Annotated in this window: 45 protein-coding genes, 3 tRNA genes and 1 riboswitch (2 of these 49 cut by a window edge); of the genes, 26 read left to right on the top strand and 22 right to left on the bottom strand. The window is 38.7% G+C overall.

Features of this window, described 5'->3' with window-relative positions; translation table 11 throughout:
• Nucleotides 1-401, top strand: the end of a protein-coding gene (locus QQS39_RS15375; protein ID WP_285804862.1) for a hypothetical protein. 733 nt of this gene lie to the left of the window's left edge; only the last 401 of its 1,134 coding nucleotides appear in the window; its start codon lies beyond the left edge, outside the window; the stop codon is at nucleotides 399-401.
• A gap of 44 nt (nucleotides 402-445) precedes the next feature.
• On the opposite strand, the gene QQS39_RS15370 is transcribed toward QQS39_RS15375, so the two are convergent.
• Nucleotides 446-1,060 carry a LysE family translocator gene (locus QQS39_RS15370; protein WP_285804861.1) on the bottom strand — a complete coding sequence of 205 codons (615 nt, stop codon included), beginning with the start codon at nucleotides 1,058-1,060 and terminating at the stop codon, nucleotides 446-448.
• A 175-nt stretch (nucleotides 1,061-1,235) separates the two neighbouring features.
• On the opposite strand from QQS39_RS15370, the gene folA reads away from it, so the two are divergent.
• A complete protein-coding gene (gene folA / locus QQS39_RS15365; protein ID WP_088494660.1) occupies nucleotides 1,236-1,721 on the top strand; it encodes a type 3 dihydrofolate reductase in 486 nt (161 codons plus the stop codon).
• Nucleotides 1,722-2,159: 438 nt separating this feature from the next.
• On the opposite strand, the gene apaH is transcribed toward folA, so the two are convergent.
• The 6 genes from apaH to lptD all read right to left on the bottom strand — a co-directional run bounded on the left by apaH (nucleotide 2,160) and on the right by lptD (nucleotide 8,946).
• A complete protein-coding gene (gene apaH, locus QQS39_RS15360; protein ID WP_285804860.1) occupies nucleotides 2,160-2,981 on the bottom strand; it encodes a bis(5'-nucleosyl)-tetraphosphatase (symmetrical) ApaH in 822 nt (273 codons plus the stop codon).
• Between the two features lie 2 nt (nucleotides 2,982-2,983).
• The gene (gene apaG, locus QQS39_RS15355; protein ID WP_006535978.1) at nucleotides 2,984-3,361 is read right to left on the bottom strand and encodes a Co2+/Mg2+ efflux protein ApaG; all 378 of its coding nucleotides are present in this window, start codon (nucleotides 3,359-3,361) and stop codon (nucleotides 2,984-2,986) included.
• A gap of 25 nt (nucleotides 3,362-3,386) precedes the next feature.
• Complete coding sequence (gene rsmA / locus QQS39_RS15350) at nucleotides 3,387-4,205, bottom strand: 16S rRNA (adenine(1518)-N(6)/adenine(1519)-N(6))-dimethyltransferase RsmA (protein ID WP_088494662.1); 819 nt, start codon at nucleotides 4,203-4,205, stop codon at nucleotides 3,387-3,389.
• On the bottom strand, nucleotides 4,198-5,196 hold the full coding sequence (gene pdxA, locus QQS39_RS15345; RefSeq protein ID WP_285804859.1) for a 4-hydroxythreonine-4-phosphate dehydrogenase PdxA: 999 nt from the start codon (nucleotides 5,194-5,196) through the stop codon (nucleotides 4,198-4,200). The genes rsmA and pdxA overlap by 8 nt, the downstream gene beginning before the upstream one ends.
• A complete protein-coding gene (surA, locus tag QQS39_RS15340) occupies nucleotides 5,186-6,496 on the bottom strand; it encodes a peptidylprolyl isomerase SurA (protein ID WP_265576091.1) in 1,311 nt (436 codons plus the stop codon). The genes pdxA and surA overlap by 11 nt, the downstream gene beginning before the upstream one ends.
• Nucleotides 6,497-6,573: 77 nt before the next feature.
• Nucleotides 6,574-8,946 carry an LPS assembly protein LptD gene (gene lptD / locus QQS39_RS15335; RefSeq protein WP_285804858.1) on the bottom strand — a complete coding sequence of 791 codons (2,373 nt, stop codon included), beginning with the start codon at nucleotides 8,944-8,946 and terminating at the stop codon, nucleotides 6,574-6,576.
• 430 nt (nucleotides 8,947-9,376) lie between these two features.
• On the opposite strand from lptD, the gene djlA reads away from it, so the two are divergent.
• Complete coding sequence (gene djlA, locus QQS39_RS15330; RefSeq protein WP_023582748.1) at nucleotides 9,377-10,177, top strand: co-chaperone DjlA; 801 nt, start codon at nucleotides 9,377-9,379, stop codon at nucleotides 10,175-10,177.
• Nucleotides 10,178-10,420: 243 nt separating this feature from the next.
• Here the strand turns inward: djlA and rluA are convergent, their stop codons facing one another.
• The 6 genes from rluA to thiB form a co-directional block, all read right to left on the bottom strand.
• Nucleotides 10,421-11,074 carry a bifunctional tRNA pseudouridine(32) synthase/23S rRNA pseudouridine(746) synthase RluA gene (rluA, locus tag QQS39_RS15325; protein WP_072064290.1) on the bottom strand — a complete coding sequence of 218 codons (654 nt, stop codon included), beginning with the start codon at nucleotides 11,072-11,074 and terminating at the stop codon, nucleotides 10,421-10,423.
• A gap of 55 nt (nucleotides 11,075-11,129) precedes the next feature.
• The gene (rapA, locus tag QQS39_RS15320; protein ID WP_285804857.1) at nucleotides 11,130-14,033 is read right to left on the bottom strand and encodes an RNA polymerase-associated protein RapA; all 2,904 of its coding nucleotides are present in this window, start codon (nucleotides 14,031-14,033) and stop codon (nucleotides 11,130-11,132) included.
• Nucleotides 14,034-14,218: 185 nt separating this feature from the next.
• Nucleotides 14,219-16,570 carry a DNA polymerase II gene (locus QQS39_RS15315; protein WP_432711544.1) on the bottom strand — a complete coding sequence of 784 codons (2,352 nt, stop codon included), beginning with the start codon at nucleotides 16,568-16,570 and terminating at the stop codon, nucleotides 14,219-14,221.
• Between the two features lie 91 nt (nucleotides 16,571-16,661).
• The gene (thiQ, locus tag QQS39_RS15310) at nucleotides 16,662-17,363 is read right to left on the bottom strand and encodes a thiamine ABC transporter ATP-binding protein ThiQ (RefSeq protein WP_151436003.1); all 702 of its coding nucleotides are present in this window, start codon (nucleotides 17,361-17,363) and stop codon (nucleotides 16,662-16,664) included.
• On the bottom strand, nucleotides 17,356-18,936 hold the full coding sequence (gene thiP, locus QQS39_RS15305) for a thiamine/thiamine pyrophosphate ABC transporter permease ThiP (RefSeq protein ID WP_285804856.1): 1,581 nt from the start codon (nucleotides 18,934-18,936) through the stop codon (nucleotides 17,356-17,358). Before thiP ends, thiQ begins: the two co-directional genes overlap by 8 nt.
• Nucleotides 18,936-19,898 carry a thiamine ABC transporter substrate binding subunit gene (gene thiB / locus QQS39_RS15300; RefSeq protein ID WP_285805903.1) on the bottom strand — a complete coding sequence of 321 codons (963 nt, stop codon included), beginning with the start codon at nucleotides 19,896-19,898 and terminating at the stop codon, nucleotides 18,936-18,938. Before thiB ends, thiP begins: the two co-directional genes overlap by 1 nt.
• Before the next feature lie 115 nt (nucleotides 19,899-20,013).
• Nucleotides 20,014-20,105: riboswitch (TPP riboswitch) on the bottom strand.
• 112 nt (nucleotides 20,106-20,217) lie between these two features.
• Here thiB and rppH point away from each other — a divergent pair.
• The 12 genes from rppH to recD all read left to right on the top strand — a co-directional run bounded on the left by rppH (nucleotide 20,218) and on the right by recD (nucleotide 38,812).
• The gene (gene rppH, locus QQS39_RS15295; protein WP_036934096.1) at nucleotides 20,218-20,748 is read left to right on the top strand and encodes an RNA pyrophosphohydrolase; all 531 of its coding nucleotides are present in this window, start codon (nucleotides 20,218-20,220) and stop codon (nucleotides 20,746-20,748) included.
• An 8-nt stretch (nucleotides 20,749-20,756) separates the two neighbouring features.
• Nucleotides 20,757-23,003: a phosphoenolpyruvate--protein phosphotransferase gene (gene ptsP / locus QQS39_RS15290; protein WP_285804855.1), complete on the top strand. Its 2,247-nt coding sequence runs from the start codon at nucleotides 20,757-20,759 to the stop codon at nucleotides 23,001-23,003.
• A gap of 79 nt (nucleotides 23,004-23,082) precedes the next feature.
• Complete coding sequence (lgt, locus tag QQS39_RS15285) at nucleotides 23,083-23,973, top strand: prolipoprotein diacylglyceryl transferase (protein WP_196570732.1); 891 nt, start codon at nucleotides 23,083-23,085, stop codon at nucleotides 23,971-23,973.
• A gap of 45 nt (nucleotides 23,974-24,018) precedes the next feature.
• On the top strand, nucleotides 24,019-24,870 hold the full coding sequence (locus QQS39_RS15280; protein WP_151435999.1) for a thymidylate synthase: 852 nt from the start codon (nucleotides 24,019-24,021) through the stop codon (nucleotides 24,868-24,870).
• A 183-nt stretch (nucleotides 24,871-25,053) separates the two neighbouring features.
• A complete protein-coding gene (locus QQS39_RS15275; protein ID WP_285804854.1) occupies nucleotides 25,054-25,563 on the top strand; it encodes a potassium:proton antiporter in 510 nt (169 codons plus the stop codon).
• Complete coding sequence (locus tag QQS39_RS15270) at nucleotides 25,557-26,201, top strand: prepilin peptidase-dependent protein (RefSeq protein WP_285804853.1); 645 nt, start codon at nucleotides 25,557-25,559, stop codon at nucleotides 26,199-26,201. The genes QQS39_RS15275 and QQS39_RS15270 overlap by 7 nt, the downstream gene beginning before the upstream one ends.
• A complete protein-coding gene (locus tag QQS39_RS15265; RefSeq protein ID WP_285804852.1) occupies nucleotides 26,198-26,659 on the top strand; it encodes a DUF2509 family protein in 462 nt (153 codons plus the stop codon). The genes QQS39_RS15270 and QQS39_RS15265 overlap by 4 nt, the downstream gene beginning before the upstream one ends.
• The gene (locus QQS39_RS15260) at nucleotides 26,647-26,988 is read left to right on the top strand and encodes a hypothetical protein (RefSeq protein ID WP_285804851.1); all 342 of its coding nucleotides are present in this window, start codon (nucleotides 26,647-26,649) and stop codon (nucleotides 26,986-26,988) included. Before QQS39_RS15265 ends, QQS39_RS15260 begins: the two co-directional genes overlap by 13 nt.
• A gap of 15 nt (nucleotides 26,989-27,003) precedes the next feature.
• The gene (gene recC, locus QQS39_RS15255) at nucleotides 27,004-30,387 is read left to right on the top strand and encodes an exodeoxyribonuclease V subunit gamma (protein WP_285804850.1); all 3,384 of its coding nucleotides are present in this window, start codon (nucleotides 27,004-27,006) and stop codon (nucleotides 30,385-30,387) included.
• Nucleotides 30,388-30,402: 15 nt separating this feature from the next.
• Nucleotides 30,403-33,291, top strand: a complete 2,889-nt coding sequence (ptrA, locus tag QQS39_RS15250) for a pitrilysin (protein WP_151435995.1) — start codon at nucleotides 30,403-30,405, stop codon at nucleotides 33,289-33,291.
• Nucleotides 33,288-36,899, top strand: coding sequence for an exodeoxyribonuclease V subunit beta (gene recB / locus QQS39_RS15245; protein WP_285804849.1), 3,612 nt, complete (start codon nucleotides 33,288-33,290; stop codon nucleotides 36,897-36,899). Before ptrA ends, recB begins: the two co-directional genes overlap by 4 nt.
• A 2-nt stretch (nucleotides 36,900-36,901) precedes the next feature.
• Entirely contained in the window at nucleotides 36,902-38,812 is a 1,911-nt protein-coding gene (recD, locus tag QQS39_RS15240) for an exodeoxyribonuclease V subunit alpha (RefSeq protein ID WP_196734715.1), read from the top strand.
• Nucleotides 38,813-38,885: 73 nt separating this feature from the next.
• Here recD and argA read toward each other — a convergent pair whose 3' ends face one another.
• On the bottom strand, nucleotides 38,886-40,220 hold the full coding sequence (gene argA, locus QQS39_RS15235; RefSeq protein WP_151435992.1) for an amino-acid N-acetyltransferase: 1,335 nt from the start codon (nucleotides 40,218-40,220) through the stop codon (nucleotides 38,886-38,888).
• A gap of 240 nt (nucleotides 40,221-40,460) precedes the next feature.
• On the opposite strand from argA, the gene amiC reads away from it, so the two are divergent.
• Nucleotides 40,461-41,723 carry an N-acetylmuramoyl-L-alanine amidase AmiC gene (gene amiC, locus QQS39_RS15230; RefSeq protein ID WP_151435991.1) on the top strand — a complete coding sequence of 421 codons (1,263 nt, stop codon included), beginning with the start codon at nucleotides 40,461-40,463 and terminating at the stop codon, nucleotides 41,721-41,723.
• A gap of 212 nt (nucleotides 41,724-41,935) precedes the next feature.
• On the opposite strand, the gene QQS39_RS15225 is transcribed toward amiC, so the two are convergent.
• The 3 genes from QQS39_RS15225 to QQS39_RS15215 all read right to left on the bottom strand — a co-directional run bounded on the left by QQS39_RS15225 (nucleotide 41,936) and on the right by QQS39_RS15215 (nucleotide 42,218).
• A tRNA-Met gene (locus tag QQS39_RS15225) sits at nucleotides 41,936-42,012 on the bottom strand.
• A gap of 22 nt (nucleotides 42,013-42,034) precedes the next feature.
• Nucleotides 42,035-42,111, bottom strand: a tRNA-Met gene (locus tag QQS39_RS15220).
• A 30-nt stretch (nucleotides 42,112-42,141) separates the two neighbouring features.
• A tRNA-Met gene (locus tag QQS39_RS15215) sits at nucleotides 42,142-42,218 on the bottom strand.
• Between the two features lie 283 nt (nucleotides 42,219-42,501).
• Here QQS39_RS15215 and mltA point away from each other — a divergent pair.
• On the top strand, nucleotides 42,502-43,596 hold the full coding sequence (mltA, locus tag QQS39_RS15210; RefSeq protein WP_285804848.1) for a murein transglycosylase A: 1,095 nt from the start codon (nucleotides 42,502-42,504) through the stop codon (nucleotides 43,594-43,596).
• Between the two features lie 109 nt (nucleotides 43,597-43,705).
• Nucleotides 43,706-44,518 carry a tRNA cyclic N6-threonylcarbamoyladenosine(37) synthase TcdA gene (gene tcdA / locus QQS39_RS15205; protein ID WP_151436772.1) on the top strand — a complete coding sequence of 271 codons (813 nt, stop codon included), beginning with the start codon at nucleotides 43,706-43,708 and terminating at the stop codon, nucleotides 44,516-44,518.
• A 91-nt stretch (nucleotides 44,519-44,609) separates the two neighbouring features.
• Here the strand turns inward: tcdA and csdE are convergent, their stop codons facing one another.
• On the bottom strand, nucleotides 44,610-45,050 hold the full coding sequence (gene csdE / locus QQS39_RS15200) for a cysteine desulfurase sulfur acceptor subunit CsdE (protein ID WP_151435989.1): 441 nt from the start codon (nucleotides 45,048-45,050) through the stop codon (nucleotides 44,610-44,612).
• A gap of 5 nt (nucleotides 45,051-45,055) precedes the next feature.
• Nucleotides 45,056-46,267 (bottom strand): cysteine desulfurase CsdA, encoded by a 1,212-nt coding sequence (csdA, locus tag QQS39_RS15195; protein WP_285804847.1) that lies wholly within the window; start codon nucleotides 46,265-46,267, stop codon nucleotides 45,056-45,058.
• Between the two features lie 663 nt (nucleotides 46,268-46,930).
• On the opposite strand from csdA, the gene QQS39_RS15190 reads away from it, so the two are divergent.
• Genes QQS39_RS15190 through rlmM form a run of 3 tightly spaced genes read left to right on the top strand, consistent with a single transcriptional unit; the run spans nucleotide 46,931 to nucleotide 49,380 of the window.
• Nucleotides 46,931-47,851 (top strand): transcriptional regulator GcvA, encoded by a 921-nt coding sequence (locus QQS39_RS15190; RefSeq protein ID WP_023582728.1) that lies wholly within the window; start codon nucleotides 46,931-46,933, stop codon nucleotides 47,849-47,851.
• Between the two features lie 43 nt (nucleotides 47,852-47,894).
• Nucleotides 47,895-48,290, top strand: a complete 396-nt coding sequence (locus QQS39_RS15185) for a DUF423 domain-containing protein (protein ID WP_036913817.1) — start codon at nucleotides 47,895-47,897, stop codon at nucleotides 48,288-48,290.
• Nucleotides 48,283-49,380 (top strand): 23S rRNA (cytidine(2498)-2'-O)-methyltransferase RlmM, encoded by a 1,098-nt coding sequence (gene rlmM, locus QQS39_RS15180; RefSeq protein WP_151435987.1) that lies wholly within the window; start codon nucleotides 48,283-48,285, stop codon nucleotides 49,378-49,380. The genes QQS39_RS15185 and rlmM overlap by 8 nt, the downstream gene beginning before the upstream one ends.
• Before the next feature lie 131 nt (nucleotides 49,381-49,511).
• Here rlmM and xni read toward each other — a convergent pair whose 3' ends face one another.
• From xni to queF, 3 genes are all read right to left on the bottom strand, one after another.
• Nucleotides 49,512-50,261, bottom strand: a complete 750-nt coding sequence (xni, locus tag QQS39_RS15175) for a flap endonuclease Xni (protein WP_285804846.1) — start codon at nucleotides 50,259-50,261, stop codon at nucleotides 49,512-49,514.
• Between the two features lie 6 nt (nucleotides 50,262-50,267).
• Nucleotides 50,268-51,635, bottom strand: coding sequence for a nucleotide 5'-monophosphate nucleosidase PpnN (ppnN, locus tag QQS39_RS15170; RefSeq protein WP_285804845.1), 1,368 nt, complete (start codon nucleotides 51,633-51,635; stop codon nucleotides 50,268-50,270).
• Nucleotides 51,636-51,725: 90 nt separating this feature from the next.
• Nucleotides 51,726-52,571, bottom strand: a complete 846-nt coding sequence (gene queF / locus QQS39_RS15165) for an NADPH-dependent 7-cyano-7-deazaguanine reductase QueF (protein ID WP_285804844.1) — start codon at nucleotides 52,569-52,571, stop codon at nucleotides 51,726-51,728.
• 156 nt (nucleotides 52,572-52,727) lie between these two features.
• On the opposite strand from queF, the gene syd reads away from it, so the two are divergent.
• The 5 genes from syd to QQS39_RS15140 form a co-directional block, all read left to right on the top strand.
• Entirely contained in the window at nucleotides 52,728-53,279 is a 552-nt protein-coding gene (syd, locus tag QQS39_RS15160) for a SecY-interacting protein (protein ID WP_285804843.1), read from the top strand.
• A 464-nt stretch (nucleotides 53,280-53,743) separates the two neighbouring features.
• The gene (locus QQS39_RS15155; RefSeq protein ID WP_151435982.1) at nucleotides 53,744-54,067 is read left to right on the top strand and encodes a YqcC family protein; all 324 of its coding nucleotides are present in this window, start codon (nucleotides 53,744-53,746) and stop codon (nucleotides 54,065-54,067) included.
• Between the two features lie 8 nt (nucleotides 54,068-54,075).
• Nucleotides 54,076-54,840: a tRNA pseudouridine(65) synthase TruC gene (gene truC, locus QQS39_RS15150; RefSeq protein ID WP_151435981.1), complete on the top strand. Its 765-nt coding sequence runs from the start codon at nucleotides 54,076-54,078 to the stop codon at nucleotides 54,838-54,840.
• A 302-nt stretch (nucleotides 54,841-55,142) separates the two neighbouring features.
• Nucleotides 55,143-56,588, top strand: a complete 1,446-nt coding sequence (gene ptsG / locus QQS39_RS15145) for a PTS glucose transporter subunit IIBC (RefSeq protein WP_285804842.1) — start codon at nucleotides 55,143-55,145, stop codon at nucleotides 56,586-56,588.
• A 155-nt stretch (nucleotides 56,589-56,743) separates the two neighbouring features.
• Nucleotides 56,744-57,671 carry the 5' portion of a hypothetical protein gene (locus QQS39_RS15140; RefSeq protein WP_285804841.1) on the top strand. Its footprint extends 554 nt past the window's final position, so only the first 928 of its 1,482 coding nucleotides appear in the window; it begins with the start codon at nucleotides 56,744-56,746; its stop codon lies off the right edge, out of view.

Raw genomic sequence — 57,671 nt, 5'->3', positions numbered from 1 at the left:
CGAAGTATAATGTTGAAAATTATAATAATGAAATTTTTATAAATTCGATAATAGAACTCTTAATAAATAAATTAAAAAATAATGAAGGTGTCAAGGAGTTTGTGGATAACATACTTGACTCAGAAGTATTAGAATATGAGGATATTATTAATGCAAAAGATAAAACTGCAAACGATAAAATTTTTATATTTGAATATAATCGAAAAATAAAAAAACATTTTAGTGAAAATATAAATAATGATGAAGTGAAAAATAATATAGCTAATGTTATTAGAGATAATTATGAGATTATTTTAAATAAAATGAAAAATAAGTCTAATTATCTTGAGAATGAAAGGGTTTTACTCGATGTTATTGATTATTTAAAGAGTGAGAATGATTGGAGTTTAAATTTATTATAAATGAGTTATACCTCTCTAATAAATCTTATTAAAGAGGTTTTTATTTAACTCAACGCCACTTTAATTCCCAAACCAATTAGTATTACACCTAGTACTTTATCAATACTTTTTTGGATTTTATTGAGCACTTTTCTTACTGGAGCACTTTGAATTAATAAAACAAGCAAAGGCCAATAAACGATAGCTAATCCCCAAATAATAAAGGCATACCACAATTTTTCACCGATGCTTGAATCGACACTTAATACTTGAGTGAAAACGGCAAGAAAGAACAATGTGGCTTTAGGATTGAGTAAATTACAGAGAAAACCTTGCATAAAGGCTTTCTTAAAACTGATTTGTGAATGTTGTGCTGCTTTTTCATCAATCGAATGATTAGATTTTGACAGTAAGCTTTGAAAACCAATCCATAGCAAATAAACAGCACCCGCATATTTCAAAATAGAAAAGAGCCAAGGTGTTGTTGTGATAAGAACGGCAATACCTGCAACACAATATGACATATGCACAAGTAATGCAGCCACAATTCCCATTGCAGTCATCATTGCCGCAGAACGTTGATAACGTGCAGCATTTTTTACAACGAGAAAAAAGTCAGGACCTGGTGAGATCATACCAAGTAAAGCAATTGTAAAAACAACTAAAGAAGTTTCAAGCATAATAGCGCCTTGTATATAACAATATTATAATGATTGAATCTTATATGATTAAGTTAACACTTCGAGTATAAAGCAATTATTTATTATCAAGGAAGCATAATTTGTATCGACTCAGGTTTTAGCTTTACGTATAGTGTGAACAGTTTTTTTCCCATCTTTACCCGTAGGTGTGTAAATGAATATTAGTTTAATCGCAGCATTAGCGATGGATCGCATTATTGGTATGGAAAAGGCAATGCCTTGGACATTACCCGGTGACCTCGCATGGTTTAAAAAGAATACGTTAAATAAACCCGTTATTATGGGCCGGGTGACTTATGAGTCTATTGGACGTCCTTTACCGAACCGTCTTAATATTGTTTTAAGTAGCCAGCCAGGAACAGATAGCGATGTTGTTTGGGTTAAATCTGTAGAAGAAGCTTTACAAGCTGCTGAAAATCATGAAGAAATTATGGTTATCGGTGGTGGTAAAGTGTATGAGCAATTTCTGCCTATGGCAAATACACTCTATCTAACTCATATTGATGCTGAAGTTATTGGTGATACAACATTCCCAGATTATGAGCCTGATGAGTGGGATTCTACCTTTATGGAATACCATGAAGCAGATGAAAATAACTCACATAACTACTGCTTCGAAATATTAAAAAGAAGAAAATAACAAGAATTAAATAAAAAGGGAGATTAAATATCTCCCTTTTTATTATTCCTATTTTATTTATATAAAAACAATAAGAAATAAGATTTATTATTCTATTTAAATATTCCCTTTTATAAAAAAAGTGGGATTTTAAAATAAACATTATTTATATTTTAATAAACTCATTTTATAAGAATAATATATGAGATATTAATCAATATAGAGATTTTTAATTCTCAATATTGTGTTTTTCTACACTTATTTTTCTATGAAAAAAAATAACATATTGATTATTAATGATTAAATTTAATGATATTTTAAAGTGTTCGTTTTTGTATATAAAACGTTCTCTTTAGAATAAAAAAGAGTAATTTAGGTAATATGTGATGATAAAGCCCACATAGCGCAAAAGGCAATGTAGCCATTTTTGCGCTTCAAGAAAGAAGGGATATAAGTGATTTATTTGGGAGCAGATAGGCTAGATTGAGTGAAATACTGTTTGTCTTCCCAACGTAAACAAGTGAGATTTCCACCCCAGCAACATCCCGTGTCTAACGCATAAACATTATCAGGAGTGCCTTTCCCTTCAAGAGAGGCCCAATGCCCAAATATAATGCTATAACCTTCAGGTAACTGGCTTGGCAAATCGAACCAAGGCTTTAATGGTGCAGGCGCGTCTTGTGGCTTATCTTTGCAAATCATATCAAGCTGACCATTAGGAAAGCAGTAGCGCATACGAGTGAATGCATTAGTGCTAAAGCGTAATCGTGCTAGACCCGAAAGTTCTGGTGACCAGTTGTTTGGTAAATCACCATACATTGAGTTAATAAATAAAGGGTAGCTATCACTACTTAAAATAGCTTCGACTTCACGAGCGCACATTTTGGCTATTTCTAAATCCCATTGTGGCGTGATCCCTGCGTGAGCCATGATGATTTTTTTGTCTTCATCAACTTGCAATACAGGTTGGCGTCTTAACCAATTAATTAATTCATCTGCATCTGGCGCATTAAGTAAATCATTCAGCTTATCTCTTGGTTTGTTGCGGCTAATTTTTGCAAATACACCTAAAAGATGAAGATCATGATTGCCCAAAACGAGTTTAAGTGAAGTGCCTAAGCTTTTTACAAAGCGGAGTACTTCAAGCGAGTCAGGGCCTCGTGCAACAAGATCACCCGTTAGCCACAATGTGTCTTGAGCAGGATCGAAACTGACTTTATCAAGAAGGTGGCGCAGTTCATGGTAACAGCCATGAACATCACCAATTAAATAAGTTGCCATAGTTAGTTTATCAATGTTGGAAGTGCAAGGCGGAAAACAGGGATCTCTATTTGAAATAATCGACCATCAGTGTCAATCATTTCATAATGACCTTCCATTGTTCCCATTGGTGTTTCAAGAACGGCACCACTGGTATAACGATATTGTGTGCCAGGCTCAATAAGCGGCTGTTCGCCAACAACACCTTCACCCCGAACTTCAGTGGTATTACCTTGTGCATTGGTGATTAACCAATAGCGGCGCAGGAGGCGAATTGCACATTTATTCAAATTATGAATTGATATGGTATAAGCAAAAACATATCGTTCATCTTCAGGGGAAGATTGGCTTTCAATGTAAACGCTTTGTACCTGTATCGCCACTTTTGATGAGGTGAACATAGTGCCTCCTGTCTCTGGCTTTATCTTATGCTTGTGAGTCTTGCTTTTGCGATAACCAGTTTGCCACTTTGCAGTATTGCTCAACAGAAATATTTTCTGCTCTTGCAGTTGGATCGATATCAAGTGCTATCATATCTTCTGCTGTGAGTAATCCACCTAAGCTATTACGTAGTGTTTTACGGCGTTGATTGAATGCTTGAGCGGTAATACGGCTAAGCATTGCAATATCCGTTACTGGATATGGCTTTTCTTTGTATGGGATCAAGCGAACAACTGCTGAATCAACTTTAGGTGCTGGTTTAAATGAAGTAGGTGGAACTTCAAGTACAGGGATGATTTGGCAATAATATTGCGCCATCACACTTAAGCGACCATAAGTTTTGCTGCCGTGACCAGCAACAAGGCGATTGACCACTTCTTTTTGCAACATAAATGTCATATCAGAAATTGCGTCAGCAAAACTGAATAAGTGGAACATAAGTGGTGTAGAAATGTTATAAGGCAAGTTACCAAAAACACGCAGGGGCTGCTGACGCTCTTTTGCTAATTGCGCAAAATCAATCGTCATAGCATCTTGCTGAATAATGGTCAGCTTGTCTTTTAATGTAGGATGAACTTCTAAACGAGCGGCTAAATCACGGTCGATTTCGACAACCGTCATTTTATCCATTCTTGCACCTACTGGCTCTGTAATTGCGCCTAAACCAGGGCCAATCTCAACAATGGCTTCACCAGGTTGAGGATAAATGGATTCAACAATACTTTCAATAATATAGCTGTCTGTTAAAAAGTTCTGCCCGAAGCGTTTGCGGGCAAAGTGCCCCTGATGGACTCTATTATTCATTACAATTTTGTATCATATTAATGGCTAAATTTAATGCGGTGCAAAAACTGCCAGCATCTGCGCTTTTCGTACCTGCAAGCTCAAGGGCGGTGCCATGATCAACAGAAGTACGGATAAAAGGAAGACCGAGAGTTATATTCACGGCGCGACCGAAACCCTCATATTTTAGCACAGGTAATCCTTGATCGTGATACATCGCAAGTACCGCATCAGCATGTGTTAAATATTTAGGTTGGAATAAGGTATCAGCAGGGTAAGGTCCATGAAGATGAATGCCTTGCTGACGTAATTGTGTTAATGCAGGCTCTATAATATCAATTTCTTCACGTCCCATATGACCACTTTCTCCTGCATGAGGATTAAGGCCACAAACGTAAATTTGAGGTTCTGCTATACCGAATTTGGTTTTTAAATCGTGGTTTAAAATGGTGATAATTTCATGCAGAAGCTCGCCTGTAATTGCATCGGCCACATCTCGTAAGGGTAAGTGTGTGGTTGCTAATGCGACTCTTAATGTATCTGTCGCCAGCATCATAACAACACGCTCACAGTGGCTACGATCAGCAAAAAATTCAGTGTGTCCTGTAAAATGCACACCGGCATCATTGATAATGCCTTTATGAACAGGTCCGGTCACGAGTGCTGAAAATTCACCATTTAGGCAGCCATCACAAGCACGAGCTAATGTTTCTACAACGTATAATCCGTTGCGCGCATCTAATGTACTTGGAATGACATTAGTGTGAAGTGCGATTGGGAGTACACAAATTTGGCTTGGTATGTGTGTTTTAGGTGGGGTAGCAGGATCGTATTCAACTAATGAAAGAGGCAGGTTTAACAATTCTGCCCTTGTTTTAAGTAATTGAGGATCAGCACAAACAACCCAAGGTAAATCCCAACTCATTTGTGCTAATGAGATAATAAGGTCAGGACCAACCCCGGCTGGTTCGCCGGGGGTGATAACAAGTGGTTTTATTTGCTTAGTTTGCATTATTCTCGTTCATTATTTTCACATAAGCCCCAACTCGTAGCTCTTGCATCCAGTTTTGTACTTCTTCATTAAATTTACGGTTGAAGAGTAAACGGTATGCTTGTTCTTTATTTGCGGCATCTGTTTTATCAACACTACGTGTGTCTTCTAATTCAATTAAATGCCAGCCAAAGTTTGAGCGAACAGGTTGGCTTAATTCGTTTTTATTTAAGCGCATTAACGCATCACGGAATGCCGGATCGTAAACATCAGGCATTGACCATCCTAACTCACCGCCGCGTAATGCTGAACCTGGATCTTCAGAATACTCTTTTGCTGCATCAGCAAAGGTCATTTTACCACTGCGAATATCGGCAGAGATCTGCTGTAACTTGGCATAAGCTTGCTCATCATTCATGATTGGCGAGCTTTTTAGCAGAATATGACGGCTTTTAACTTCCGTAACAGAAAGGGTATTTGAACCACCACGAATATCGTTTACTTTGATAATGTGTAAGCCAACACCAGAATGAAGAGGTCCTACGATTTGACCTTTTTGTGCATTTGCTAACTCTTTTGCAAATAGCGTTGGTAATTCATCAATAGATGCCCAACCCATATTACCGCCATTTAAAGCTTGTGGATCAGCAGAATAAGTTGCAGCTAATTTACCGAAATCTGCACCATTTTTAAGCTGATTCATAATGCGAGTAATAACTTGCTTTGCTTTTTCTATTTCTGCTGGCGCAGGATTTTCTGATAATGGAATTAAGATATGGCTTAGGTTTAGATCAACACTTTGGCTTGCTTGGCTTTCAATTTGCTTAGCAAGAGAATCAACTTCTTGAGGCAAAATAGTAATACGGCGGCGTACTTCGTTGTTACGAACTTCGGCTAACATCATCTCTTTACGGATATCTTGTCGATATTCGTTATAAGAAATACCATCGGCAGCAAGACGCTTTTTCAGTTGCTCAAGAGAGAGTTTATTTTCAGCAGCAATACCCTGAATGGTAGATTCTACTGCGGCATCAGGAATATCAATTTGCATTTGCTGTGCCATTTGCAAAATGATGTTATCCATCACCAAACGCTCTAGAATTTGTTGGCGAAGAACTTGCTCATCAGGCATTTCTTGACCTGCATTTTTGGCGTTCATTTTGACCGTTTGTAACATTCTATTGACGTCACTTTCTAGAACGACACCGTTATTGACGATAGCCGATACACGGTTTAATTCTTGAGCAGCAAATGTTGTTGAGCTGGTGGCTGCACCGACCGTGATCATTAAGCCGATAAACAGCGTTTTCCAATTTTTCATAAGTTTCCCATTATGTATTTTCCGCATCTTATTGCGGGGTGACATATTTATTCAGCCAATTCCGTAGTTCGATTAAATCAGAATGCTCTTTGATAAGGTAAGATACCGCGTTCAAGCATTTTCTGACTACCCAAACTATGATTGTTACTTAGGCCTCTGAGTTCCACATTGACAGACCATTTATTATCAATATCGCTGTGGTCAACTTTCCAGCCAACAATTTTCCGTTCATAACCCACATTCACAGCCCAGCAACAGGTGTTGTATTGCAGACCAACCATTTGGCTAACAGGCTCTGATTCTTTGGTATCAAAGTAATAAGCACCCACAAGTCCCCAACGTTCTGCTAATGGCCAACTTCCTACGACACCGACTTGTGAAATACCTTTTTGGTATTCAGGAAGTTTATTAATACCACCATCATAAGGGCGAACACGCGTTGCTTGGATATAGTCACGATCCACATAACGATAGCTCAACTGTAGAAGATGATCGCTATCTGCGCGATATTCCATAATCGCATCGCCCATTGAGACGCTACCTAAGCGACGGTCATATTGTAAACCACCACGCATACCTACGGTATCAGTGATCCGCCAGTAGGCATCACCTGCCCATACCATTGAGCCTGTTTCATCTTTGCTATTAATAATCTCATTACCAATAGAAGAAGGACCTGTTCTTGGACGCTCAAAGAAGTAGATTTGACCTACAGAAACGTTAAAACGTTCAACTAATTCGCTATCATAAAAACGCGAAGTTACACCGGTGGTTAATTGGTTTGCAGAAGCAATGCGGTCTAAACCACCATACATTCTATCGCGGAAAAGCCCGCTATAGTTTGATTGTAATAATGCGGAGTCAAAGTTATTGATATTAGACTGATTTTTATAAGGAACATAAAGATATTGCACGCGCGGCTCAAGGGTTTGTGTAATATCATTGATTTGGTATTGGCGCTCGAACACTACCTTCATATCAGATTTAAACTGCGGTAATACACGATTAACGCTGTCATCTAATTGGTTAGGATTTTTTTTCTTATAAGCCTCAGGAATGTCTTGATCGTAATGGGTTGCCATAACTTTCAATTCATTATTAAAGCTTGCCCAACCCGTTGATGCAGGGAGTGAAATCGTTGGCTCAATATGGAAACGATTTGCTTCAGGGGTGTTATCTCCCACACTAGTAAAGCGAACAAATTGCGCGTAAGTACGGAAATCAAACGGCCCGATATCATTCTTATAATAATTGAGATCAAGCTGTGGCTCTGCACGATAAGCTCTTGCATCTTTATTATCTGAGAAAATTTGGAACTGCTTGGTTGTTAATGTGGCATTCCAGTTCTGTTGCGCATAACCCGTACTGAATTTCTGAGTTGCATAACCATCGGTGGTATTACCATATTGAGAGGTGAAATCAGTAAAGTACTTGTTATCACTGACTTTTGTGTAATCGATATTGAATCGCCACACATTGTTCATGACACCGCTATGTCCCCAGTAGAATAACCAACGGGTTGCTGTATCACGAGGAAGGTAGCCCGCTTTATTTTCTGCTTTATCTTTATTGTATTGGCTATCGTGATTAATCCAATCAACGGCAATCGTGCCGCTACCTGGAGTGGTTAAATAACGGAATTCATTATCTAATTTTAAACCACGACGACTGATATAGTTGGTACTGATGGTTGCATCATAATTAGGCGCGATATTCCAGTAATAAGGCAGTAAGAAATCAAAACCTGAGCTACGGGAATAGCTTCCGTTAGGAATTAAGAAACCAGAACGGCGTTTATCACCAATGGGTAATTGAAGGTAAGGGCTGTAAAAGATAGGTACATTGGCGACACGAAAACGGGCGTTCCAGATTTCAGCGACTTGCTCTTCGCGGTCTAAAATAACCTCGGAGCCGACAACGCTCCAGCTATCATCTCCCGGTAAACAAGAGGTGAACATGCCTTTATCCATAATGGTATAACGGTTTTCGCCACGCATTTGCATTTTATTTGCGTAACCACGGCCTTGGCGGCCAACCATTTGGTAATCACCTTGCTCAATATCCGTATCTTTATTATTAAGATTAGACCAAGCACGAGGGCCTTTTAAGATGATTTGAGGATCATCATAAGACACATTTCCCGTTGCTGTGACCATTCTTAATGGTGTTTCTCCCTCAGTTTGTGTCAGTTCAACACTGTCGGCACTTAAGGTTTGGTTCCCCTGTTTAATATCAACATCACCTTTATATTTGACCATGCGAGGATATTCACCTTGCATATCATTTGCAGTGATGGTGACGGGCAAGCTGTTAGGATCGCCTTGTACTAATGGTTTGTTATAAACAGGAACTCCCAGTAAACATTGGGAGGCAAGATCAGCATAAGCAGGCTGACCGTATATTGTGGCCCAAACTAGGGTGGCCAGCAGTGTGGGATAACTTTTTTTCATAAGTATTTATGTGCTTCCGTCATCAGTGGCTTCGTGCTGATAAACAGCGAGAAACTAACGCAGGGAGTTATGCGGCACCAGCCCAACGTTCTGAACATTGTTCTAACGGTAACCGAAAAATAGGCGTATGCCTCATTTTTTCGATGTTTCTGTGTTGAAATAGAGTTATAGCCTTATTAGAAACAAAAAAACACCGCGCTGATGCGGTATTTCGTGCTGTATAACAAAGCTAAAGTTATTCGTTTGGTCACTCGTTTTACTTTAACACAATTTAAACGAAAACAGCATTACCTCTGTCCAAAGAGAAACAGTAAATCTCTTCATTTTAAGAAAAAGTCTATTTAGAGGTTGCTTGGTGTTAGGTGTGCAAGCAAATGAATAGTATGATAATGCAAAATTGCAGTCAGAGCATTGAAGATTTGAGGAGTCTATGCGCTATTGGGGAAAATTATTAGGTCTTACCATTGGTAGTTTTGCAGGAATAGGCTTTTGGGGCATTGTTATTGGTGTTTTTCTTGGGCACCTCTATGACATGCAACGAAGTAAATTAGGAAGTGGTGGGCGCTATACGCGTGATAGACAAGCTTTTTTCTTTGCTGCAACCTTTCAAGTTTTAGGCCACCTGACAAAATCAAAAGGGCGAGTGACTCAAACGGATATCTCTCTTGCCAGCGAATTAATGGATCGCATGAATCTGCATGGTGTTGGTCGCCAAGCCGCGCAACAAGCTTTTAGAGAAGGTAAATCACCTGATTTTCCATTAAGAGCCACATTGCAACGTGTTCGGCAAATTTGTGTTGGACGCCGTGACTTACTTCAGATGTTTCTGGAAATCCAATTACAAGCTGCTTTTGCGGATGGTCAACTGCATCCAAATGAAAGAAAAATGTTGTTTATCATTATCGATGAACTCGGTTTTTCTCGCGCGCATTTTGAACATATATTAGCAATGATGCAGGCTGGTCAGAATTTTCATTATCAAAATGGGCAGGGTTATCAGCCCCAACCTCAAGGTCCTACGCTCTCTGATGCGTGTAAGGTACTTGGTGTCGATGAAAATGATGATGTTAAAACCATAAAAAGAGCTTATAGAAAATTAATGGGAGAACATCATCCGGATAAACTTGTAGCAAAAGGTTTACCGCCAGAAATGATGGAAATTGCAAAACAAAAAGCACAGTCTATACAAGTTGCTTACGATTTGATTAAAAAAGAAAAAGGATTTCGTTAACATCTTGTAAAAGAAGATGAGAAAAGAGAGAATTATTCCGTGATAGAGATAACTTAGACTGAGTTGAGTTTATTATTTATCACGGTAAAATATAAGTGAAATTTAATTGTTTCATTCTCTCTTCTCTTAAAAAAGGAACTATATCCATGTCAAACGTCCGTGTTCTTGTTGGGGTTATGGGATTAGCGCTTTGCCTGCTCCTTGCTTCATTGAGTTCAGTGACTGTTTTAGTGTCATAAGACACTAAAAATCGGCAAGGCATTCAAAATGTATCGGGGATCGGAAAGCAGGATGCGTAATAAATAATTCCTGAGCATGTAACTGCAGGCGAGGTGCCATCGCTCTTGCCTGTGGATGTGCATAAAAGCGATCCCCTAAAATAGGATGCCCCAACGCTAACATATGTACCCGCAATTGATGTGAACGCCCAGTTATTGGTGAAAGCTTCACTCTTGTCGCATTCTCTTCATATTCCAACACTTCATAAAAAGTTTGTGCCGCTTTCCCTGTTTCATGACAGACTTTTTGTTTTGGTCGATTAGGCCAATCACAAATCAAAGGTAAATCAACCAATCCTTCTTCTTTTTCGATATGCCCCCAAACGCGTGCGATATAGGTTTTTTTAGGTTCACGCTCACGAAACTGGCGCTTTAATTCACGCTCTGCTTCTTTATTTAGTGCAACAACAATAACGCCACTGGTTGCCATATCAAGGCGATGCACACACTCAGCATTAGGAAATTCTGCTTTAATGCGCGACATAATACTGTCGTTGTGCTCTGGCGCTTTGCCCGGTACTGACAGTAATCCGCTGGGTTTATTGACGGCAATAATATGCTCATCTTGATATAAAACATGTAACCAAGGATCTGTCGGCGGGTTATACACTTCCATCATGGTGGATATCTCATCAAAACAACGGGGAGTAAAATACTCCCCGCTTTAACGGTGATTATTGGTGGGTAACAACAATAAGGCGAATTGAATCTAAACGCCACGTTGCTTCATCTAAATGGTTAAGAATATGAGCGCGTTCATTTTCAATTGATTCGACTTCATCATCACGAATATTTGGGTTTACCGCACGTAAAGCTTCTAAGCGTGACAATTCATGAGTCAGCACGCGATCGGCTTCTTCTTTCGCTTTTTGGATAAGCCCTTTCGCTTCAACTTCCATTAACGGTTCAGAGGCTTTAAGCACATGGTGGACTTCATTTTGTACCGCATTGACCAGTTTGCTTGATGTATGGCGATTAACAGCATTTAATTGGCGGTTAAAGCTTTCAAACTCAACTTGGGAAGCAAGATTATTACCTTTTAGATCAAGTAATAAGCGAACTGGTGTTGCAGGTAAGAAACGGCTTAAATGAAGATGTTTAGGCGCTTGTGCTTCTACCACGTAAATCAGTTCGACTAACAGTGTTCCCACTGGTAATGCTTTATTTTTTAATAAAGAAACGGCACAACTTCCTGTATCGCCCGATAAAATTAAATCTAAGCCATTACGGATAATTGGATGTTCCCAACTGATAAATTGAGTATCTTCACGAGATAGTGCTTGTTCTCTATCAAATGTGATAGTGCAACCATCTTGCGGTAATCCTGGGAAATCAGGCACTAACATATGATCGGATGGCGTTAAAATAATTAAGCTATCACTGCGATCTTCTTGATTAATACCAACGATATCAAACAAGTTCAGTGCAAAGTTCACTAACTCAGGATCGTTATCTTGCGCTGCAATCTCACCCGCTAATTCAACGCCCACTTCACCCCCGTTAGAATGCATTTCTAACAGGCGGTCGCGACCTTGCTCAAGTTTGAGCTTCATTTCATCATGCTGTTTACGACAAGCAGCAATAAACTCATCAAAGTCTGCTAATTCATTAGGCTGAGCAAGATAGTTAACAAGTGCATCATATTTGCTGTCATAAATAGTACGACCTGTTGGGCAGGTATGCTCAAAGGCATCTAAGCCTTCGTGATACCAGCGCAATAAGACGGATTGAGCCGTACCTTCAAGATAAGGAATACTAATATCAATGTCGCGATTTTGGCCAATTCGATCGAGACGACCAATACGTTGTTCTAGTAAATCAGGGTTAAATGGTAGATCAAACATAACCAGTTGATTCGCAAACTGGAAGTTACGTCCTTCAGAGCCGATTTCTGAACATAGCAGAACTTGTGCACCTTCTTCTTCAGAAGCGAAATAAGCCGCCGCACGATCACGTTCAAGTAATGACATTCCTTCGTGGAAGACTGCTGCACGGATACCTTCGCGCTCACGTAAAACTTGTTCTAATTGCAGTGCTGTTGCTGCTTGAGCACAAATTACTAGTACTTTTTCATTACGATTGGCAGTTAAGAAACCCAGTAGCCATTCAACACGAGGATCAAAGTTCCACCATGTTGCGTTTTCACCTTCGAATTCTTGGTAAATACGTTCAGGGTAGAGCATCTCTTTTGCACGAACTTCGAGGCTCTTTTTCGCTGCCATAATTTCAGCCACTTTAATTGCGGTTTGATATTGTGTTGGCAGTGGCATTTTTATCGCGTGAAGTAAGCGATTTGGGAAACCTTTAACACCAGAACGTGTGTTACGGAATAACAAACGGCCCGTTCCATGTCTGTCCATTAACATATGGATAAGTTCTTGGCGAGATTTAGTACGCTCTTCACCTTGGGTATTTGCCGCTTTCAGTAATGGTTCTACATCTTGCTCGCTGATCATTTCACTGATGATATTTTGTTGTTCGGTATTTAAATCATCTTCTGATAGCAAAATAGTGACAGCATCGGCAACAGGGCGATATTTTTGTTGCTCATTAATAAATTCGTTGTAGTCATGGAAACGGCTTGGATCAAGCAGACGTAAACGAGCAAAGTGACTTTCTTGGCCTAACTGCTCTGGGGTTGCAGTTAATAGCAATACAGAAGGAATAGATTCCGCTAACTCTTCAATCACTTGATATTCACGACTTGGCGCATCTTCACTCCAAACAAGGTGATGTGCTTCATCGACAACTAACATATCCCATGTTGCTTCAACCAAGTGTTCAAAACGTTGCTTGTTTTTACGCACAAAATCTAAAGAGCAGATGATCATCTGTTCTGTTTCAAATGGATTATCGCTATCTAATAAAGATTCGCTATAACGGCTATCATCAAACAGTGAAAAACGCAGATTGAAACGGCGTAACATTTCAACTAACCACTGATGTTGTAAGCTTTCAGGCACAATAATCAACACGCGCTCAGCACGACCATCCATTAATTGCTGGTGGATAATCATACCGGCTTCAATCGTTTTACCTAAACCAACTTCATCAGCTAATAATACGCGAGGGTTATGACGTTTACCCACTTCATTAGCGATATAAAGCTGATGAGGAATAAGGCTTGCGCGAATACCACGTAAACCACTTTGTGCTTGCTTAAACTGCTCGCTCATAAACTTACGAGCGCGGTAGCGTAATGCAAAGCGATCCATACGGTCGATTTGACCGGCAAAAAGACGATCTTGAGGCTTATTAAAAGTGAGTTTGTTATCTAAGAACACTTCACGTAATTGTGTAGGCTCTTCAGTGTCTAAACGTACACCATGGTAGATAAGTAGGCCGTTATCTTCTACAACGTTATCGATGGCGAGTTTCCAGCCTTCGTGACTGGTGACGGTATCCCCTGCATTGAACATCACCCGCGTTATTGGTGCATCATGACGGGAGTAAAGGCGGTTTTCGCCACAGGCAGGAAAAAGTAAGGTAACCATACGGGCATCAATTGCCACAACAGTACCCAGTCCAAGCTCGCTTTCAGTATCGCTAATCCAACGTTGACCAAGAGTAAAAGGCATATATATAAACTCAGCTCTCAAATATATAATTTAGGAATTATTAATGAATGCAGTATTGCGGTGTTGTCATTAAAATCTGTGGGATAAACAGTGCTTATTCTTTGAACAAAGAAAAGCTAATTATCTCCAAAGGGGCGTTATGTTAATAGATGCAAAGCAAACCGTCACCTGCAAAATGACACAACTTAAAATGAGAGTGTCATTTGCCCATTTAACAAGGTTGAAAAATCATCTTGTATAAAAGGTAGGATTGCGTCTGCAATAGGCATTAACTGCTTATTGATATAGTGCTCATAATCAGGTGCAGTGGTAATGTGCTCTAACGGCTCAGGCCCCAAGAGGGTAATTATATAACTAATCCAACCGCCTTGCTGATATTGTTGAGGTCTATTTTGGGATAAATTATATTCATCCGCCTTGCGTGCTGCTTTGACATGAGGGGGAACGTGGTGCTGATATTCTGATAATTTTCGACGTAACCGTTTACGATACACCAATCTCTCATCATATTTTCCCGCAAGCGTATCCGCGACATAATCACGAATAAACTGCTGATAAGGTTGCTGATGAAAAATACGTGTATAAAGCTCTTGTTGGAATTTTTGAGCAAGGGGCGTCCAATCTGTTCTGACGGTTTCTAACCCCTTAAATACCATTTTATCATTACTGAGTCCGGCATAGCGCTTCTTGCTACCCGTTTCCATACCTCGGATAGTGGGCATTAAAAAGCGACGATAATGGGTTTCGTATTCTAGTTCTAATTTACAATCTAGTTGATAGTTTTCAAAGAGATGTGTTTTCCACCATTGATTTACCTCTTGTACTAATTGATACCCAATTTGTTGTGCTTGTTGTTCTGTGTGAGGTGATTTTAGCCAAACAAAGGTTGAATCCGTATCGCCATAAATAACTTGATAACCTTGGGCCTCAATTAATTCTCGTGTTTTTTTCATAATTTCATGACCTCGTAGCGTAATGGAAGACGCTAGACGAGGATCAAAAAAGCGACAACCAACAGAGCCTAAAACACCATAAAAAGCATTCATAATAATTTTGAGAGCTTGAGAGAGTGGGGCATTTTTATGTAATTTGGCATTGTCTCTTTCATGCCAAATTTGTGACACAATCGCGGGTAAACAGTGCTGTTCTCGCGAAAATCGCGCTTGGCGAAATCCAGAAATAGAAAACTTTTCATCAGGTTGGTGCATTCCTTCAATCATTCCTACGGGATCGATTAGAAAAGTACGAATAATAGAGGGATAAAGGCTTTTGTAATCAAGCACAACAACAGAATCATATAAACCGGGAGCCGAATCCATCACAAAACCCCCAGGGCTATGTTCTTCAGGCTTTTCACCTTGATTAGGCGCGACATATCCAATGCGATGCATTGAAGGTAAGTAGAGGTGGGTAAAAGCTGCCACCGAGCCACCGCTTCTATCAACGGAAAGCCCAGTAACACAGGCTCTTTCTAATAAGAACGCCATAAGAGATGTCGCATCAAAGATACGATTTACTAAGACACAATCTTGCCAATTATAATAAGCCAGTGCGGGTTTATCTTCTTTAAAGCGCCGATTAATTTCATCCATTCTGGCGTAAGGTGTATCAATGGCTTTACCTTCACCTAACAGTGTTTGAGCAACGGATTCGAGGCTAAAAGAGGGGAAATTCCATGTCGCCATTTTCAAAGCATCGATCCCATCGATAATTAAACGACCTTGAGCTGAAGCAAAAAAATGACCTTTTTTAAATCCATGCTCTCGCCATTCTAATGGGCTATTTTGACGACCTAATAATAGACTGATGCCATACCGTTGGGCGTGAGTGTACAAAATACGCAGATCGAATTGAATTAAATTCCAACCAATAATCGCATCAGGATCGTGATGTTGTATCCACTCATTTAGTTTTTCAATTAAACGCAATCGGCTACTGACATAACATAAGCGATAGCCTTGGGGTTGCTGGCTTTCACATTCTGCGGGTAACTCATCAGTCAGCATAAACACCACATTATCACCACAACCTGCAAGCCCAATGGAGTAAAGTTCACCAAATTCACTGGTTTCAATATCCAAAGACACAGTTCGAAGCATTGGGCGATAATCAGGGGCTGGTTTTAATGTAGCAATACTATTTTGTTGATAACGAAACCAGACAGGTGCGGTGATAAAGCGCTCCATCATATAGCGTTCATGAGGGCGGATATCTGCTTCATAAAGGCGAATATGATGCTCTTTAAGTTGTTGCTCAAGTTGAACAAGTTGGCGGTATTGTTTGCAATAAACACCAAAAACGGGCTGTCTTTCGAAATCTTTTAAATCAAGAGGGCGAATTTCAATATCAGGATTTTTATCAACGAGTGAGCGTAAAACAGTTTCATGTTGGCGGGCAACAAAACCGATAGCGCGTTGCATAGGAACAGTTACTTTATGTGCGCCATTATCTGTCGCCAGCCAATAAGAGACGACAATACCTTTTGGGGTGTCGCTCCAGTGGCGAGTAAGAATAAAGCCTTGTTCCGTATGACCCATTATGAGCACCCAATAAACACAAATAATTCACTAAAGATGTGTTTATTATAGTCAATGTAGTGGATATTTATACAGTTAATTTTGGTTGAGATTAATTAAACGGAATACCTAAAATAAGTGATTGATCCACTTCGCCATTTATTAATGATTGCGTATTACCATCATACACAATCATACCGTTATCAATCACAATCGCTCTTGAGGCAATTTTTGCAGCATCTTCTAAGCTATGAGAAACCATCAATAAGGTTAACGCTTTTTCATCACAAAGTTGCTCAAGTAGTGCCAGCATTTCAATGCGTAACGCAGGATCAAGGGCAGAGAAAGGCTCATCGAGTAATAAAATCGGTTGTTCGCGTACCAAGCAACGCGCAATTGCGATACGTTGACGTTGTCCTCCTGATAATTGAGAAGGTAAGCGTTCAAGATATTCACTGAGAGCCACTTGTTTAGCGCGATCCTCTAAGAGTACTTTTTGCGCGTCAGTCAGTTTTAATCCCGGATTTAACCCTAAGCCAATATTTTGCCTGACAGTTAAATGAGGAAATAGATTGTTATCTTGAAATAACATGGAAATAGGGCGTTTTGCTGGCACTGTTTTTGTATGATCTTGACCATTAAGAAACAGGCTTCCTTTTTCTGATGGTAAAAAACCAGCAATTAAACTGAGTAATGTGCTTTTTCCTGCGCCACTGGGACCTAATACGGCGATACGCTCTCCCGTATTAACGGTTAAATTAAATAAGAGATGTTGGTGTTCATAAGTGTAAGCAAGATGCTCTAATTTAATCATGAGATTTTCCTGCCAATCGTTCTATTAGGCTAAAAAGAGTGAAGCAAAGTAGCAATAATATCATGGCGGTCACGGCACCATCTTGTGTGTGATAAGCGCCAATTTGCTGATAAAGATAGAAAGGTAAGGTTCTAAAGGTTTCATTACCAAAAAGAGCCACAATACCGAAATCACCAATAGAAATCACACAAGCAAAAGCAAGGGCTTGTGAAATCGGCTTTTTCAATGCGCGTAATTCTATCCAACGCAGTCGATTTATACCTTGTAAATTAAGCGATTGGCATAAAAGACCATAACGTGAAGCGATATCATTCATCGGGTTTTCGAGTACTTTTAATGCATACGGAATGGCAATTAATGCGTTGGTTAAAATGACTAAAACATACGGTGATTCGGGTAATCCAATCGTATTATTGAATAGAAGGAAAAAGCCTGTTGCCAACACAATTCCCGGCATCGCCAAAATAATCAAACCACTCATTTCCATGGTTTGTCCTGCTTTTTTAAAATGGCGTAAGCGAAGTTCTCGACTACTCCATAACAACATCATCGTTAATACAACGCAAACAATGCCCGCACCAATAGCAATAATCAGTGAGGTTGTAAAAGCTTGCCAAAGTACAGGTTGTTGAATAACAAGTAGAAATTGGCTATTCAGACCATCAGTGATCACGGCTAAAATGGGGGGCACTAAAAAGAGGATCGCAAGGATGATAATTAGACCATCGGTTATTTTGCTAAATATTGGATCATAGGGATCACGCCAATGCAGCTTTTGGCTGTTTCCTACAAAAAGGGAGCCTTTTAGCTTTTGACTGATAAGCACTAAGCCTAAACAACAAAAGAGTTGGATCAACGCTAGAAGTGCCGCACGATGTAAATCATAGTCATAACTTAATGCTTGATAAATCGCGAGTTCAACTGTTGTTGCAGCGGGACCTCCGCCTAATGCCAACACAGTAGCAAAGCTTGCAAAGCAGAGCATAAAAATTAGCGATGCAGTGGGGAGTATTTGACGCCATAAATAAGGAAATTCGAGGAAGCGGAAACGTTGCCAGCCATTCATGCCTAATTGTGAGGCTAATTGGCGTTGCTCTGATGAGATACTTTCAAGAGCTTGCAATAGCATTCGGGTTGCTAATGGCATATTAAAGAAAATATGTGCCAGTAAAATACCCTGCAAACCATAAGGCGTAAATTGGTAGTCGATCCCTAGCCATTCACAAATTTGAGCAATCCATCCCACTCTGCCATAAACCGTTAAAATACCAAAAAGTGCAACTAGAACAGGTAATACAAGGCTCATGGCACATAGGCGTAAAAACAGTGTTCGCCCTTTAAATTGGCGTCGATAGAGTGCTTTTGCGAGCCAAATAGCCGGTAATATCGAAAATAGTGCAGATAAAAAGGCTTGCCAAAAAGTAAAGCGGACGACATGCCATAAATATTCATCAGCAAAAATTGAGGACAGCTCACCACTTGGCGCGTTAAACCACAATGCACCAAATGATAATAACGCAACAATAAGCAGTAAACCCGAGGCACATAGCCCCGGGATAAGCCATCTTCCCATTAGCGACTAACCGCAGCTTGCCAATTACGAGTCCATGTTTGGCGCTCTTTTGCGACAACATCTGCATTGAATTGCAATGATTTTTCGGGTTTAGGCATCACGGAATAGACGTCAGGTAATGGCATATCTATAACAGGATACATCCAATTGGTAGTAGGTATGGTTTCTTGGAATGCAGGGGTTAACATAAATTGCATAAATTGTTGAGCTAATTCAGGTTGTTTGCTCGATTTCAATTTTGCTGCGACTTCGACTTGTAAGTAATGCCCTTCATCGAAAATTGCCGCTGCATAGTTATCTTTTTTATCCGCTAAAATGTGATAACCCGGAGATGATGTGTAACTAAGTACAAAATCACCTTCGCCTTTTAAGAATAAGCCATAAGATTCACTCCAACCTTTCGTCACTGTCAGTGTTTTCTCTGACAATTTTTTCCATTCAGTGGCCGTATTTTCAGGATAAAGTGACTGCATCCATAGCATTAAACCCAAACCCGGTGTGCTGGTGCGAGGATCTTGATACAAAATCTTCCACTTTTCTTTGCTATTTAGCAGATCAGCCATACTTTTTGGAGGATTAGCAATGCGGTTTTTATCATAGATAAAAGCAAAATAACCGTAGTCATAAGGCACAAAGGTATCATCAGTCCATTTTTCAGGTAAGGTAAGTTTGGATGTATCGATATGACTTGGGGCGAAAAGCCCGGTTTCTTTTGCTGCGTGGATCAGATTGTTATCTAATCCTAAAATAATATCTGCCTTACTTTTATTACCTTCCATACGTAAGCGATTAAGCAGAGAAACACCATCAGAAAGAGCGACAAGTTTTAGTTCGCAATCACATTGTTGTTCAAACGCCTTTTTTATTGCAGGCCCTGGCCCCCAATCTGCGGTAAATGAATCATAAGTGTAAACAGTAAGTGTGGGTTTTTGTGCTAAGGCTTGAGCTGAAAAAGTGCTCATAATGCCCAGAGCGCCCAGAAAGAAAGTAAAGCGAAGTGATTTAGTTAACACGTTTAGTTCCTCAGTAAAAGTCAGGTAGGATCTGAGGAGTGAGGATGGCAAACCAATGAATATTGCAACATCCTGACTCAAATCCCTACGCCAGTATTAGCTGGATCAGGTTCCACGAGTTTTTCTCAGCCGAAAAAGGCACCCCGTTGAGACTTTCCCATTGTAGATAAATACGCGCGTTGTGCAAAGTCTGTTGATAGAGGTTTACCGTTTGTGGGTAGTATGAAACAATGAGTTATCTTTCAAATTTGGTTATTGAGGTAGTCTAGTGATCGATGATGATGGCTACCGCCCGAATGTAGGGATTGTAATTTGTAATCGGCAAGGGCAAGTGCTTTGGGCTCGTCGCTATGGGCAACATTCATGGCAGTTTCCTCAAGGGGGAATTAATCCTGGAGAATCGCCAGAGCAGGCAATGTACCGAGAGTTGTTCGAAGAAGTTGGGTTAAGTCGCAAGGATGTTAAAATTCTTGCCTCCACACGTAACTGGTTACGTTACAAGTTACCTAAGCGTTTGGTGCGTTGGGACACAAAACCTGTTTGTATTGGACAAAAACAGCGTTGGTTCCTTTTGCAGTTAACAAGTAATGATAAAGACATTAATGTTCAACAAAGCAAAACGCCAGAATTTGATGGCTGGCGTTGGGTGAGCTACTGGTATCCTGTTAGACAAGTCGTCTCTTTTAAACGCGATGTTTATCGACGTGTAATGAAAGAATTCGCACCTGTAGTCATGCCATTGCAAGAACAAGTGTCTTTACCTCGTCCATCGTATGGATATCGGCGTAAAAGGTATTAGATAACACTATGCTGACACGTTTGCGAGAAATAGTAGAAAAAGTAGCTATGGCAGCAGGGCTTCCAGAAGCACTTGAACTCTTAGTCAAGGAAACGTGTCAGGCAATGCACACGGATGTGTGTTCTATTTATCTTGCCGATAAACAACGTAGTTGTTTTTATCTTATGGCGACCAAAGGGTTAAAAAAACCTAGAGGGAGAGCCGTTAGCCTTTCATTTGATGAAGGCGTTGTTGGTGAAGTGGGGCGTCTTTCAGAGCTTATCAACCTTGCTGATATTCGCGAACATCCTAGCTTTAAATACCTTCCTCAAGTTAAAGAAGATGATCTCCGTGCTTTCCTTGGCGTTCCTATTGTCTATCGTCGCCAACTCCTGGGTGTATTAGTCGTTCAGCAAAAAGAGCGTCGCTTATTTAATGAAAGCGAAGAATCTTTTATGGTGACGCTGGCGACACAGCTTGGTGCCACATTATCGCAAGTCCAAACTAAAGGGCTTTTTGGGCAATATCGCCAAAGCCGTATTAAAGCACTTTCGGTTTCGACTGGTGTGGTGATGGCTTATGGCTGGCAAGAAGTCTCTCAACCTATCCTTGAAAATGTCTTTAAAGCCAGTGCTCTTGATATAAAGGCAGAATTAAATCGACTTACGATAGCTTTAGAAGATGCTACCGCAGAATGTCGCCGCTTTAGTAAGCGCTTTATGGCAAATGCGCAAAAAGAGAGTGCCGCCATATTTGATCTCTATTCGCATTTACTCAATGATCCACAGCTTAAACATAAAATGACCGCAATCATTACACAGGGATATGTTGCGGAATGGGCGGTTAAAGTGGTGGTTGAGAAAGTCGCCGCCCAATTTTCTAGCCTAAAAGATGGTTATATGCGAGAGAGAGCTTCTGATCTTAAAGCATTAGGGCGTCGTTTATTATTTCATCTAGATGATGATCTCAGCTCAACTAATATTTGGCCAGAGCGTTTTATTTTGGTTGCTGATGAATTAAGTGCAAGTTTATTGGCGGAATTACCAGAGCAACAACTTGCTGGTGTCATTGTTCGAGATGGCGCAACTCACTCACATTCTGCCATTCTTGTTAGAGCGATGGGAATACCTGCGATTATGGGGGCAGATATTCAACCTGAGCTTTTGCATAATCGCATGCTTATTCTTGATGGGTATCGTGGTGAAATATTTATTGAGCCAGAGCCTTTTATTACTCAAGAATATAAACAAATTATTGATGAAGAGAGCGTATTAAGCCAAATTGCAGAAGAGCAGCTTGAACAGCAAGCAGTTTTAAAAAATGGCGAGGCAGTCAGCGTTCAACTGAATGCGGGATTAAACATAAAGTATGAGCAACGCATTAGTGTGGGAATAGATGGCGTTGGTTTATATCGCACCGAAATTCCGTTTATGCTACAAAGCGGTTTTCCGTCAGAAGATGAACAGAAAAATCGCTACCGTGAAATACTCTCTTTTTTCCCTGATAAACCGGTTGTATTACGTGCTTTAGACATTGGTGCTGATAAGCAACTTCCTTATATGCCAATTAATGAGGAAAATCCCTGCTTAGGTTGGAGAGGAATAAGAATATTGCTTGATCAACCAGAAATCTTCCTTATTCAGCTACGTGCAATGCTAAAAGCAAATCTCGAATTTAAAAATTTGAAAATTTTGTTGCCGATGGTGACAAGTATTGATGAAATTGACGAAGCAAGAACATTGCTGCTACGAGCATGTGATGAAGTGAGTCGAGAGCTAAAATGTGAATGTGTTCCACCTCCGCTGGGTATTATGCTTGAAGTACCTTCATTGGTGTTTGTGCTGTCACAGTTGGCGAGTCGGGTTGATTTTATCTCTGTTGGAACCAACGATCTGACTCAATATTTGCTTGCCGTCGATCGTAATAATACCCATGTAGCATTACTCTATGATAATTTGCATCCTGCGCTATTGCGTTCACTGCATTTGATTGCAACACAATGCCAATATTATCAATTGCCAGTGAGTGTTTGTGGTGAAATGGCGGGTACGCCAATAGGGGCATTGCTGTTAATAGGGCTAGGTTTTAGGCAGTTAAGCATGAGTGGTCGTAGTTTACCTAGGGTAAAATACTTATTGCGCCATCTTGATCCTGTGATGTTACAGCCTTTTATGCAACAGGTGTTGCAAGCTGAAACGACAATAGGGATCAAAAAATTGTCTTCTGAATTTATGGAACGGCAAGGATTAGGTGGATTAATTCGCGGAGGTATTTAGTAAACCTTCGTATAAGCCTTTTCTATGTTGGTAATAAATAACCAGCACAGAAATTATTAATTAAGTGAAGTAGGGAATAATGAGTATAAGCTACCTTAAATTTCCAGAGATTGATCCCGTTATGTTTTCTATCGGCCCGGTGTCATTACACTGGTATGGTATGATGTATTTAGTTGGATTTGTCTTTGCCTTATGGCTTGCAAATCGTCGAGCTGCAAAACCGAATAGTGGTTGGAATAAAAATGAAGTTGAAACATTACTTTATGTCGGTTTTGTTGGTGTGTTTATTGGTGGCCGTTTAGGTTATGTTTTATTCTATAATCTACCTGTTTTTCTAAATGATCCTCTTTACCTCTTTAAAGTATGGGATGGCGGAATGTCGTTCCATGGTGGTTTAATTGGGGTTATTTGTGCGATGATTTGGTTTGCTAAACGCACTAAACGTAAATTTTTCCAAGTGGCGGACTTTGTTGCGCCGTTAATTCCATTTGGATTAGGGTTAGGTCGTATTGGTAACTTTATCAATGGCGAATTATGGGGACGTGTCACATTAGATACGCCTTGGGCCATTTTATTCCCAAGTTCTCGTTCTGAAGATCTCCAACTTGTTGCCCAAGATCCAACAACGTTACTGCCTATTATTCAAGAATATGGTGTTTTACCTCGTCACCCCTCTCAGCTTTATGAAATGCTGTTAGAAGGTGTGGTGTTATTTATTATTCTGAATATTTTTGTGCGTAAAAATCGTCCTGTCGGAAGTGTGTCGGGTCTATTCCTGATTGGTTATGGTGCATTCCGTATTATTGTTGAATTCTTCCGTCAACCAGATGCACAGTTAGGATTATTTGGTGGTGTGAGTATGGGGCAAATACTTTCAATTCCAATGATTTTGTTGGGTATTATTTTTATGGTATGGGCTTATCGTCAAGATAAAAAGACGCCACAAAATCCAACACCTGCTCACAAATAGTGTGAGATAAATTTTTTATTATTAGCTAATTACAAGAGAGACAACATGAAGCAGTATCTGGCATTGTGTCAACGCATTATCGATGAAGGGCAATGGATTGATAATAAACGGACAGGAACCCGTTGTTTAACGGTGATTAATGCCGATCTGGAATATGATGTTGCGAGTAACCAATTTCCGCTAATAACAACACGAAAAAGTTTTTATAAAGCGGCCATTGCAGAACTGTTAGGGTATTTACGTGGCTATGACAATGCCGCTCAATTTCGTGAAATTGGCTGTAATACATGGAATGCCAATGCAAATGAAAATGACGCATGGTTGAACAATCCTCATCGTAAAGGTGAAGACGATATGGGGCGTGTATATGGCGTTCAAGGACGCCAATGGCAACGCCCTGATGGTTCTCATTTTGATCAACTGCGTAAAGTGGTAGATAACTTGACTAAAGGTATCGATGATCGTGGTGAGATCGTAACGTTCTATAATCCGGGTGAAACGGAACTGGGATGTTTACGCCCTTGCATGCATACACACACCTTTTCATTAGTCGGTGATACGCTTTATTTAACCTCTTATCAGCGCAGTTGTGATGTACCACTAGGTTTGAACTTTAACCAAATTCAGTGCTTTGTTTTATTAGCGCTGGTGGCTCAAATTACAGGGCATAAGCCGGGTAAAGCATTTCATAAGATAATCAATGCACATATCTATGAAAATCAATTACCTCTAATGCGTGATGTGCAGTTAAAAAGAGAGCCATTGCCGTTACCAACATTACATATCAATCCAAAGATAAAAACGTTGGAAGATATCGAAACATGGGTAACAACGGATGATTTTACTGTTGAAGGTTATCAATGCCATGAAGCGATAAAATATCCATTTACGGTTTGATTTTCCTTTGTGTTTTAAAGCCTCTGTTTAGTGATAAACAGGGGCTTTTTTATTTCTATGACTCTTTTTCGTGTTTATTCTGAAAATACGGTTATTGCGTTGTTGTTCGAAAAAAACACTTTCCTTTATTTACCGTTAGATGTTTTGTCTGCATTCTCTCAGTAGGTTAAAAAGGAGGAATAAATGAACAATAACATGGATATAAGCCTAAGTAGGGCGCATCAGCAAGAGAGCGAATTTGGAATAAGCCTACTTGAAATGCTTATTGTCATGATAATCGCCTCGATTTTAAGCTACTTATCAATCACCACCTATCAGCAATTTACTCACCAACGTCAATTGATACATAGTGTACGTGAAACGATTGCTTTTCTTTCTTATCAGCGACAACAAGCGCTATTGTTTAATATAAAAATTAAAATATCGTTTCATTTATCGCCCAGTAATAAACTCATCGCGATCCCTTTACCTCTACAGCATTTACCTGAAAAACAAACTATTTTTCAATTAGCTTCTGGTGTTCAACTTAAGCAATCAACAGTTTCAAATTTTACGTTTGGGGGGACTCGTCAAACCTTAAGACCAATGAGTTTTGTGCTTCAAAGTTCAGAGGGTGAAGTGAAAATTGTGATTTCATCTTTAGGTAGAATAAGAGCATGTAGCCAGAAAATTAAGGCATTCTCGCCATGTTAAAGCGGTCAATATTTTCATTTTCATCTGGCATGATGTTGATGGAATGCCTCTTTGCTATCGCGATAAGTGGGATTTTATTTCTATCTATCAGTCGGGCTTTTCCTCAAATCATGAACACATTGATCCATTCTTACCAACAGCATCAATTAGATATCTTTTTAAGAGAAAGGTTATTGGTGCTAGAAACACAACTAAGGCGAACGGGATATTGTCATGGTGATTGCGCCAATGTATCGCAGCCAAAAGCGTTGCATATTTCACCATTAAAAATAGGACAGTATTCTTATCAAGAAAAAAATAGCTGCATTATTTTTGCTTATGACGTAAATGGCAATGGTCGCTGGGATGCTCCCTCTTCAAAAGAAAGTGATTATTTTGGATATCGTCTTAAAAATGGACAACTAGAACAATTAAGAGGAGTAAAAAATTGTACTTCTTCAGGATGGCAACGATTTTTCGAAAGTCATGAGATTGAAGTGACTGAATTTATTTTACGCCCTTATTCAAGGCAACATCTTATCAACAAGAAACCATTTTTTTATCTTTCGGTTTCTTTAAAATTTCATTTAAAACAATCCCCTGCTATCAAATTGCATTATAAGAATGACATTCGGTTAAGGAATGTGACCAGGTTATGAGTATTAATACAATTTTCAATAAAAATGAGCAAGGATTTGCAAGTTTACTTGTCGTAATAGGGTTTATTGTTATGAGTTTATCGGCAATTGGAAATTTTGCTTATCATTACAGACAGTCTCAACAAATAGTGATGCAAGAGTTACAAGCTCGACAGGCTTTTTTATTTGCTGAATCTGCCTTGGTGTGGGGAATAAAACAGAATTGGGAAATTTTATCGCCACAGCTAAATAAATGGCAATGCCGTTATTTTCATGCAAATCCTAAAATAAAAAGCTGTTTATTTTTGATTTCGTTAGAAAAGGGTTTGTTGCAAGGACAGGCAGAAAGTGTAAATGGTTATAAAATATATCATTATCAATGGGTTGATTTTTTGAATGACAAAAATAAATCCATTGTTGCACATCCAAATGGATGGCTAGATTATTGCCCCTTAGTGCATAAGGAGTGTGTGTTATAGATAATATTCAAAATAAATCAGAAAGTGGCTCTATTTTACTTAACGCAATGTTTATATTGCTGTTTTTTAATATTAGTTTTGTCGCTATTATAGGGTATAGTCAATCATTAAAAGCTGATTTTCAGCAGTTAATTCAAATTCAGCAGGCAGGGCAGGAACTTTTTGTTTTATTTGAACAAATGTCCGATAAATCCCCTGATTATTTCGCATCTAACCTTAAAATAATGACGCATTCACTTTTACAGTCTGAAGGTTGTCTGCAAATAGAAGGTTATGTTGCCAATAATGTATTACCCGAAATAAAGCTGTATTACTGGTCATGCTATTAATAAGATGAGGATCTGATGTTTCATATATATCACTCAAATCAGTTGTCATTGCTAAAGTCACTTATGGTGCATTTTATGCAGACCAGACCACTTTCTTCTCCTTTTGAACAAGAAGTGATCCTTGTACAAAGCCCCGGAATGTCTCAGTGGCTGCAAATCCAGCTTGCCGAAAGTTTGGGTATTGCTGCTAATATCCGTTACCCATTACCAGCAACTTTTATTTGGGAAATGTTTACTCGGGTATTATCAGGTATACCTAAAGAAAGCGCTTTTTCTAAAGATGCCATGACATGGAAATTAATGGCATTGCTGCCCGAATTTTTGCCTCATGAAGAATTTAAACCCTTACTGCATTACCTTAATGATGATGAAGATAAACGTAAACTTCATCAGTTAGCAGGGCGTGTAGCTGACTTATTTGACCAATATTTAGTTTATCGTTCAGATTGGTTAGCTTCGTGGGAAAAAGATGAGCTAATCGAAGGGTTGAGTGAAAACCAACACTGGCAAAAAATATTGTGGGTAGCATTACAGCAATACACAAAAGATCTTAATCAACCTCAATGGCACCGTTCTAATCTTTATCAGCAATTTATTTCGACATTGAATAATGCAAAAGAAGGGGAGCTTCAACACTGTTTTCCACCCCGTATTTTTATTTGTGGGATTTCAGCGCTACCTCAAGTTTATTTACAGGCATTACAAGCGATAGGGCGTCATACCGAGATTTATTTACTCTTTACCAATCCTTGCCGTTACTATTGGGGGGATATTCAAGATCCTAAATTTCTCTCTCGCCTTAATAGCAGAAAACCACGCCATTATAAGCAATTACATGAATTGCCTTGGTTTAAAGACGAAAAAAATGCGTCTTTGTTATTTAATGATGATGGCGAGCAAAATATCGGTAATCCGCTATTAGCGTCATGGGGAAAATTGGGTAAAGATAATCTTTATTTCCTTTCTGAACTTGAATATACCTATGTGTTAGATGCGTTTGTTGAGATCCCAAGAGATAACTTACTTCATCAATTGCAAGCGGATATCCTTGATTTAGAAGATTTTTCACAATTAGGTACAACACTTGAAACTTATGAATGTAGTGAAAATAAACGAGTCATTTCGCCAGATGATCACTCACTGACTTTTCATGCCAGCCATAGCCCACAGCGCGAAGTGGAAGTGTTACAAGATCAATTGCTGCATTTGCTAGAGCAAGATCCTGAATTATTACCGCGTGATATTATCGTGATGGTTGCGGATATCGATAGCTATACACCTTATATTCAAGCTGTGTTTGGTAATGCGCCTTCAGAGCGTTATCTTCCTTTTGCTATTTCAGATAGAAAAGCTCGTCAAGCGCACCCTGTATTACAGGCTTTTATTACATTGTTAGAGCTTCCTCAAAGTCGTTTTACTGCCGAACAAGTATTGGCACTACTTGAAGTACCTGCTTTAGCAGGGCATTTTTCTATTTTTGAAAATGAACTAAAGCTACTACGTCGTTGGGTTGATGAGTCAGGCATACGCTGGGGATTAGATGATGAAAATGTGGCTTCATTCTTATTACCAATCACGGGCAAAAATACATGGGAATTTGGCTTACTGCGCATGTTGCTTGGCTATGCGATGGAAAGTGAAAATGGTCCTTGGAAAGGTGTGCTTCCTTACGATGAATCCAGTGGATTAGTTGCGGAGCTTGCAGGGCATCTCGCTGATTTTCTTTATACATTAAGTGATTGGCGTACACGTTTGAGCGAAACGCGTTCGTTAGAAGCATGGCTAGAAGTTGGACAACAATTAGTTGATGCCTTTTTTGAGTCTGATGAAGAAACGGAATTAGTGTTAGCGCTTATTATCCAACAATGGCAGAAAGTGATTGAAAATGGGTTGAAAGCGCAATATCAAAATGAAATTCCGCTAGTCCTTATTCGTGATGAATTAACAGTACGGTTCGATGATGAAAAAATCAGTCAGCGTTTTTTAGCCGGTAGCGTTAATTTTTGTACATTAATGCCTATGCGCTCCATTCCTTTTAAAGCAGTGTGTTTATTAGGTATGAACGATGGTATTTATCCTCGTAATATTCAGCCGCTAGGGTTTGATTTAATGGCAGAAAAACGCCGTCGTGGTGATAGAAAACGTCGTGATGATGACCGCTATTTATTTCTTGAAGCACTTAGCTCAGCTGAAAAATACCTTTATGTCAGTTATATCGGAAAATCGATACGTGATGATCGAGAATGTAATCCATCAGTCTTAATCAAAGAGTTACAAGATTATATTGGGCAAAATTTCCGTTTGCCGGAGGATGGTGAACTCAATGTCGATGACAGCGCGACTCGTATAAATCAGCATTTATTAACACAACATAGCCGTGTTCCTTTTGCTCAAGAAAATTTCCGAATAGACGCTTCCTTCCGTTCTTATGCCTCTGAATGGTTGCCTGCGGCTAGTGGACAAGGTGAGGTTCATCAAAGTTTTACCGAGCCACTTAATGATGATGACACGATAGATAAAGTCTCTGTTGATGCGCTTGCACGTTTTTATCGACATCCTATTCGTGCATTCTTCCAACAAAGATTAAAAACAAACTTTGTTATCGAAGAAACAGAATTACCTGAAGAAGAGCCATTTGTGATAAATGCCCTTCAACGTTATCTATTGAATCAATGGTTATTAAAAGCATTGATTGATCAAACCTCAACAGAAGCTTTGTTTGAGCGTATCAAAGCCGCAGGACAACTTCCTGCCAGTGCATTTGGTCAAATTTATTGGGAGCAGCAAATAGAAGAGTTACTTCCTTTAGCTGAAAAGATAAGAAGTGAACGATTAGCCACACATTCTGTCACATTAGAGCAAAGCTTTAGTGCAATGCCATTGATTGGTCGTTTAAATGAGGTACAAGCTGACGGTTTATTACGTTGGCGACCTGCCAGCTTAACAGCTAATGACTTATTGCAGCTGTGGATTGAGCACCTAGTTTATTGTTTAAAAGAGGGAACAGGCGAGAGCCGATTCTACGGCAGAAAAGAGACTCAATGGTGTTTATTACCCGTTGATCCTGAAGTTGCCTATTCAACATTAGACAAGTTAATCAGTGACTATAAACAAGGGTTAAATAGCCCATTAGCGCTATTTGCGAAAAGTGGTTGGGCTTGGTTACAAGCTTGCTATGATAAAAAATCACAAGAGTTTTTACTTGATGATGAAGAGACCCTTGAAAAAGCAGAATTAGTACTGATGCAACATTTAACGGATAGCTATAATCGAGATGGTGAAATGAACGACATGTATGTTCAGCGTGCTTTCTCTCAATTAGACGAGCCTTTTTTACAAACGGTCAAACAGACGGCATTAACCATATTTAAACCAATAATTCCATTTCTAAAAAAATAAGGGAGCTCATATCAGATGAGAAAATACTGCTCGCAACTATGGATCATGTTGCTATTGATGCTAGTGAGTATCAATAGTTTTGCGGCTGATCCACTCTGGCAAGTATTGCCTGATAGTATTGAAAAAAGTGAGAGCGATCCACGGCAATATCAAGCGATCAAACTACCTAATGAAATGACCGTATTACTGGTTTCTGATGAAAAAGCAGTTAAATCATTAACAGCGGTTGCATTACCTGTTGGTGCATTAGAAGATCCAGATAGTCAGCAGGGTCTTGCGCACTATTTAGAACATATGGTGCTAATGGGATCGGCTAAATACCCTCAATCAGGCAGTATGTCTGAATTCTTACAAAAGAATGGCGGCTCTCATAATGCGAGTACAACGACTTATCGCACTGCATTCTATTTAGAAGTGGAAAATAGTGCTATTAATGAAGCGGTTGATCGCCTTGCTGATGCTTTAGCTGAACCTTTACTTGATCCTAAAAATGCAGATCGTGAACGTAATGCTGTTAATGCAGAATTAACAATGGCGCGTGCGCGCGATGGTATGCGTTTTTGGCAAGTCAGAGCAGAAACTTTAAACCCATCACATCCAAGTTCTCGTTTTATGGGTGGGAATCTAGAAACATTAAGTGATAAGCCAAATAGTAAGCTTCAAGATGAGTTAATAAAATTCTATCAAAAACACTACTCTGGCAATTTAATGAATGGGGTAATTTACAGCAATAAATCACTTGATGAATTGTCTAAATTAGCTGCAAACACTTTCGCTCGTATCCCGAATAAAAAGGCAGATGTGCCAGTCACCACAGTACCTGCTATGACGGATAAAGAAAAAGGGTTAATGATCCACTTAGTACCAGCGCAACCGCAAAAGACTTTACAAATTGAGTTTGGTATAGATAACAACGTTGCTGATTTTCGCAGTAAAACTGACGAATACATTGGCTATTTAATTGGCAATCGTAGCTCAGGCACTTTAGCAACATGGTTACAAGACCAAGGTTTAGCCGAAAATATTAGTGCGTTCTCAGAGCCATATATCGATCGTAACCAAGGTTCGTTTACCATTTATGTTTCGTTAACCGATAAAGGGTTAGCGCAAAAAGATAAAGTGATTTCCGCTATCTTTTCGTACATTCGTTTAATTCAAACAGAAGGTATCAGTCAGCGTTATTTTGATGAAATTGCGAATGTATTAGATCTCTCATTTCGTTATGGCTCTATTGTAAGAGATATGAATTACATAGAAGGCATTTCGGATATGATGCTACGTTATCCAATCAAAAATATTCTAGATGCAGACTATATTGCTGATAATTATCAACCTTCAGCTATTCTTTCTCGTCTTGATTCTCTTACACCAGAGAAAGCACGTATTTGGGTAATAAGCCCGAATGAACCTTCTAACAAACAAGCCTATTTTGTTAATGCGCCTTATCAGGTTGATAAAATCACAGATAAGCAATTAAAAACATGGCAAACATTATCAGATGATATTTCATTATCACTGCCAGCACTGAACCCTTATATCCCTGATAATCTTTCATTGATTGATGCGGACAGCAAAATCACCAAACCACAATTATTGTGGCAAGATAAAAGCGCTCGCTTGTTTTATATGCCATCGCACTATTTTTCTGATGAGCCTAAAGCCAGTGTGACATTAAGTTTAGTGAATAAAAAATCAGACATTACTGTTAAGCAACAAGTGACACAAACCTTAACGGATTATCTCGCTGGTTTAGCATTAAGTGAATTATCTTACCAAGCGTCTGTTGCTGGAATGAATATCTCATCCTCATCAGGACAAGGTATTGATTTTTCAATGAATGGTTATACGCAACATTTACCAGAACTCGTTAATGCGACACTGAAAAGCTATATGAGCTTTGAATCAACTCAAGAAGAGTTGGATCAAGCTAAATCTTGGTATCGTGAACAACTTGAAGTGACTCATAACTTAAAAGCTTTTGAAGCCGCTATGTTACCGGCTCGTCGATTAAATACGATCCCGTACTATGAAGAAGCCGAAAAACTCAAAGCATTAGAGTCAATTACACTACAAGATATTATTGATAATCGCCGTGACGTAATTAAAAATGCCGCACTTCAAGCGCTGATTATTGGTAACTTAACACCAGAGCAAAGCCGCGATATTGCTAAATCTGCACACGAATTATTAGGTAATCAAGGCACAGAATATTGGATCGGTGAAACATTAGTATTCAATAAATTAAATGCAGTTGAATTCCAAAATAAATCGAAGAGCACAGATAACGCATTAGGGGAGCTTTATATCCCAACTGGCTATAGCCGCCTTGAAGGTCAGGCAATTTCTTCAGTGTTATCGTCTGTTATCAAGCCTTGGTTCTATGATCAATTAAGAACAGAAGAGCAACTTGGTTATGCTGTATTTGCTTATCAAGCCACTATGGGTGAGCAATCAGGTATCGGCTTTTTACTACAAAGTAATGCAAAACCACCAGCCTATTTAAATCAGCGTTATAACGCATTTTATCAACAAGCTTACGAGCGTTTGAAAAAAATGAACGAGGCTGATTTTAATCAGTATAAACAGGCGATTATTACCGAAGTTAAACAGCCACCTCAAACGTTCTATGAAGAAGTTTCTCTTTATCGAAATGACTTCCATCGTAATAACTTAAAATATGATGGACGTGAAAAATTCTTAGCGGAGCTTAATAAAGTAACGTTAAAACAAGCTATTGAGTTTTATGAAAAAGCAATTATAAAACCAAACGGCTTTATTTTTGTTTCTCAAATTATTGGTAAAGATGGCAAAGATGCTGATTATGCCGAAAATAAACAATGGAAACGTTATGCTACGGTAAGTGAATTACAAAAAACCTTACCTGTTGAGGAAATTAAAGAGTGAGTGAAGTGATACAGGCACAGCCATTAAACCCGTATACACTTCCTTTGTACCAAAGACGCCTCATTGAGGCGTCAGCGGGAACAGGGAAAACTTATACCATCGGGTTGTTGTATTTACGGTTGCTTCTTGGATTAGGCGGAGAGTCTGCATTCTACCGCCCTCTCAATGTTGAAGAGATTTTAGTTGTGACATTTACGGATGCGGCGACAGATGAATTACGAGCCCGTATTCGTAAAAATATTCATGAACTAAGACTTGCCTGTATCCGTCATGATGTTGAAAGTAGCGATCATACTTATGATGAGTTACTTAAACAGATCCCTAATAAAGAGCTGGCTGCACAGTGGTTGTTAGAAGCCGAACGACAAATGGATGAAGCGGCTATTTATACCATTCATGGCTTTTGCCAACGTATGTTGGCAAACAATGCATTTGAATCAGGAGTCTTGTTTGAACAAGTCTTGATCCAAGATGAATATGAGCTAAAAAAACGGGTATGTGCTGACTTTTGGCGACGGCACTGTTATCCACTTTCTTATGATGTTGCTAATGCAGTAAGCCAGATTTGGTCTGGCCCTGAACAACTGCTTTATGAAATACAGCCTTATTTACAAGGTGAAATGCCTGAAATTGAAGGTGTGGCATTAGACAGTGAAAATGAATCAGTCAAAGAGCGTCATCAAGCGGTTATTGAAGCCATTAACAAGGTGAAGGCGCGTTGGCATGAACATCATCATGAAGTTGAAGCATGGATAACCGCTTCAGGTGTTGATAAACGTAGTTATAGCAGTCGTTTCTTACCCAAATGGATTGAAGAAATTACTCTGTGGGCGTCAACATTAGAAACGAAAAGCTATCAATTACCTGATTGTTTAGTTCGTTTTTCTCAAGAAACGCTGAATGAAAAGGCAACGAAAGGTCCCGCACCAGAGCATATTCTTTTTGTTGAAATTGAACGATTAACAAAGCAGAGCCTGACTCTGCGAGATGTTATTCTCGCCAACGCGATCCCTGAAATACGCCAAGGCATTGAAAATGAAAAGATGCGTCGTGGTGAAATGGGATTTGATGATTTATTAACACGTTTAGATAGAGCATTGAAACGTGAAGGTGGTGAGGCTTTAGCGCAAGCTATTCGTGAACGCTACCCAGTTGCAATGATCGATGAATTCCAAGACACCGATCCTCAACAATACCGTATTTTTGATGCCATTTATGGTGAGCATGAAAACAGCGGGTTATTGTTTATTGGTGATCCTAAACAGGCAATTTATGCATTCCGTGGTGCGGATATTTTTACTTATATTCAAGCCCGAAAGCAGACATCTCATCACTACACATTAAATACTAACTGGCGCTCTGCACCGGGTATGGTGAATGCAGTTAACAAGCTTTTTATGCGCTCCAATGCGCCATTTTTATTTGAGCATATCCCTTTTATTGAAGTAAGTTCGGCTGAAAAAAACCAAGACATGGTCTTTATTTACCATGATAAACCGATTTCGCCTGTTAATTTTTGGCTTGCTGAAGGCGAAAGTGTTTCTACGGGAAATTATGAGCAAATCATGGCAGCGCAATGTGCCGCACAAATTCGTGATTGGTTATCCGCAGGGGATCAGCAACAGGCTTGGCTGATTGAGCAAGGCGCAAAAAAAGCGGTTACATCTGCGGATATTATGGTACTGGTGCGTAGCCGTAGAGAAGCGATATTGGTCCGTGATGCACTGAATTTGCTTTCAATACAATCTGTATTCTTATCCAATCGTGAAAGTGTATTTGAAACCAATGAAGCTAAAGATCTACTTTGGTTATTACAAGCGGTTGTCACACCGGAGAAAGAACGCGTTTTAAGGGCATCTTTAGCCAGCCAATTATTTGGTTTTAGCGCAAAGCAAATTGATGATCTGAACCGCAATGAGGCACGCTGGAATAGCTACGTGGAGAAATTTGCTGATTACTATGTACTATGGCAAAAGCGTGGTGTTTTACCCATGTTGCGTAAGATCATGATGGATAATCAAATTGCGGAAAATTTACTCGCAAGTATTGATGGTGAGCGCCGACTTACAGATATCATGCATATTGGTGAATTATTACAAGAAACTTCATTACAACTTGATAGTGAACACGCCCTTATTCGTTGGTTAGCACAACAGATCTCTCATCCTGATGCTCAATCTGAAAGTCAACAAATGCGTTTGGAAAGCGATCGAAATCTTGTGCGAATTTGTACTATCCATAAATCTAAAGGTCTTGAATATCCTATTGTTTGCTTACCTTTTGCTTGTAATTACCAAGAACAAAAAGGGGCGCTTTATCATGACAGAGAAAAATTTCACGCGAAATTAGATATTTTCAGCCGACCTGAAAGTTTACGCTTAGCGGATGAAGAGCGCTTGGCTGAAGATTTACGCTTACTTTATGTGGCATTAACACGATCTAAATTCTGCTGTTATGTTGGTGTTGCGCCTCTGGTTAAGGGAACTAAACGTAAATCAGGGCTTACCGATCTGCATAAGAATGCTTTAGGGTATTTATTACAGCAGGGCGAGGAAGGCAATAGTGAATTATTGCATCAATCAATTCACGCTTTATTAGATGATAATATCAGTGTAACAACGCTTGATAATATATCAGCACATTGCTATCAGCCTCAATTAATGGCTGAAACAAAACTTGAAGCCGCTATATTTAAACGTCAGATCCATGATAATTGGCGTATAACGAGCTATTCAGGATTAACCTATCAGCATTCAAATCGTGGTTATCATTTTGATTTAGGTGATATTGAGGCTTTGGTGCAATCTATCGCACCGGGGCTTGATACAGATGCTAAAGGTGAAAAGCAACAAGGAGAGGTTGATGAAAATTCTATTCATCATTTTCCTCGAGGTGCAGTAGCAGGAACATTCTTACATAGTTTGCTGGAAGTATTAGATTTTTCGCAGCCTATTGATGAGCTGTGGATGCAAGAACAATTGACTGCTCAAGGCTTTGATGAAAAGTGGGCGGCTCTTTTAGTGACATGGATGGAAACGCTATTTCATACACCGCTTAATTCTCAAGGATTGTGTCTTGCTGATATCCCAAAATCACAACAACTTGATGAATTACAATTCTATTTACCTATTGAGAAAGAAGTATCATCAGCCCAATTGACTCAATTAATTAGTCAGTTTGATCCTCTATCAAAACTTTGTCCTGCTTTGCAATTTCAACAAGTAGAAGGAATGCTAAAAGGCTTTATTGACTTAGTCTTTTCTTGGGAAGGTAAATACTATGTTGTGGATTATAAATCGAATTGGTTAGGTGAATCGAGTGAGGATTACACACAAGAAGCGATGATGAATGCAATGATGGATCATCGCTACGACTTGCAATATCAACTCTATACCTTAGCGTTACATCGTTTTTTACAGCAACGTATTCCTGATTATGATTACCGAACTCATTTTGGTGGTATTTATTATCTTTTTTTACGGGGTATAGATAAAGAACATCCCGGAAATGGGGTTTATGCCTATTTGCCTGATGAAGCTTTTGTTTTGGCGTTAGATTCATTATTTACAGGTAAAACAAGCAAACCCGATGTAGTCGGTGAGAAATAAAAATGATCAAACTATTAGAACAAGCGATTACACAAAACTTACTACGACCTTTAGATCTTCGATTTGCACAAATGCTGGTTGAAGATGAGAACCCAATTTTACTGTTTTTATTTGCTTATTTGAGCGCTCAAACTGGCGCAGGGCACGTTTGCTTACCATTAAACATTATTCAAAAAGATCAACTGTTTGATGGTAGGCAAAAAGAGTTTTCACAAGAGATTTGGCAAAAAATGGGTAAGCCTTCGGCTAAAAAAATAGTAGAAGAGTTGACCCATTGTCATTGCGTTAGTCAAAGTAGCGATGATCTTCCTTCTCCGATTATTTTAGATAATGAACTTCTTTATTTACAAAGAATGTGGAGCTATGAAGAGAAAGTCGCTCAATTTTTTAGGCAAGAGCACACCATTGTTGATATTGATGAAAATGAATTAATTAAGGTGCTTAACCAGCTTTTTCCCGTCACGAAAGAAAGCCAAGAAACAAATTGGCAAAAAGTGGCTGCCAGTGTTGCTATCACAAGCCCTATTTCTATTATTTCAGGCGGTCCCGGAACGGGGAAAACCACGACAGTGGCTAAAATTTTAGCGGCTTTTGTGATGCTTACATCGAATGAAAAGCCGATTATTCAATTAGCGGCTCCTACAGGTAAAGCTGCCGCGAGATTAACGGAATCTTTAGGAAAGGCGTTGGCGCAACTTAATTTAAGCGAAGAAGAAAATAAGTGGATGCCAAAGCAAGCACAAACTATTCATCGTTTATTAGGCGCTCAGCCTGAAAGCCAGCAAGTGCGTTACCATAAAGATAATCCATTACAGCTTGATATTTTAGTTGTTGATGAAGCCTCAATGGTTGATTTACCCATGATGGCGCGCTTGATTGATGCACTCCCATCAAAATGCCACGTTATTTTCTTAGGTGATAAAGACCAACTTGCTTCTGTTGAGGCGGGGGCTGTATTAGGTGATATTTGCCGTTTTTCTGAAGATGGTTTCAGTCAAAAAAGGTTTGATCAGATTAATCATTTAACTCAAGGTGAATTGGTTAAATCTACGGATATTATTCCTGTTTCTCAAACGCCAGTCTCTGTCGTCAGTGATTCTCTGTGTCTATTACGTAAAAGCTATCGTTTTGGTGAAGATTCAGGGATAGGGCAACTTGCTTTTGCGGTTAATAAAGGACAAACCAAAATAGCGATTGCGTTATTAAAAAAGGCTGAGGTTAGCCCGCAACAGCTTGAAATAGCATTAGCGCCTCAAGATGTGAGCTTTATTGCTTTAGAGTCAAAAGAAAGCTATTTACTGATGATACAAGATGCCGTTAATGCCTATCGAGAGTATCTCACTTTAGTTTCTCAAAAAGCATCACCTGATATTATTCTTAATGCATTTAACCAATACCGTTTATTGTGCGCACGAAGAGAAGGTCCTTTTGGTGTGAGTGGTTTAAATGACAGAATTGAGATGTTATTGCATCGCCAGCGATTGATCCGTCGTCCTACAAACAGTTATCAAAGTGATTATATTGGTCGCCCCATTATGATCCAACGAAATGACAGTACATTAGGTCTGTTTAATGGTGATATTGGCATTATGCTCAATAACGATGAAGGTGAAATGAAAGCGTTTTTCCAACTACCGGATGGAAAATTGAAAGCGATCCAACCTAGCCGATTACCACAGCATGAAACTGCGTATGTAATGACGGTGCATAAATCACAAGGTTCGGAATTTACCCATACCGCATTAGTACTCCCCGATAAATTTTCACCTGTTGTGAGCCGAGAATTGTTATATACCGCATTAACCCGCGCTAAACAAAAGCTTTCTCTTTATGCTTCAGAGTCTATGGTGAAAATGGCAATACAAACGCGTATTCAACGTAGAAGTGGATTAATTGATAAATTACGTTATTAGCTGTTAGCTAATCGTGGGAAATAATAAAAGACAGGCATTGAGAGGGATACCTGTCTTTTTTTATGCTTGGTAATTACTCTTTATGTAAGTCTAAAATCAAAATTTTAGAACGGCGTTGGTAATTATAAAGAGCTTGTTTTTCAATAGGGAGTTTATCAATTTCAGCAGGTTCAAATCCTTTTTCTTGAAACCAGTGTATGCTACGTGTTGTGAGAACAAACAGCTTTTCTAATCCTAATTGCTTAGCATGTGCTGAAATGCGTTGTAGCAAGACCTCGCCACGACAAGAGCTGCGATAATCTGGATGTACTGCAACACAAGCCATTTCACCAATTTTTTCTGATGGGTAAGGATAAAGCGCTGCGCATGCAATAGTCATATTATCGCGTTCAATAATAGTGAATTGGTCAATTTCAACTTCTAATTGTTCTCTTGAACGTCTGACTAAAATACCTTGCTGTTCTAATGGGCGAATAAGTTCGAGTATGCCACCAATATCATTAATATTTGCTCTACGAACTTTTTCTGCACTCTCCATGACGATTTGAGTACCAATACCATCACGAGAGAATAATTCTTGAATAAGCGCACCATCAGATTGATAACTTAGTAAGTGGCTGCGTTCTACACCACGACGACAGGCTTTAACCGCTCCCCGTAAGAATCTTACTGTGCCTGAATGGTAATCACCTTCTGTTTGTAGCTCTTGAATTTTATCTTCAGCTTGATTAGGTAGTAGCTCAGAAACAATGTGCCCTTCTTCATCGATAACACCTTGAAATGAGCAAAATCCGATCAGTTTTTGTGCTTTAAGTTTTATCGCAAGCTGGGTTGCCACTTCTTCTGAGGTGAGATTAAAACTTTCACCTGTAACAGACACTGCAACTGGGCCAATTAATACAATAGCATTACTGTCTAACTGGCGGTGAATGGCTTCTTCATCGATACGACGAATTTTTCCGCTATGACAATAATCAACGCCATCATCAACCCCTAATGGCTGTGCGATAACAAAATTACCACTAACCACATTAATATGCGCACCTTGTAATGGCGTATTGCTTAAACTCATTGAGAGGCGAGCCGTAATATCCAATTGTAATGTGCCCGCAGCTTGTTTAACGATTTCTAAGGTTTTACTATCTGTGATACGCGTATATTTATGATAAATTGGAGATACTTTTTGTATTTCAAGCGCAGTGTCAATTTGTGGTCGAGCGCCATAAACAACCACTAAACGAATGCCTAGGCTGTGTAGTAACCCAATATCATTAATGATAGATGGGAAGTTTTCGTGAGCAATGGCTTCGCCACCCAACATAATGACAAATGTTTTGCCTCTATGTGCATTAATATACGGAACCGAGTGGCGGAATCCATCAACCAATTCGGTGCTACGCTCTTTCATAAAACCCTCTCAAGTGAATTTTTATTCGAATTTAATGTATTTTTATTCTTTTTGGAGAGGGATGGCAAGTAAAATCCTATCTTATTGTTTTCCCTGAAGGCAGAATATTCGTGTAAAAGTGAGTAATTGTGCTGTTTTTAAGTGACAGTGAAGTGTGGATTGGGTAAAGTTTTTTGTTCTTAACTTTTTTTATCTCTTTTTAGAGTTTATTGACGTTAATCGTTTTTTTGGAATATTTTCATGAGTCATTCTGAGCACAATCAAACTCGTCGTCGTCTTGTTAAAGGAATTGGCGCGTTATTATTGTTAAGTGTTAGTCCTGTTGGTCTTGCTGCCACAGCATCGATTGTTGCTGTGAGGGTTTGGCCTGCCTCGACTTATACTCGCGTGACTATAGAATCCAGTACACCACTGAAATATCGTCAGTTTGCATTATCAAATCCTGAACGTATTGTGGTGGATTTAGAAGGTATTCAACTCAATAGCGTATTGAAAGGTGTCGCTAATCAAGTTCAGACTAGCGATCCGTATTTAAAACTTATTCGCGTTGGCCAAAATACACCTAAAACAGTACGACTGGTATTTGAAGTAAAAACGCCTGTACAACCCCAAATGTTTACGCTGAAACCGGTGGCTGAATTTAAAAACCGTTTGGTGTTAGATTTCTACCCAAGCCATGGTGCTGATAAGGAAGACGATCCTCTCTTAGCGCTATTGCGTGAATATAACGACGGTGATTTACAACAAGCCGTACCAGCGCAAACCGACACGCGTAAACCGGGTCGAGCGGGGCGAGATAGACCTATTATTATCATGATCGATCCAGGTCATGGCGGGGAAGATCCGGGCGCAATTGGTAAATATAAAACGCGTGAAAAAGATGTGGTTTTACAAATTGCTCGTCGCTTAAGAACGCTTATTGATAAAGACGCTAAAATGAAAGCGTATATGACACGTAATGAAGATGTCTTTATTCCATTGACAGTACGTGTTGCAAAAGCGCGGAAAATGCAGGCAGATTTATTTGTCTCTATCCATGCTGATGCGTTTACAAACCGCGCTGCGAGAGGTTCATCTGTTTTTGCATTATCAAAAACGGGCGCAACCAGTAATACGGCACGTTATCTTGCTCAAACACAAAATGAGTCTGACTTAATTGGTGGGGTAAGTAAAAGCGGCGATCGTTATGTTGATCACGCCATGTTAGATCTTGTGCAAACTGCGACAATTAATGACAGCCTGAAATTTGGTAGCGAAGTACTTAAGCTCATGGGTGGGATTAATAAACTGCATAAAAATAAAGTCGATCAGGCAGGTTTTGCGGTATTAAAAGCGCCAGAAATTCCATCAATACTGGTTGAAACGGCCTTTATCAGTAATATCGAAGAAGAGAAAAAGCTGAAAACAGCCAAGTTCCAGCAACAAATTGCTGAATCTATCTTTAAAGGGATCAAAGCTTATTTTGCCAATGGCGGTGAATTAACCTTAGCTGATCGTAGCTAATCTTTCTCTATCTCCTTTTCTTATAGTCCAGTAGAAAGCCAATATCATGCGCTTTCTATTGGCGTTTTTATTGTATTTTCAACACAATAAATCTATCTAATACAATACATTATTGAGATAAAAGAAATTTTATTTAGTAAATCTATGAGGGATAAAATTAGGTTTGTAAATTAAGAGAGAAAATAAAATAAGAGGAAATCTTGAAGAGAAATTGGTTGCGGGAGCTGGATTTGAACCAACGACCTTCGGGTTATGAGCCCGACGAGCTACCATGCTGCTCCATCCCGCGACTGAATTGTTGTTTATAGAATTGGTTGCGGGAGCTGGATTTGAACCAACGACCTTCGGGTTATGAGCCCGACGAGCTACCATGCTGCTCCATCCCGCGACTGATACTATAACTTACTGCTTTGTGAATTGGTTGCGGGGGCCAGATTTGAACTGACGACCTTCGGGTTATGAGCCCGACGAGCTACCAAGCTGCTCCACCCCGCGTCTCCACAGAGGGGCACTATACTCAGGATCTGCTGAGTTGCAAGTTTTTTATGAAATTTTTACAGTTTTCTTTTAAAAACGGTCAGAAATAACACATCAAGATGCAAATTTAGGCAGTTATACTTGTCATACTTCAAGTTATTGAGAGTTGTTTAAAAGTCATATTGATTGGGTGATAATAGAAAGCCTTAACAATTAGCATATTCATATCTTTATTGATTTTGCTTTGGTATCTTTCTAACTCAAAATCAACACTCAAATTCAGTCATTAAGCGGGTCAAAAATGGTTACTTGGCGAAAATCGTTAATTTTAGGTATGTTAGCGCTAGCTTTGACAGGATGTCATCGTCCAACAGAGCAAGGGCAACAGTATAAAGATGGAAAGCTTAAGCAAGATCTCATTGAGGTAAGCTCGCCAAATACGCAAGGTACACCGATTAATGGTCCTGATTACTTACAACAAGTAAACCAGATAAACCAAACATCATCCCGCTTATACAATAGCAATAAAGAGACTTATCAGGCGGTAGAAAACTGGTTACGATCTGGTGCAGATACACGCCAATTACGTCAATTCAATCTTTCTGCATTTCAAATGGAAGGCGTCGATAAGTACGGTAATGTTCAGTTTACTGGATATTACACCCCTGTTCTTGAAGCTCGTTTAACGCAACAAGGTGAATTCCAATACCCTCTTTATAAAATGCCGGCTAATAGTCGTTCAAAATTGCCTTCTCGTGCTGCTATTTATAATGGTGCATTAAGCCAATCTTTAATTGCAGCTTACAGTAACTCCATTATGGATAATTTTATGATGGAAGTTCAGGGAAGTGGTTATGTTGATTTTGGTGATGGTAAACCTTTAACGTTCTTTGGTTATGCGGGGAAAAACGGACACCCTTACCGTAGTATTGGCAAAGTACTTATTGATAATGGCGAAGTAGAAAGAAAAGATATGTCGATGCTTGCTATTAGAGATTGGGCTGATAAGCACAATGATGCTGAAGTTAGAAAATTATTAGAAGAAAACCCGTCATTTGTGTTTTTCAAACCAGAGCCTTTTACACCAGTCAGAGGCGCTAGTGCTATTCCTCTTGTTGCACTTGCTTCTGTGGCTTCCGACAGAAGTATTATTCCTGCCGGAACGGTGCTGCTTGCTGAAATTCCTGTACTTGATAATAGCGGTAATTTTACAGGTGAATACCAAATGCGTTTAATGGTGGCATTAGATGTAGGTGGGGCAATTAAAGGGCATCATTTCGATATTTATCATGGAATTGGTAAAGATGCTGGTCATATGGCAGGTTTTTATAATCATTATGGGCGTGTTTGGGTATTAAAAAAATCACAACTTAACTTATTAAACCCTGCGTCATAAAACGATTTACTATTTATCTGTTCATTATTAACGGTAAAATGATGCAAACGACATGGCTATGGATATTAGGAGCCGTGATTATTTCTGTTATTTAGGTTGTTATCGCATTATGCAAAATTCATTATCAGATTCATATTTACAACGCTTTTCTGGAATAGGGCGACTCTATGGGCAAAAAGCGTTGTCTTATTTTGCTCAGGCTCATATTTGTGTCGTGGGTATAGGTGGGGTCGGTAGCTGGGCTGCTGAAGCATTAGCACGTAGTGGTATTGGTGCTATCACCTTAATTGATATGGATGATGTGTGTGTGACTAACACTAATCGTCAAATACATGCGTTAAAAGAAAGCGTGGGCCAGCCTAAATGTGATGTGATGAAACAGCGTATTTTAGCAATCAATCCAGAATGCAAAGTGACGAGTATTGATGATTTTGTCACGGTTGATAATGTCGCTGAAATGATGAATAACAACTTTGATTATGTCATTGATGCCATTGATAGTGTAAGACCAAAGGCTGCATTATTAGCTTATTGCCGTCGTTATAAAATTCCGGTGATCACAACGGGTGGTGCTGGTGGGCAAATTGATCCAACACAAATCCAAGTGGTTGATCTAGCAAAAACAATTCAAGATCCTTTAGCGGCTAAATTAAGAGAGCGTTTGAAGTCTGATTTTAATGTCGTAAAAAACAGTAAGGGAAAACTAGGGATCGATTGTGTTTTCTCAACAGAGCAACTCGTTTATCCACAAGGAGATGGTACGGTTTGTGCCGCTAAAAGTACCGCAGATGGTGTGAAACGAATGGATTGTTCAGCTGGCTTTGGTGCCGTAACGATGGTAACGGCGTCGTTTGGTTTTATTGCGGTGTCTCATGCTTTGAAGAAGATGTTAGCAAAGGCGCAGCGTACTGGTCATATTTAAAGTATTCGCACTAGTCACATACTGATATATGCTCCTAGCGACTCATTCACTTGTCGCCTAGCTACATCTTGAATTATTTAGAGTATAAAACTTAATACTGAGAGGTGAGTGATTTTAATCGCGCGACAATTGCATTCACTCCGTCAGTACGAGATTGGCTAATTTGATTAGCCAATCCTAATTGATCAAAAATCGCTAACATATCGATATCAGCTATTTCTTGCGCTGTTTTATTTTCAACAGAGGCTAAAATAATAGTCAGTAAGCCTTTTACAATACGACCATCACTATCGCCATAAACATGGTATTTGCCGTCATTATTTAATTCGACACCTAGCCACACTCTGTTCTCACATCCCTTGATTTCTTTTTCTGTTGTTTTTAATTCATCAGGTAATGCGGGCAATTTACGAGAAAGTTGAATCAATTGGCGATATTTATCTTCCCATGCTTTTGATTTTTGGAAATCATTAAGCAAGATATCTAGGGTAATTTCATTGCCAAAAGGGTGCTGTGTTGTAATGTTGGTCATGATGGTTATTCGTCTTTTAAGAGTGTTAACGCAAAAATAACAGCGTCAATAAAGGCATCAATATCAGAAAGTTGATTATAAGGCATAAAAGAAATACGTAAACAGCCTGAAATATTTAATGAATCAATAAGGGGCTGTGCGCAGTGTTGCCCTGTGCGTAATGCAATGCCTTTCTCTGTGATTAATGTTGCTAAATCACTATGATGAATACCTTCAAAATTGAAAGAAACAACTGATGAGTTGGCGGCTCGGTAACTGATAAACCCATTTAGCTCACTCAGACGCTTCTCTGCTTCTTCTGCAAGCTCTAAAGCATATTGATTAGCAAGGTGCATATCTTGCTTTTCTAACCATGCTAGTGTGGCTGAAAATGCAATAACACCCGCAACATTAGGTGTTCCAGCTTCAAAACGCTGAGGAATTGGGGCTGGAGTAAAACCTTCGAATGTTGCGTTAGTCAGCATCTTTCCACCACCATGCCAAGGTGTCATGTTCTCTAAGTGTTCTCGTTTGCCATAACAAATGCCCAATCCATTAGGACCATAAAGTTTATGAGCAGAAAAAACATAGAAATCGATATCAAGTACTGTGACATCTGTTGGGTGATGCGCAATACCTTGCGCTCCATCGACAACCAGTAAGCAATTATCGTATTGATGAACGCATTGGGAAACTTTATCTAATGCGATTTGAGCGCCTGTCACATTCGACATTTGGCTAACAGCAACAATTCGTGTCCGCTTATTGATTAAAGCATTTAAGCTATTAATTGAAGGTAAAAAATGATCCTCAATAGCCCAACGGATCACTCGTGCGCCAGTTTGTTCTGCCAGTATCAACCAAGGAATAAGGTTTGCATGGTGCTCTTGCTCACTAACAATGATTTCATCACCTGCTTGTAAGCGTGGGCGAAAATAACCTTGAGCAATAAGGTTGAGTGATTCTGTGGTGCTTTTTGTCCAAATAATCGTATCACTATCAGCACTATTGATTAAGTCGGCAACCTGTTGACGTGTCGCTTCATATTGTTGCGTTGTCTCTTTAGCGTGCTGATATTGGCTACGGTGAACCGTCGCAAAATTATGGCGATAAAACGCATCAGAAGCTTCTATCATGGCAAGAGGCTTTAATGCAGTTGCTGCACTATCGAGATAAATAGTCTTTTCTTTAAGAGCAGGAAATTGTTGTCGAAATAAATCAGGTGAAAATGCGTTCATAGTTAGGCTGTAATAGTAGACGAATAAATTTTCGTGATTTGTCGTTAAAAATAGGGCGTATAGATTATACGGTTAATTATATTTATTTATAACGGAAACCTAAGGGCATCCGTTTGTAATGCGTGATTAGACCCATAATAACACGATTAAGATGATGAAAGTTCACTCAATAAAAAATCACTGAGATCAGATTAATATCCTATTTTTTGTTGTTTTAATTTATTGGGGATCATCTGTGGTGAGTTTTTTTAGAATAATGATGATAATTTCATTATAAAAAATGGATGAAAACATCAAAATAGTATGCGTGGGTAATTAAAAAGTAGAGAAAAATAGGGAATAAAAAAAGCACCGCCTTGGCGGTGCACTATAAAATCACTATGGACAGACAGGGTAAATGTACAGGAAGTGAAAAAAAACAGTAGCATCGGCTACTAAGTCTGGAATTTCCAGACAACTTGCAAACACAACATCACAACCACAAAGCCAAAAGTTTTGCAGTATTGCTACTACACAACTTTTCGTTCCGGCTTAGGAAGTGCGCTTACTATAGGTATTTACTGGCTAATCATCAAGGGACAAATTATAATGCTTCGCATAAAAAAAACTAATGATGAAAGTTAGGGTCTACTAATAGCCAAAATAGGGGTTTAAGAACCGAATATGTCTAAACGTTTACCGCCATTAAATGCGCTTAGGGTTTTTGATTCAGCGGCACGTCATTTAAGTTTTACTAAAGCCGCTGAAGAATTATTTGTGACACAAGCAGCAGTGAGCCACCAAATTAAAACATTAGAAGAATTCCTTGGGCTAAAATTATTTAGAAGACGCAACCGTTCCCTTTTATTAACCGAAGAAGGGCAGAGTTATTACCTTGATATTAAGGAAATCTTTTCATCAATTAACGAGGCAACTCGCAAATTATTAGCTCGAAGCGCGAAAGGTGCGCTTACCGTTAGCCTTTCCCCAAGTTTTGCTATTCAATGGTTAGTACCGCGGCTATCTGGGTTTAATCAAGCTTATCCGGGAATTGATGTGCGAATTCAGGCTGTTGATAGAGAAGAAGATAAGCTGGCTGACGATGTTGATGTCGCCATTTTTTATGGTAGAGGAAATTGGACTGGGTTACGCACAGACCGCCTTTATGCTGAATATTTGATACCTGTTTGTGCGCCATCTTTACTTACAGGTGAAAAACCACTAAAAACACCATCCGATCTGATTTATCATACACTGCTACATGATACATCTCGTCGAGATTGGCAAGCTTATGTACGTCAGTTAGAGATACAAAATCAGATAAATGTGCAACAAGGACCTATTTTTAGCCATAGTTCAATGGTGATACAGGCGGCTGTACATGGACAAGGCGTTGCATTAGTTAATAATGTAATGGCACGTAGTGAAATAGAGTCAGGTCGATTAGTAAGACCTTTTCCAGATGTCCTTGTTAGTAAAAATGCGTTTTATTTAGTTTGCCAAGATAGTCAGGCTGAATTGGGTAAAATTGCGGCTTTTCGCCAATGGATTTTATCTCAAGCAGCGAATGAGCAAGAAAAGCTAGGTTTACTGACATCATCTTAATATTGCGATTGGCAAATATCTTCTAGATAGGAAGGAATAAACAATGAATAGTCGTACATTGCTTATGTTTTCCGCGATTAGTGGCTTCTTTTATGTTGCTTTTGGTGCATTTGCAACTCATAAGCTTGCACCTCATTTATCGCCACAACATTGGGAATATATTCAGTTAGCGATGCGCTACCAAATCGTCCATACCTTATTACTTGTCGGGATCGCGGCAATGTTAATGCGTAAAACTATTTTATGGTTTTATTGGGCGGGTATTTTCTTTGGTGTTGGTATTCTACTTTTCAGTGGTAGCCTTTATTGTATGGCGCTAACACAAGTCAGATTGTTATCTTATTTTACGCCAATTGGTGGATTTAGTTTTCTTATTGGTTGGGCTTTAATTTTTATTGGCGCTTTGCGTCTAAGGGCACCGGCGTCTCGCCATGAATAAAGTTGCATTATATTGTCGCCAAGGTTTTGAAAAAGAGTGCGCGGCTGAGATTACGGATAAAGCAGGTCAAATCGGCGTTTATGGTTTTCCTCGTGTTAAAGAGGGAAGTGGTTATGTGATTTTTGAATGCTACCAAGAAGGTGAAGCAGATAAGATCGCGCGCGAAGTGAATTTCCGTGAATTAATTTTTGCTCGTCAGATGTTTGTGACTGGTGAATTACTTAAAGATTTACCACCAGAAGATAGAATTACACCGATAGTTGGAATGCTAAAAGGTGCTGTCGAAAAAGCAGGTGAACTTCGAGTTGAAGTTGCAGATACTAACGAAAGCAAAGAGTTATTAAAATTCTGCCGTAAATTTACGGTGCCATTACGTAATCATTTACGTAATGAGAAAATTTTGCTGAAAGTAGAGAATTTTAGCCGCCCTATTATCCATGTGTTTTTTATTGCACCGGGATGTTGTTATGTTGGCTACTCTTATAGTTTTAATAACTCCGCATTTTATATGGGTATTCCTCGATTAAAATTCCCATCAGATGCACCAAGTCGTTCGACATTAAAACTCGAAGAAGCATTTCATATTTTCATTCCTTATGAGGAGTGGGAAGAGCGTTTAGCAAGTGGAATGAAAGCGGTTGATTTAGGGGCATGCCCTGGTGGTTGGACATATCAATTAGTGAAACGCAGTATGATGGTACATGCTGTTGATAATGGCCCAATGGCACAATCTTTGATGGATACAGGACAAGTTCGTCATCACCAAGTTGATGGCTTTAAATTTGAACCGACCTCTAAAAATATCACATGGCTTGTTTGTGATATGGTTGAAAAACCAGCTAAAGTTGCTGCATTAATGACAACTTGGATTGCTAATGAATGGTGTCGTGAAGCTATCTTTAATCTAAAACTGCCAATGAAAAAGCGTTATGAGGAAGTCTCTCATATTCTTGAAAAAATAAAGACAGAGTTAGCGGAAAAAGGGATCAACGTTAAGATCCAAGCTAAGCACCTGTATCACGATAGAGAAGAGATAACGGTTCATATTCAAAATATTTGGGCTGCTTATCGACCAGATCGTGAGTTCTAAAACCGCTCAAAGTACATCGATTTATTGATGATAATAAAAGGCTAAGTTTATAAATAGAAACTTAGCCTTTTTAATGGATGCGAATTATTCAAAGATATTCACTCGTTAAGTTTTAACGTGTGGGAACTTGGCTATTTTAAACGTAACTGTTGTAGATTACCGTTTAATTGAATATCAGTACGCAATGTTGTGATTTTCCGGCTGATAAATGCAGACTCTTTATGAGTAATAAGTTTGTTTTTCCATTTAGTCGGAACATCATCAATATGCAGATAGAGTGATTCTAGATCTGGGTGAATTTGTAAAAGCTCGGTAGCGCTTTTAGGTCCAATACCAGGAACGCCAGCAACCTTACTACTACTTACGCCTGTTAATCCCCAATAGTTGGTAAGTTGAGATGGTTCGACGCCAAATTCTGCTCTAATAAATTCTAAATCTAACCAGCGTCGTTGAAAATAATCGCGTATACGAATAGCGGGAGAAAGTAATTGGCAATAGCCTTTATCCGTTGAAATAATCGTGACTCGAAAACCCGCACTTGCCACTTTAGTTGCTAATGTTGCAGCAACGTCATCTGCTTCATCACCCCCTGAGTGCCAGCTTTGTATACCTAAATTAAGTAACATTGCTTTAATTTCAGGTAATTGTTGTCGCAAGTCATCAGGCATTGGTGTGCGACCCGCTTTATAATCGGGTAACAGTTGATGTCGCCAGCTACCGTCTCTGTCGTCTTCATCAAAGACGGCTACGGCATGAGTCGGTTGTGTGTGACCAAGCAGTTGATTGACACTTTGTTCACACACCGTCTTGCAGGAAGAACCTGATGCCGCATGAATGCGGCGGATCAGGTTTAAAGCATCAATAATCAGCAAATGTATCATAATAAATTAGCTGATAATCTCGTAACATGGTTGGTAAGCTGTACCACCCGGAAGTTTCATACGATGTTGCTCAACAAAGCCTGCTAATAAAATATCCATGCGACGCATAATTTCACGATCACCATGAATTTTATAAGGACCATAAGCTTCAATCGCTTTCATACCCACTTCTTTTACGTTGCCTGCAACAATACCAGAGAATGCACGACGTAAGTCAGCCGCTAATTTCTCAGGTGATTGATCGGTGCTTAAGTTAAGTGATGCCATATTTTCATGTGTTGGTTCAAAAGGATGCTGTAAATCAGTATTGATCTTTATTGACCAATTAAAGCTATAAGCATCACCCGTACTACGACGATTATCTTTTACCAAAGGCATATATTTTTTCATGATACGAGCAACTTCAGGCGCATCATCAATAATAATTTGGTAATGGCGTCGAGCTTCGTCGCCTAATGTATTGGCGATAAAGTCATCTAATACATTAAAGTAGTCGGCGCTCTCTTTAGGGCCAGTTAAAATCAGTGGTAATACTTGGTCTTGGTTTTCGGGAGACATAAGAATACCAAGCAGATACAGCAATTCTTCTGCTGTCCCTACACCGCCCGGAAAAATAATAATTCCGTGTCCAATTCGTACGAAAGATTCCAGACGTTTTTCAATATCTGGCATAATAATCAGTTCGTTAACTAATGGATTTGGTGGCTCTGCAGCAATAATTGAAGGCTCTGTCATACCAATAAAACGACTATTTTTATAACGTTGTTGAGCATGACCCACCGCAGCCCCTTTCATAGGTGCTTCCATCGCACCAGGTCCACAGCCTGTGCAAATATTGAGTTCGCGTAACCCTAATTCGTTACCTACTTTTCTGCCGTAAAGGTATTCAGTTTCATTGATTGAGTGACCGCCCCAGCAAACAATCATATTAGGATCTTCATCAATATGAAGCGCTCGTGCATTACGCAAAATCGAGAAAATCGTATTAGTGATGTGGGTGCTATTTTCTAAGTTCAGGTGAAGATCACGTTTTGCTGTTGTGATCTGCCCGTGAACAAACAATATGTCACGCAGCACAGCAAATAAGTTAGCTTGCAGTGAGCGAATAATTTTTCCGTCAACAAAGGCGTCTTCAGGAGGGTTGACTAACTCTAGTTTGACGCCACGTTCACGGCGCAGTACGTTAATATCAAAATCTTGGTATTTAGATAACAGTTCTTTACTACTATCAGTAAGGCTACCAGAGTTGAGAACAGCGAGAGAACAATTGCGAAACAGCTGATAAAGATCACTGCTTGCGGTTCTCTTTAGCATATCAACTTCTAGCTGTGAAAGCAGATCCATGGAACCTAATGGGCTGACATGAGTTATCACGTAGGACTCCTTTTTCTCCTGAAATAACAAACTGAAGTGCAACTGATCTTGGTATAACACAGATCATATTAACATACAGGCATTATTCCGTTATTGTCTGGCTAATCGACTAATTTCTGGAACAAACTCACAATTACTGCGCCAAGGATTGATGTCTAATCCACCGCGTCGCGTATATCTTGCATAAACAGTTAATGTTTCTGGCTTACATAATTGCATGATATCGTGGAAAATTCGCTCAACACACTGTTCATGAAATTCATTGTGTTGTCTAAATGAAACTAAATAGCGTAGTAGTTTTTCACGATCAATTTTTTTACCCTTATATTGAATAGCAACTGAACCCCAATCTGGTTGATTAGTAATGAGGCAGTTTGATTTTAACAGATGGCTGACAAGGGTTTCTTCAACCAGTGTATCGGTTGTCGATTCGTTTAACCATTGCATATCAAACTGATAATTATCAATTTCAATATCTTGTTCATCAATACACTCTCCAGCAAAATCAACAATAGGTTGTGATGTAAAATGCGAAAGTGGATAAATGGTTAGATTAACTTTGCCTTTAGCACAAGTCGTTAAATCTTTAAGTAAGGTTTTTTCGACGAGATCCCAACTTTCAAAACGAGTTTGATTAAAACTATTGAGATATAATTTAAAACTTTTAGATTCAATAAGATTTTCAGTGGTTGCATCTAATTCAACATGACCAATAGCAACTTGCGGTAAGCCCTTACTATTAAGCCATGATAGCTCATACATAGTCCAAATATCACCACCGTGAAAAGGTAAATTTTCAGCAGTTAAAGAGAGTGAATCTCGATTTAGGCTACGTGGTACACCTTGCAATAACCCGGCATCATATTGATCATGATATTGAGTCTCTTTGCCCAAAGATAATGCTTCAAGAGATTTATCACCTTGATATAAAGACATAATTTACATCCTAACTTTAGCTGAAAATAAAAGAAGGTTAATTATACTATTGAAACATCAATAGTATATGAATGCTTTATTTTTGGTGCTCTGAATTAGTGACATAATCAGGTAACATAAAGGAAATTCTTATTTAAATAGATAGAACAGATAATTATGACTGAAAACATCTCCTCTGAATTAAAAGCCTTTACGCAAAAGTATATTGATTTGTGGCAAGAAAAATCAGGTTTACCTCCTGCAAGTGAAGATCTTTATGGTGTTCCTTCTATTTGTATATCAAGAACGGGCGACGAAGTTGTTTACTGGCTACCGCAGCCTTTTGTAGGAACAGATAAACTCGAAAAAGTTGAAAAAGCGATGGGGATTATTATTCGTCCTGAATTGCACAATTACTTTACCACTCAGTATGCTGGGGATATGCAGGTTCGTTTTAGAGAGGTCGATTTCAGCTTGATCCAAGTGTGGAGTGAAGAGGATTTTATTCGCTTACAAGAGAACATTATTGGTCATTTGGTGACTCAAAAGCGTTTAAAACTTACACCCACATTATTTATTGGTAGCACAGATTCAGAAAACGAAATAATTTCCGTGTGTAATGTTTCTGGTGAAGTCATTCTTGAAACTTTCGGCAAAAAGAAAAGAGAAGTGTTAGCTGAAAATTTATCTCTCTTTCTCTCAGAATTAGTCGCTGTATATAATGAGTGACGTAGTCTATAGCCCTTTTTTCTTGTGAGATATATCTTACAAAAAAGCGTGTATTTTTTTATCAAAAAACGTCACTGATAAAAATAAAATTGATTTATGTAAATAGAACAATAAGTTATTAACTCATTGTTTTTATTTATAGTTACGGCTATTTAATTGCTTTTGTTTTGTGGGTTGTTTAACTAATCAATTATTGGCATTCTACGTTCACCAAATAAGGGACTGTTTGGTGACCGATAAAATATAGAGTAATCAAGGACACAGGAAATAGGATATTTCCATTAATGTGGATACGGACTTAATCACAGGGATAGATAAAAACGGTCTTGCTTGGACGCATGTGTTGTACAGACAACTATTTTTCTTGTCTAAAAGGAGTTTCGGCTCCTTTTATTTTTTATTTGTTTTCTGCTATTCCATCCCAATGTTATCCTTATTCGTAAGTTTTATATAAGGGATAAATGATGACACTAGAACAACGCATTTTAGCGAAATTGCTCTTGATTGAAGAAGAGATGAAGAACATTGAGCTATGGCAATTAGAATCTCCTACTGATCAAGCATTTGAAAGTGTTGAGCCTTTCTGTATTGATACAATGAGTGCTCATGAATGGTTACAGTGGGTATTAATTCCTCGATTGTCATCAATGATTGAAAACGAGATGCCATTACCTAATAAATTTGTAATCGCACCTTATTACGAAGAAGCATTTAAAGACGATAAAAGTCGAGATGTTACTGATTTACTCAATCATTTGCGTGAACTTGACGCAATGTTTAAATCATAAGGTCGATAATGCTAGATATTATTTATCAAGATGAACATCTTGTTGCGGTGAATAAACCTGCGGGTTGGCTTGTTCACCGCAGTTGGCTAGATAGACATGAAACCGTGTTTGTGATGCAGACACTAAGAGATCAAATAGGGCAACATGTTTTCCCTGTACATCGTCTAGATAGACCTACATCAGGCGTTCTATTAATGGCACTTTCTTCTGATGTTGCTAGAGCGCTATCTCAATCTTTTGAGCAACATAAAACAGAAAAAATTTATCATGCTGTTGTTCGAGGATATGTTGAAGAGGCATCTGTTATTGATAGCCCTTTAGTCGAAGAACTCGACAAAATTGCAGATAAATTTGCAACTCAACCTCCACAAATCCAAGAGTGCGTGACGCACTGTCAGCCATTAGGAACTGTTGAAAAAGAGGTTGCGATTGGGCGCTACCCTACATCTCGATTTAGTTTATTAGAGTTACGTCCTGAAACGGGGCGCAAGCATCAATTACGTCGCCATATGTCTCATATTCGACATCCAATTATTGGTGATACTGCTCACGGTGATTTGCGTCAAAACCGTGGTGTTGTAAATCATTTTCAATCTCATCGCTTGATGTTACATGCAAGCCATCTAAACTTAATTCATCCAATCACATTGCAACCACTTAACTTAACCGCTAAATGGGATCTGCCTTGGCAACACCTTATTAATCAATTTGGTTGGCGTGGATTAAGACCTGAATTAGAGCAGTATGGTGAAGATTTAGCTCATCATTTTTAATTCCTTTCTTAATTTTTAATATTACTTTCTTTGTGTGACTATTAAGGCTTTTTTACTTAAGTCTTAATGGTTTGCGCAAATTTATAATCTGTTTTAATTATTTGTAGAATATATAATTCTATTAATTGATCTGTTCACATGTTTGAAACGTGACAGCTATCATGTATTCATTAAGCGATTTATTTTATGATGTAAAATAAATAAGGCTTATCATTAGATAAGTTTATGAAATTAAACCCACACTACTTTAAACAAATAAAAACTTACAACATATAAAAACCCACAGTCCGGGAGTCTGCTTGATGTTTAAAAACCTATTTGTTGTTTTACAAAAAATCGGAAAGTCCTTGATGTTACCGGTATCTGTACTGCCTATTGCCGGTATTTTATTAGGGGTTGGTTCCGCTGATCTTTCATGGATCCCATCTTCTGTTTCTCAAGTTATGGCAGAGGCTGGTGGTTCGGTTTTCTCTAATATGCCACTTATTTTTGCTATTGGTGTTGCGTTAGGTTTTACCAATAATGATGGAGTGTCTGCACTGGCCTCTGTTGTAGCTTATGGCATTATGTCTAAAACTATGATTGTGGTTGCTCCTTGGGTTTTAGGTTTAACGCCAGCAGAAATTGAGGCTCAGCACCTTACTGATACAGGGGTATTAGGGGGGATCATCGCAGGTATTATTGCTGCCTCTATGTTTAATCGTTTTTATCGTATTAAATTACCTGAGTATTTAGGATTTTTTGCCGGAAAACGTTTTGTTCCTATTATTTCAGGCTTAATCGCTATTTTTGTTGGGATTATACTGGCCTTTATTTGGCCTCCTATTGGTACAGCTATCCAACGTTTTTCGGAATGGGCTGCGTATCAAAACCCTGCTGTCGCCTTTGGTATTTACGGTGTTGTAGAACGTGCATTAGTGCCATTTGGTTTACACCATATCTGGAACGTGCCGTTCCAAATGCAAGTGGGTGAATATGTAAATAGTGCAGGACAAGTCTTCCACGGTGATATTCCTCGCTATATGGCTGGTGACCCAACTGCGGGTATGTTATCAGGTGGCTTTTTATTTAAGATGTTTGGTTTACCTGCTGCAGCGATAGCTATTTGGCATTCAGCTCGTCCTGAGAATCGTGTAAAAGTCGGTGGTATCATGATTTCTGCGGCATTAACTGCCTTCTTAACAGGGATCACTGAACCTATCGAATTCTCATTTATGTTCGTCGCTCCTATTCTTTATGTTATTCACGCTATTTTAGCTGGTTTAGCATTTGTTATTTGTATCTTGTTAGGTATGCGTGATGGGACAAGTTTCTCTCATGGTTTAATTGATTTTATCGTATTGAGTGGCAATAGCAGTAAACTGTATTTATTCCCAATTATTGGCATACTTTATGCGATAACTTATTACTCGATTTTCCGCTTCTTAATCGTGAAACTAAATCTGAAAACCCCAGGTCGAGAAGTAGAAGATAAAAACACGAAACAAGCTGATAAGAGTGCAATGGGACAATCTTTAGTCGCAGCGTTTGGTGGTAAAGACAATATCAGTAGTTTAGATGCTTGTATTACTCGTTTACGTATTGGCGTTAAAGAAATTGAAAAAGTCGATCGTGATGAGTTGAAAAGATTAGGTGCTGCTGGTGTTGTGGTAGTTGGCTCGGGTATTCAAGCCATTTTTGGCCCTAAGTCAGATAATCTAAAAACTGAAATGGATGAATATATAAGGTCTTTAGATACTACTGAATAATAAATAGCACTCTTTAACTAAAAAAACACGCTTAAATTTATTATTTAGCGTGTTTTTTTATATCCTTTACTATGTGTTTTAAATTTTTTTTTGAAATTATTAATCATTATTTTTATATATTCTTATCATAACGTATAGTGATGAGGGTAAAAAAGATGAGAGTGTTATTTAATGAATTAAAAAATTTATCATCAATGAATGATAAAAAAGAAAATGTAAGATTTTTATTGTCGGATAAGATAATAAGCTCTTCTAATAGATTGTTTGAACATAATTTTCATATTCTAAAAAATAAACATAATTGTATTTATATTGATAAAGAAATTATTACTAATATAAAAAATGAACTGCAAGGTGTTGTTGATTCTTATACTAAAAATAACCTTCATCATTTGGAAAAAATAGATAGAGCTAAAAATAAAACAAATAAATCAAATAAATCAATTAGTGAGTTATCCTCATTGAACGAAATAAAAGACTTTATTAAACTTATGATAAATGAAACAAATTCTACGTCATTTAAGAATGAAATTTTTAATGTGGAAAATAAAAATATTAACATTTTTCTTGATAAAAATATATTGTTAGGAATTGAAATTAAATCTGCCAATAAACTGATTGAAAAATTAAAAAATAAAACAATAGAATTAAATACAGGATGTGATTTACCTTTTAATTTAAATGGTAATGATATGATGGTCGTTAAACTTGGTAATCTAAAGGCTGCTGATTATGCCGTTGAATCTAATGATAGACCTCGTCAAAACTCAATGGTTAATAGCTATGAAGACAATAAGTTAGAGAGAATAAAAAATATTATTATGGAGTTTGAGATTCATTTTAACTTTCTTAATGAGAATATTAAGCAGTATCATGAAATAGCAAATAATAGTTGCTTGTTTGAAAATATTGAAGAAATGAATGATCTTTTTGATTTTATTGATGGAGATATAATTAAAAATATAAAAAAATTACATTATGAGGGTGATAAATTACAGATGTTTAATGAAAAATTAGTTAGCTCTTGTAATGAAATAAATAATAATTGTAAAACATTAGATTCATATTATCAAAAAAATATTT

Source organism: Proteus appendicitidis (assembly GCF_030271835.1).
GTDB classification, from domain to species: Bacteria; Pseudomonadota; Gammaproteobacteria; order Enterobacterales; family Enterobacteriaceae; genus Proteus; species Proteus appendicitidis.
The sequence above is the reverse complement of the archived record's forward strand: the minus strand, read 5'-3'. Positions and strand labels throughout refer to the sequence as shown.

Bases quoted from the DNA above. Each gene is read 5' to 3' on its own strand.
- QQS39_RS15370 (WP_285804861.1), bottom strand. From the start codon at position 1,060: ATGCTTGAAACTTCTTTAGTTGTTTTTACAATTGCTTTACTTGGTATG.
- folA (WP_088494660.1), top strand. From the start codon at position 1,236: ATGAATATTAGTTTAATCGCAGCATTAGCGATGGATCGCATTATTGGT.
- apaH (WP_285804860.1), bottom strand. From the start codon at position 2,981: ATGGCAACTTATTTAATTGGTGATGTTCATGGCTGTTACCATGAACTG.
- apaG (WP_006535978.1), bottom strand. From the start codon at position 3,361: ATGTTCACCTCATCAAAAGTGGCGATACAGGTACAAAGCGTTTACATT.
- rsmA (WP_088494662.1), bottom strand. From the start codon at position 4,205: ATGAATAATAGAGTCCATCAGGGGCACTTTGCCCGCAAACGCTTCGGG.
- pdxA (WP_285804859.1), bottom strand. From the start codon at position 5,196: ATGCAAACTAAGCAAATAAAACCACTTGTTATCACCCCCGGCGAACCA.
- surA (WP_265576091.1), bottom strand. From the start codon at position 6,496: ATGAAAAATTGGAAAACGCTGTTTATCGGCTTAATGATCACGGTCGGT.
- lptD (WP_285804858.1), bottom strand. From the start codon at position 8,946: ATGAAAAAAAGTTATCCCACACTGCTGGCCACCCTAGTTTGGGCCACA.
- djlA (WP_023582748.1), top strand. From the start codon at position 9,377: ATGCGCTATTGGGGAAAATTATTAGGTCTTACCATTGGTAGTTTTGCA.
- rluA (WP_072064290.1), bottom strand. From the start codon at position 11,074: ATGATGGAAGTGTATAACCCGCCGACAGATCCTTGGTTACATGTTTTA.
- rapA (WP_285804857.1), bottom strand. From the start codon at position 14,033: ATGCCTTTTACTCTTGGTCAACGTTGGATTAGCGATACTGAAAGCGAG.
- QQS39_RS15315 (WP_432711544.1), bottom strand. From the start codon at position 16,570: ATGGGTCATACGGAACAAGGCTTTATTCTTACTCGCCACTGGAGCGAC.
- thiQ (WP_151436003.1), bottom strand. From the start codon at position 17,363: ATGATTAAATTAGAGCATCTTGCTTACACTTATGAACACCAACATCTC.
- thiP (WP_285804856.1), bottom strand. From the start codon at position 18,936: ATGGGAAGATGGCTTATCCCGGGGCTATGTGCCTCGGGTTTACTGCTT.
- thiB (WP_285805903.1), bottom strand. From the start codon at position 19,898: ATGAGCACTTTTTCAGCTCAAGCCTTAGCACAAAAACCCACACTTACT.
- ptsP (WP_285804855.1), top strand. From the start codon at position 20,757: ATGCTGACACGTTTGCGAGAAATAGTAGAAAAAGTAGCTATGGCAGCA.
- lgt (WP_196570732.1), top strand. From the start codon at position 23,083: ATGAGTATAAGCTACCTTAAATTTCCAGAGATTGATCCCGTTATGTTT.
- QQS39_RS15280 (WP_151435999.1), top strand. From the start codon at position 24,019: ATGAAGCAGTATCTGGCATTGTGTCAACGCATTATCGATGAAGGGCAA.
- QQS39_RS15275 (WP_285804854.1), top strand. From the start codon at position 25,054: ATGAACAATAACATGGATATAAGCCTAAGTAGGGCGCATCAGCAAGAG.
- QQS39_RS15270 (WP_285804853.1), top strand. From the start codon at position 25,557: ATGTTAAAGCGGTCAATATTTTCATTTTCATCTGGCATGATGTTGATG.
- QQS39_RS15265 (WP_285804852.1), top strand. From the start codon at position 26,198: ATGAGTATTAATACAATTTTCAATAAAAATGAGCAAGGATTTGCAAGT.
- recC (WP_285804850.1), top strand. From the start codon at position 27,004: ATGTTTCATATATATCACTCAAATCAGTTGTCATTGCTAAAGTCACTT.
- ptrA (WP_151435995.1), top strand. From the start codon at position 30,403: ATGAGAAAATACTGCTCGCAACTATGGATCATGTTGCTATTGATGCTA.
- recD (WP_196734715.1), top strand. From the start codon at position 36,902: ATGATCAAACTATTAGAACAAGCGATTACACAAAACTTACTACGACCT.
- argA (WP_151435992.1), bottom strand. From the start codon at position 40,220: ATGAAAGAGCGTAGCACCGAATTGGTTGATGGATTCCGCCACTCGGTT.
- amiC (WP_151435991.1), top strand. From the start codon at position 40,461: ATGAGTCATTCTGAGCACAATCAAACTCGTCGTCGTCTTGTTAAAGGA.
- mltA (WP_285804848.1), top strand. From the start codon at position 42,502: ATGGTTACTTGGCGAAAATCGTTAATTTTAGGTATGTTAGCGCTAGCT.
- tcdA (WP_151436772.1), top strand. From the start codon at position 43,706: ATGCAAAATTCATTATCAGATTCATATTTACAACGCTTTTCTGGAATA.
- csdE (WP_151435989.1), bottom strand. From the start codon at position 45,050: ATGACCAACATTACAACACAGCACCCTTTTGGCAATGAAATTACCCTA.
- csdA (WP_285804847.1), bottom strand. From the start codon at position 46,267: ATGAACGCATTTTCACCTGATTTATTTCGACAACAATTTCCTGCTCTT.
- QQS39_RS15190 (WP_023582728.1), top strand. From the start codon at position 46,931: ATGTCTAAACGTTTACCGCCATTAAATGCGCTTAGGGTTTTTGATTCA.
- QQS39_RS15185 (WP_036913817.1), top strand. From the start codon at position 47,895: ATGAATAGTCGTACATTGCTTATGTTTTCCGCGATTAGTGGCTTCTTT.
- rlmM (WP_151435987.1), top strand. From the start codon at position 48,283: ATGAATAAAGTTGCATTATATTGTCGCCAAGGTTTTGAAAAAGAGTGC.
- xni (WP_285804846.1), bottom strand. From the start codon at position 50,261: ATGATACATTTGCTGATTATTGATGCTTTAAACCTGATCCGCCGCATT.
- queF (WP_285804844.1), bottom strand. From the start codon at position 52,571: ATGTCTTTATATCAAGGTGATAAATCTCTTGAAGCATTATCTTTGGGC.
- syd (WP_285804843.1), top strand. From the start codon at position 52,728: ATGACTGAAAACATCTCCTCTGAATTAAAAGCCTTTACGCAAAAGTAT.
- QQS39_RS15155 (WP_151435982.1), top strand. From the start codon at position 53,744: ATGACACTAGAACAACGCATTTTAGCGAAATTGCTCTTGATTGAAGAA.
- truC (WP_151435981.1), top strand. From the start codon at position 54,076: ATGCTAGATATTATTTATCAAGATGAACATCTTGTTGCGGTGAATAAA.
- ptsG (WP_285804842.1), top strand. From the start codon at position 55,143: ATGTTTAAAAACCTATTTGTTGTTTTACAAAAAATCGGAAAGTCCTTG.